At 73.9% G+C, this 54,583-nt stretch carries 52 protein-coding genes and 1 pseudogene (2 of these 53 only partly in view); 38 read left to right on the top strand and 15 right to left on the bottom strand.

Annotated features, from left to right (window positions below; all coding sequences use genetic code 11):
- The 4 genes from ACIHEJ_RS01110 to lpdA all read left to right on the top strand — a co-directional run.
- Positions 1 to 661: the 3' end of a sodium:solute symporter gene (locus tag ACIHEJ_RS01110; protein ID WP_400131147.1), read on the top strand. It extends 905 nt beyond the left edge of the window; 661 of the gene's 1,566 nt are visible here — the last part of the coding sequence; the start codon falls outside the window, past its left edge; the stop codon is at positions 659 to 661.
- Between the two features lie 117 nt (positions 662 to 778).
- Complete coding sequence (locus tag ACIHEJ_RS01115) at positions 779 to 1,957, top strand: anhydro-N-acetylmuramic acid kinase (RefSeq protein WP_400131148.1); 1,179 nt, start codon at positions 779 to 781, stop codon at positions 1,955 to 1,957.
- Positions 1,958 to 1,978: 21 nt separating this feature from the next.
- Positions 1,979 to 4,843: an FAD-binding and (Fe-S)-binding domain-containing protein gene (locus ACIHEJ_RS01120; protein WP_400131149.1), complete on the top strand. Its 2,865-nt coding sequence runs from the start codon at positions 1,979 to 1,981 to the stop codon at positions 4,841 to 4,843.
- 174 nt (positions 4,844 to 5,017) lie between these two features.
- Positions 5,018 to 6,433, top strand: a complete 1,416-nt coding sequence (gene lpdA, locus ACIHEJ_RS01125) for a dihydrolipoyl dehydrogenase (RefSeq protein ID WP_400131150.1) — start codon at positions 5,018 to 5,020, stop codon at positions 6,431 to 6,433.
- Between the two features lie 79 nt (positions 6,434 to 6,512).
- On the opposite strand, the gene ACIHEJ_RS01130 is transcribed toward lpdA, so the two are convergent.
- The 4 genes from ACIHEJ_RS01130 to ACIHEJ_RS01145 form a co-directional block, all read right to left on the bottom strand.
- Positions 6,513 to 7,172 carry a class I SAM-dependent methyltransferase gene (locus tag ACIHEJ_RS01130; protein WP_400131151.1) on the bottom strand — a complete coding sequence of 220 codons (660 nt, stop codon included), beginning with the start codon at positions 7,170 to 7,172 and terminating at the stop codon, positions 6,513 to 6,515.
- Complete coding sequence (locus tag ACIHEJ_RS01135; protein WP_400131770.1) at positions 7,169 to 7,675, bottom strand: hypothetical protein; 507 nt, start codon at positions 7,673 to 7,675, stop codon at positions 7,169 to 7,171. Before ACIHEJ_RS01135 ends, ACIHEJ_RS01130 begins: the two co-directional genes overlap by 4 nt.
- 2 nt (positions 7,676 to 7,677) lie before the next feature.
- Entirely contained in the window at positions 7,678 to 9,090 is a 1,413-nt protein-coding gene (locus ACIHEJ_RS01140) for a molybdopterin-dependent oxidoreductase (RefSeq protein ID WP_400131152.1), read from the bottom strand.
- 226 nt (positions 9,091 to 9,316) lie between these two features.
- Positions 9,317 to 10,525 (bottom strand): PP2C family protein-serine/threonine phosphatase, encoded by a 1,209-nt coding sequence (locus ACIHEJ_RS01145; RefSeq protein ID WP_400131153.1) that lies wholly within the window; start codon positions 10,523 to 10,525, stop codon positions 9,317 to 9,319.
- A gap of 113 nt (positions 10,526 to 10,638) precedes the next feature.
- Here ACIHEJ_RS01145 and ACIHEJ_RS01150 point away from each other — a divergent pair, with 113 nt between their 5' ends.
- The 12 genes from ACIHEJ_RS01150 (at position 10,639) to ACIHEJ_RS01205 (ending at position 24,860) form a co-directional block, all read left to right on the top strand.
- Positions 10,639 to 11,175, top strand: coding sequence for a cysteine hydrolase family protein (locus tag ACIHEJ_RS01150; protein ID WP_400131154.1), 537 nt, complete (start codon positions 10,639 to 10,641; stop codon positions 11,173 to 11,175).
- Between the two features lie 639 nt (positions 11,176 to 11,814).
- Positions 11,815 to 12,570: a glycosyltransferase family 2 protein gene (locus ACIHEJ_RS01155; protein WP_400131155.1), complete on the top strand. Its 756-nt coding sequence runs from the start codon at positions 11,815 to 11,817 to the stop codon at positions 12,568 to 12,570.
- Positions 12,567 to 13,097 (top strand): hypothetical protein, encoded by a 531-nt coding sequence (locus tag ACIHEJ_RS01160; RefSeq protein WP_400131156.1) that lies wholly within the window; start codon positions 12,567 to 12,569, stop codon positions 13,095 to 13,097. The genes ACIHEJ_RS01155 and ACIHEJ_RS01160 overlap by 4 nt, the downstream gene beginning before the upstream one ends.
- Positions 13,094 to 13,822 (top strand): polysaccharide deacetylase family protein, encoded by a 729-nt coding sequence (locus tag ACIHEJ_RS01165; RefSeq protein WP_400131157.1) that lies wholly within the window; start codon positions 13,094 to 13,096, stop codon positions 13,820 to 13,822. Before ACIHEJ_RS01160 ends, ACIHEJ_RS01165 begins: the two co-directional genes overlap by 4 nt.
- The gene (locus ACIHEJ_RS01170; RefSeq protein ID WP_400131158.1) at positions 13,819 to 14,910 is read left to right on the top strand and encodes a glycosyltransferase family 4 protein; all 1,092 of its coding nucleotides are present in this window, start codon (positions 13,819 to 13,821) and stop codon (positions 14,908 to 14,910) included. The genes ACIHEJ_RS01165 and ACIHEJ_RS01170 overlap by 4 nt, the downstream gene beginning before the upstream one ends.
- Entirely contained in the window at positions 14,907 to 17,234 is a 2,328-nt protein-coding gene (locus ACIHEJ_RS01175; RefSeq protein WP_400131159.1) for a hypothetical protein, read from the top strand. The genes ACIHEJ_RS01170 and ACIHEJ_RS01175 overlap by 4 nt, the downstream gene beginning before the upstream one ends.
- A complete protein-coding gene (locus ACIHEJ_RS01180) occupies positions 17,231 to 18,379 on the top strand; it encodes a glycosyltransferase family 4 protein (RefSeq protein WP_400131160.1) in 1,149 nt (382 codons plus the stop codon). Before ACIHEJ_RS01175 ends, ACIHEJ_RS01180 begins: the two co-directional genes overlap by 4 nt.
- Complete coding sequence (locus tag ACIHEJ_RS01185) at positions 18,376 to 18,846, top strand: hypothetical protein (protein ID WP_400131161.1); 471 nt, start codon at positions 18,376 to 18,378, stop codon at positions 18,844 to 18,846. Before ACIHEJ_RS01180 ends, ACIHEJ_RS01185 begins: the two co-directional genes overlap by 4 nt.
- Positions 18,843 to 20,183 carry a lipopolysaccharide biosynthesis protein gene (locus tag ACIHEJ_RS01190; protein WP_400131162.1) on the top strand — a complete coding sequence of 447 codons (1,341 nt, stop codon included), beginning with the start codon at positions 18,843 to 18,845 and terminating at the stop codon, positions 20,181 to 20,183. The genes ACIHEJ_RS01185 and ACIHEJ_RS01190 overlap by 4 nt, the downstream gene beginning before the upstream one ends.
- Positions 20,180 to 21,313 (top strand): glycosyltransferase family 4 protein, encoded by a 1,134-nt coding sequence (locus tag ACIHEJ_RS01195; protein WP_400131163.1) that lies wholly within the window; start codon positions 20,180 to 20,182, stop codon positions 21,311 to 21,313. The genes ACIHEJ_RS01190 and ACIHEJ_RS01195 overlap by 4 nt, the downstream gene beginning before the upstream one ends.
- On the top strand, positions 21,310 to 22,572 hold the full coding sequence (locus ACIHEJ_RS01200) for a polysaccharide pyruvyl transferase family protein (protein WP_400131164.1): 1,263 nt from the start codon (positions 21,310 to 21,312) through the stop codon (positions 22,570 to 22,572). Before ACIHEJ_RS01195 ends, ACIHEJ_RS01200 begins: the two co-directional genes overlap by 4 nt.
- Positions 22,569 to 24,860: a glycosyltransferase family 4 protein gene (locus tag ACIHEJ_RS01205; RefSeq protein ID WP_400131165.1), complete on the top strand. Its 2,292-nt coding sequence runs from the start codon at positions 22,569 to 22,571 to the stop codon at positions 24,858 to 24,860. The genes ACIHEJ_RS01200 and ACIHEJ_RS01205 overlap by 4 nt, the downstream gene beginning before the upstream one ends.
- A gap of 45 nt (positions 24,861 to 24,905) precedes the next feature.
- Here ACIHEJ_RS01205 and ACIHEJ_RS01210 read toward each other — a convergent pair whose 3' ends face one another.
- The gene (locus ACIHEJ_RS01210; protein WP_400131166.1) at positions 24,906 to 25,085 is read right to left on the bottom strand and encodes a hypothetical protein; all 180 of its coding nucleotides are present in this window, start codon (positions 25,083 to 25,085) and stop codon (positions 24,906 to 24,908) included.
- A gap of 103 nt (positions 25,086 to 25,188) precedes the next feature.
- Here ACIHEJ_RS01210 and ACIHEJ_RS01215 point away from each other — a divergent pair, with 103 nt between their 5' ends.
- On the top strand, positions 25,189 to 25,680 hold the full coding sequence (locus ACIHEJ_RS01215; RefSeq protein ID WP_400131167.1) for a MarR family winged helix-turn-helix transcriptional regulator: 492 nt from the start codon (positions 25,189 to 25,191) through the stop codon (positions 25,678 to 25,680).
- Positions 25,681 to 25,742: 62 nt separating this feature from the next.
- Positions 25,743 to 26,090 (top strand): tetratricopeptide repeat protein, encoded by a 348-nt coding sequence (locus ACIHEJ_RS01220; RefSeq protein WP_400131772.1) that lies wholly within the window; start codon positions 25,743 to 25,745, stop codon positions 26,088 to 26,090.
- Positions 26,091 to 26,234: 144 nt separating this feature from the next.
- Here the strand turns inward: ACIHEJ_RS01220 and ACIHEJ_RS01225 are convergent, their stop codons facing one another.
- Complete coding sequence (locus ACIHEJ_RS01225; RefSeq protein ID WP_400131168.1) at positions 26,235 to 27,167, bottom strand: M56 family metallopeptidase; 933 nt, start codon at positions 27,165 to 27,167, stop codon at positions 26,235 to 26,237.
- Between the two features lie 6 nt (positions 27,168 to 27,173).
- On the bottom strand, positions 27,174 to 27,572 hold the full coding sequence (locus tag ACIHEJ_RS01230; RefSeq protein WP_400131169.1) for a BlaI/MecI/CopY family transcriptional regulator: 399 nt from the start codon (positions 27,570 to 27,572) through the stop codon (positions 27,174 to 27,176).
- Between the two features lie 122 nt (positions 27,573 to 27,694).
- Here ACIHEJ_RS01230 and ACIHEJ_RS01235 point away from each other — a divergent pair, with 122 nt between their 5' ends.
- The gene (locus ACIHEJ_RS01235; RefSeq protein ID WP_400131170.1) at positions 27,695 to 28,339 is read left to right on the top strand and encodes a peptide deformylase; all 645 of its coding nucleotides are present in this window, start codon (positions 27,695 to 27,697) and stop codon (positions 28,337 to 28,339) included.
- An 8-nt stretch (positions 28,340 to 28,347) separates the two neighbouring features.
- Here the strand turns inward: ACIHEJ_RS01235 and ACIHEJ_RS01240 are convergent, their stop codons facing one another.
- On the bottom strand, positions 28,348 to 29,778 hold the full coding sequence (locus tag ACIHEJ_RS01240) for a dihydrolipoyl dehydrogenase family protein (protein ID WP_400131171.1): 1,431 nt from the start codon (positions 29,776 to 29,778) through the stop codon (positions 28,348 to 28,350).
- Between the two features lie 141 nt (positions 29,779 to 29,919).
- Here ACIHEJ_RS01240 and trxA point away from each other — a divergent pair, with 141 nt between their 5' ends.
- The gene (trxA, locus tag ACIHEJ_RS01245) at positions 29,920 to 30,294 is read left to right on the top strand and encodes a thioredoxin (RefSeq protein ID WP_400131172.1); all 375 of its coding nucleotides are present in this window, start codon (positions 29,920 to 29,922) and stop codon (positions 30,292 to 30,294) included.
- A 16-nt stretch (positions 30,295 to 30,310) separates the two neighbouring features.
- Here trxA and ACIHEJ_RS01250 read toward each other — a convergent pair whose 3' ends face one another.
- Positions 30,311 to 31,312 (bottom strand): LacI family DNA-binding transcriptional regulator, encoded by a 1,002-nt coding sequence (locus tag ACIHEJ_RS01250; RefSeq protein WP_400131173.1) that lies wholly within the window; start codon positions 31,310 to 31,312, stop codon positions 30,311 to 30,313.
- A gap of 151 nt (positions 31,313 to 31,463) precedes the next feature.
- On the opposite strand from ACIHEJ_RS01250, the gene ACIHEJ_RS01255 reads away from it, so the two are divergent.
- Complete coding sequence (locus tag ACIHEJ_RS01255) at positions 31,464 to 32,126, top strand: TetR/AcrR family transcriptional regulator (RefSeq protein WP_400131174.1); 663 nt, start codon at positions 31,464 to 31,466, stop codon at positions 32,124 to 32,126.
- Positions 32,127 to 32,143: 17 nt separating this feature from the next.
- A complete protein-coding gene (locus tag ACIHEJ_RS01260) occupies positions 32,144 to 33,295 on the top strand; it encodes an FAD-dependent oxidoreductase (RefSeq protein WP_400131175.1) in 1,152 nt (383 codons plus the stop codon).
- A gap of 7 nt (positions 33,296 to 33,302) precedes the next feature.
- On the opposite strand, the gene ACIHEJ_RS01265 is transcribed toward ACIHEJ_RS01260, so the two are convergent.
- Positions 33,303 to 33,980 carry a TetR/AcrR family transcriptional regulator gene (locus ACIHEJ_RS01265; protein ID WP_400131176.1) on the bottom strand — a complete coding sequence of 226 codons (678 nt, stop codon included), beginning with the start codon at positions 33,978 to 33,980 and terminating at the stop codon, positions 33,303 to 33,305.
- Between the two features lie 98 nt (positions 33,981 to 34,078).
- On the opposite strand from ACIHEJ_RS01265, the gene ACIHEJ_RS01270 reads away from it, so the two are divergent.
- Positions 34,079 to 34,642, top strand: a complete 564-nt coding sequence (locus tag ACIHEJ_RS01270) for an NADPH-dependent FMN reductase (protein ID WP_400131177.1) — start codon at positions 34,079 to 34,081, stop codon at positions 34,640 to 34,642.
- Between the two features lie 112 nt (positions 34,643 to 34,754).
- Here ACIHEJ_RS01270 and ACIHEJ_RS01275 read toward each other — a convergent pair whose 3' ends face one another.
- On the bottom strand, positions 34,755 to 35,747 hold the full coding sequence (locus ACIHEJ_RS01275; protein WP_400131178.1) for a MarR family transcriptional regulator: 993 nt from the start codon (positions 35,745 to 35,747) through the stop codon (positions 34,755 to 34,757).
- Positions 35,748 to 35,803: 56 nt separating this feature from the next.
- Here ACIHEJ_RS01275 and ACIHEJ_RS01280 point away from each other — a divergent pair, with 56 nt between their 5' ends.
- The 5 genes from ACIHEJ_RS01280 (at position 35,804) to ACIHEJ_RS01300 (ending at position 41,650) form a co-directional block, all read left to right on the top strand.
- The gene (locus ACIHEJ_RS01280; RefSeq protein WP_400131179.1) at positions 35,804 to 37,153 is read left to right on the top strand and encodes an MFS transporter; all 1,350 of its coding nucleotides are present in this window, start codon (positions 35,804 to 35,806) and stop codon (positions 37,151 to 37,153) included.
- A gap of 101 nt (positions 37,154 to 37,254) precedes the next feature.
- Entirely contained in the window at positions 37,255 to 38,229 is a 975-nt protein-coding gene (locus ACIHEJ_RS01285) for an alpha/beta hydrolase (RefSeq protein ID WP_400131180.1), read from the top strand.
- Positions 38,230 to 38,360: 131 nt separating this feature from the next.
- Complete coding sequence (locus ACIHEJ_RS01290; RefSeq protein ID WP_400131181.1) at positions 38,361 to 39,785, top strand: amidase; 1,425 nt, start codon at positions 38,361 to 38,363, stop codon at positions 39,783 to 39,785.
- Between the two features lie 26 nt (positions 39,786 to 39,811).
- Positions 39,812 to 40,030 carry a hypothetical protein gene (locus ACIHEJ_RS01295; RefSeq protein WP_400131182.1) on the top strand — a complete coding sequence of 73 codons (219 nt, stop codon included), beginning with the start codon at positions 39,812 to 39,814 and terminating at the stop codon, positions 40,028 to 40,030.
- 132 nt (positions 40,031 to 40,162) lie between these two features.
- Positions 40,163 to 41,650, top strand: a complete 1,488-nt coding sequence (locus tag ACIHEJ_RS01300; protein ID WP_400131183.1) for a flotillin family protein — start codon at positions 40,163 to 40,165, stop codon at positions 41,648 to 41,650.
- Positions 41,651 to 41,680: 30 nt separating this feature from the next.
- Here the strand turns inward: ACIHEJ_RS01300 and ACIHEJ_RS01305 are convergent, their stop codons facing one another.
- Positions 41,681 to 43,252 carry a hypothetical protein gene (locus ACIHEJ_RS01305; RefSeq protein WP_400131184.1) on the bottom strand — a complete coding sequence of 524 codons (1,572 nt, stop codon included), beginning with the start codon at positions 43,250 to 43,252 and terminating at the stop codon, positions 41,681 to 41,683.
- Positions 43,253 to 43,385: 133 nt separating this feature from the next.
- Between ACIHEJ_RS01305 and ACIHEJ_RS01310 the strand changes: the two genes are divergently transcribed.
- Positions 43,386 to 43,808, top strand: coding sequence for a cupin domain-containing protein (locus ACIHEJ_RS01310; protein WP_400131185.1), 423 nt, complete (start codon positions 43,386 to 43,388; stop codon positions 43,806 to 43,808).
- A gap of 64 nt (positions 43,809 to 43,872) precedes the next feature.
- Positions 43,873 to 44,319 carry a type II toxin-antitoxin system PemK/MazF family toxin gene (locus ACIHEJ_RS01315; protein ID WP_400131186.1) on the top strand — a complete coding sequence of 149 codons (447 nt, stop codon included), beginning with the start codon at positions 43,873 to 43,875 and terminating at the stop codon, positions 44,317 to 44,319.
- Here ACIHEJ_RS01315 and ACIHEJ_RS01320 read toward each other — a convergent pair.
- Positions 44,304 to 45,176: a TIGR02452 family protein gene (locus ACIHEJ_RS01320; protein WP_400131187.1), complete on the bottom strand. Its 873-nt coding sequence runs from the start codon at positions 45,174 to 45,176 to the stop codon at positions 44,304 to 44,306. The genes ACIHEJ_RS01315 and ACIHEJ_RS01320 overlap by 16 nt on opposite strands.
- 274 nt (positions 45,177 to 45,450) lie before the next feature.
- On the opposite strand from ACIHEJ_RS01320, the gene egtA reads away from it, so the two are divergent.
- From egtA to ACIHEJ_RS01345, 5 genes are all read left to right on the top strand, one after another.
- Positions 45,451 to 46,800 (top strand): ergothioneine biosynthesis glutamate--cysteine ligase EgtA, encoded by a 1,350-nt coding sequence (gene egtA / locus ACIHEJ_RS01325; protein WP_400131188.1) that lies wholly within the window; start codon positions 45,451 to 45,453, stop codon positions 46,798 to 46,800.
- Positions 46,797 to 48,164 (top strand): ergothioneine biosynthesis protein EgtB, encoded by a 1,368-nt coding sequence (egtB, locus tag ACIHEJ_RS01330; RefSeq protein WP_400131189.1) that lies wholly within the window; start codon positions 46,797 to 46,799, stop codon positions 48,162 to 48,164. The genes egtA and egtB overlap by 4 nt, the downstream gene beginning before the upstream one ends.
- Positions 48,164 to 48,979: an ergothioneine biosynthesis protein EgtC gene (gene egtC, locus ACIHEJ_RS01335; protein ID WP_400131190.1), complete on the top strand. Its 816-nt coding sequence runs from the start codon at positions 48,164 to 48,166 to the stop codon at positions 48,977 to 48,979. The genes egtB and egtC overlap by 1 nt, the downstream gene beginning before the upstream one ends.
- Positions 48,976 to 49,938 (top strand): L-histidine N(alpha)-methyltransferase, encoded by a 963-nt coding sequence (egtD, locus tag ACIHEJ_RS01340; RefSeq protein ID WP_400131191.1) that lies wholly within the window; start codon positions 48,976 to 48,978, stop codon positions 49,936 to 49,938. The genes egtC and egtD overlap by 4 nt, the downstream gene beginning before the upstream one ends.
- A 101-nt stretch (positions 49,939 to 50,039) precedes the next feature.
- Positions 50,040 to 50,255 (top strand): dodecin, encoded by a 216-nt coding sequence (locus tag ACIHEJ_RS01345; RefSeq protein WP_400131192.1) that lies wholly within the window; start codon positions 50,040 to 50,042, stop codon positions 50,253 to 50,255.
- A gap of 45 nt (positions 50,256 to 50,300) precedes the next feature.
- On the opposite strand, the gene ACIHEJ_RS01350 is transcribed toward ACIHEJ_RS01345, so the two are convergent.
- The gene (locus tag ACIHEJ_RS01350) at positions 50,301 to 50,792 is read right to left on the bottom strand and encodes an HAD family acid phosphatase (RefSeq protein ID WP_400131193.1); all 492 of its coding nucleotides are present in this window, start codon (positions 50,790 to 50,792) and stop codon (positions 50,301 to 50,303) included.
- Between the two features lie 116 nt (positions 50,793 to 50,908).
- On the opposite strand from ACIHEJ_RS01350, the gene ACIHEJ_RS01355 reads away from it, so the two are divergent.
- The 3 genes and pseudogenes from ACIHEJ_RS01355 to ACIHEJ_RS01365 all read left to right on the top strand — a co-directional run bounded on the left by ACIHEJ_RS01355 (position 50,909) and on the right by ACIHEJ_RS01365 (position 54,567).
- Entirely contained in the window at positions 50,909 to 51,913 is a 1,005-nt protein-coding gene (locus ACIHEJ_RS01355; protein ID WP_400131194.1) for an LLM class flavin-dependent oxidoreductase, read from the top strand.
- Between the two features lie 93 nt (positions 51,914 to 52,006).
- Complete coding sequence (locus ACIHEJ_RS01360; protein ID WP_400131195.1) at positions 52,007 to 52,201, top strand: antitoxin; 195 nt, start codon at positions 52,007 to 52,009, stop codon at positions 52,199 to 52,201.
- A gap of 27 nt (positions 52,202 to 52,228) precedes the next feature.
- A pseudogene (locus ACIHEJ_RS01365) lies at positions 52,229 to 54,567 on the top strand (ATP-binding cassette domain-containing protein).
- Between the two features lie 9 nt (positions 54,568 to 54,576).
- On the opposite strand, the gene ACIHEJ_RS01370 reads toward ACIHEJ_RS01365, so the two are convergent.
- Positions 54,577 to 54,583, bottom strand: partial view of a hypothetical protein gene (locus ACIHEJ_RS01370; RefSeq protein WP_400131196.1) — the final stretch only. 515 nt of this gene lie beyond the right edge of the window; 7 of the gene's 522 nt are visible here — the last part of the coding sequence; its start codon lies beyond the right edge, outside the window; the stop codon is at positions 54,577 to 54,579.

The raw sequence follows: 54,583 nt of genomic DNA on the forward strand, positions 1-54,583 counted from the left end.
GGGCAAGGACTTCACGGCACTGGGCCTGAGCAGCTCCGACAACCTCTACCCGCACTTCATCCTGCACGGGCTGCCCGTGGTGATCTCCGGTCTGCTCGTGGCGGGCATCCTCGGCGCCGCCATGGGCTCCCTGTCCTCGGCGCTGAACTCCATGTCGAACTCGACGGTCGCCGACATCATCCACAGCTTCTTCCGCGGCACGCCGTCCGAGGAGTCGCTGCTGAAGCTCGCCCGGGTGATGACGCTGGTGTGGGCGGTGCTGATGGCGGTCTTCGCCTGCGCCTTCAGCACGAGCACCGGCAACGTGTATCTGACGGGCCTGACGATCGCGGGCTACACCTACGGCGCCCTGCTCGGCGCGTTCCTGCTCGGGCGCATCGTCCGGCGCGCCAACGAGACCGACTCCGTCGTGGCCTTCCTGGTGACGGTGTGCGTGATGACGTACATCGTGCGCAGCGTCAAGATCGACGTCATCGTGGCCGGTGCCACCGTGCCGGCCGCGATCGCCGCCCAGTGGCTGGTACCGATCGGCGTCGTGATCACCCTGGCCGTCGGTGGCCCGATGAGCCTGTTCCACCGCGCCCCGGAGCTCGCGGCGACCCCGGCGGCCGACGACGAGACCGGCTCCGACCCCGTCACCGCGGCCGCCGGCCTCGACTGACGGCGCACACCCCGTCGGGTGCGGGCCGCACCCGTCCCGCCCCGGCACCCAGGGAGAAGCCATGCCACAGCCCCGACCGGCCCCGCCCACGCGGCGGCAGAGGCACGTGGAGGCTCCGTGCGCGTGATCGGCCTGATGTCGGGCACCTCCTACGACGCCATCGAGGCAGCCGCCGCGGACCTCGCCCTGGACGGTGACACCCTCCTCATGCGGCCCCTCGGACATCTCTCCGTCCCCTACCCGGAGGATCTGAGGGACCTGATCGGCGCCACCCTGCCGCCGGCCGCGACGACCACGCAGGCCGTCTGCGCCCTGGACACCGGCGTCGGCCAGGCCTTCGCCGACGCCGCCCGACGTGCGCTGCGCGCGTTGTGCGACGGCACCGCCGACCTCGTCGTCTCGCACGGCCAGACCATGCACCACTGGGTCGAGGACGGCACGGTCCGCGGCACGCTCCAACTGGGCCGGCCGGCCTGGATCGCCGAGGTTACCGGGCTCCCGGTCGTCTCCGACCTGCGCAGCCGGGACGTGGCGGCGGGCGGGCAGGGCGCCCCGCTGGTCGCCATGACCGACACCCTGCTGCTGCGCGCCCTGCCCGGCACGCCCGCCGCGCTGAACCTCGGCGGCATCGCCAACGTCACCGTCCTCGCACCCGGCGCCGAACCGCTGGCCTTCGACACCGGCCCCGCCAACGCTCTGCTGGACGCGGCCGTACGGCACTTCACCGGCGGCGCCGCCGCTTACGACGAGGGCGGACGCAGGGCCGCCGCCGGCCGGACCAGCCCGCACCTGCTGCGCGCCCTCCTGGACGACCCCTACTACCGCAGGCCGGCCCCGAAGAGCACGGGCAAGGAGCACTTCCACCTGCCCTACCTGCAGCGGGCGCTGGAGACGGCACCCACCCCGGATCCCGATGACGTCGTGGCCACCGTGACCCGGCTCACCGCCGTCACCGTGGCCGACGCCTGCCGCGCCCACGAGGTCACCGAACTCGTCGTCTCCGGTGGCGGCACCCGCAACCCGGTGCTCATGCGCATGATCGCGGAAGAACTGCCCGGAGTGCGGTTGCGCCCCAGCGACGACCTGGGTCTGCCCTCCGACGCCAAGGAGGCCCTGGCCTTCGCCGTCCTCGGCTTCCTCACCGTGCACGGACTGCCCGGCACCCTGCCCTCGGGCACCGGCGCCCGCCGGGCCACACTGCTCGGCAGCGTCACCCCCGGTTCGGGGCCGTTGCACCTGCCCGAACCCGCCGCCCGGCCGCCGCGCCTGCTGCGCGTCGACCGCCCCGCCCACTGAGCCGACCGGCAGCGAGGACCCATGAGCCGCACCGCCGCCACATCCCCCGCCGCACCGGCCGACCCGGAACGGGCCGCCGACCTGGCCGAGCTTCTCACCGCATGCGTCGGCGACCCGGCCCGGGTGACCACGGACCTGCCCCGCAGGGTCGCCGCCGCGCACGACGCGTCGCCGTACCTCTTCACGCCGCAGGCCGTCGTGCGCGCCGCGTCCGCCGCCGAGGTGGGCGCGCTGATGGCGGGGGCCCGTGCGGCCGGTGTGCCGCTCACGCTGCGCTCGGGCGGAACCAGCCTGGCGGGGCAGGCGGGCGGCGACGGCATCCTCGTGGACGTGCGCAGTCACTGGCGCACGGCCGAGGTCCTCGACGACGGTCTGCGCATCCGTCTGCAACCTGGCCTGACGGTACGTCAGGCCAACGCGCGGCTCGCCCCGTACGGGCGCAGGCTCGGCCCCGACCCGGCCAGCGAGTCCGCCTGCACCATCGGCGGTCTGGTCGCCAACAACTCCAGCGGCATGAACTGCGGCACCCGGGACAACGCCTACCGGACCGTGGAATCCCTGCAGTTCGTGCTGCCCTCCGGCACCGTCGTCGACACGGCGGCACCCGATGCCGACCGGGAGCTGCGCGCCCGCGAGCCGGAACTGCACGCGGGGCTGCTCGGGTTGCGCGACCGCATCCGCACCTCGGCCGGCTCCCGCGCCACCGTCGAGCGGCTGTTCTCGATGAAGAACACCATGGGCTACGGACTCAACTCGTTCCTGGACCACACCGATCCCGCCGACATCCTCGCCCACCTCATGATCGGCAGCGAGGGCACCCTCGGCTTCGTCGGCGAGGCCGTCTTCCGCACCGTACCCGTCCTGCCGCACACCGCCACCGGTCTGCTGGTGCTGCCCGGCCTCGCCGAGGCCACCGACGCCCTGCCCGCGCTGCTGGCCGCCGGCGCCCGGACCGCCGAACTCCTCGACGCGGCCTCGCTGCGGGTGACGCAGCGGGCGCCGGATCCCGTGGACGAGCTGCGCGGTCTGCGCGTCGAGCGGCACGCGGCGCTGCTGGTGGAGTTCGCCGAGGACAGCGCCGAGCAGCTGGAGGCCACGGTGGCCGCGGCCCGGCCGGTACTGGACCGCCTGCCCGCCGTCACCGGGACCGGGCTCGTCCGCGACCCGCGCGTCGGGGCACGCCTCTGGCACCTGCGCAAGGGGCTGTACACGGCGGTCGCGGGGGCGCGCCGTCCCGGCACCACCGCACTGCTGGAGGACATCGCGGTACCGATGGAACGGCTGACCCGCACCTGCGAGGGCCTGACCGGCCTGTTCGACCGGCACGGGTACCAGGACGCGGTGATCTTCGGCCACGCCCGCGACGGCAACCTGCACTTCATGCTCACCCAGGACTTCGACTCCGCCGCCGAGACCGAGCGCTACGCCCGGTTCACCGACGCCATGGTCGGCCTCGTCCTGGACGCCGGCGGCACGCTGAAGGCCGAGCACGGCACCGGCCGGGCGATGGCCCCCTTCGTCCGCCGCCAGTACGGCGACGAACTGTACGAGGTCATGCGCGAGGTGAAGCGGCTGTGCGACCCGCACGGCGTGCTCAACCCGGGGGTGCTCCTGCAGGACGACCCGGCCGCGCACCTGCGCAGCCTCAAGAGCGTTCCCGAGATCGACCCCGCCGTCGACGCGTGCGTGGAGTGCGGCTACTGCGAGCCCGTCTGCCCCACGGCGGACGCCACCACGACGCCCCGGCAGCGCATCGTCCTGCGGCGGGAGATCGCGCTCGCCACCGCCGCCGGCGACGAGGAACGCCGCCGCGCCCTGGAAGCCGACTACGCCTACGCGGCCGTCGACAGCTGCGCGGCCGACAGCCTCTGCGTCACCGCGTGCCCGGTCGCCATCGACACCGGCTCGGTGATGAAGCGCCTGCGTGCCGAACGCCACGGCGCCGCCGCACAGCGCGCCGGGAGCGCGGCCGCCCGGCACTGGGCGGCCGCGGTCAAGGGTGTGCGCGCCGCGCTCGACACGGCGCACGCCGTGCCCGCCCCCGCCGTGCGCGCCGCAACCGGCGCCGTGCGCCGGCTCGGGGCGGGGGAACTGGTGCCCGCCTGGGCCGAGGACATCCCGCGCGGTGGCCCCGCCCGTCCCGCGCCCCGGCGGCCCGTGGCGGCGCGGGCGGTGTTCTTCGCCGCCTGCATCGGCAGCGTCTTCGCCGCGGAGGGCGCCGCCGGCGGGGCGGCGGCGGCCTTCCTGAGGCTGTGCGACCGGGCGGGCGTCCCCGTCGTCGTCCCCGAGGGTCTGGCCGGCCTGTGCTGCGGCACCCCGTGGCAGTCCAAGGGCTACACCGCCGGGCATCGCACCATGGCCGCCCGCACGCTGCGGGCGCTGTGGGAGGCGAGCGACCACGGCCGGCTGCCCGTGGTCTGCGACGCGTCCTCCTGCACCCACGGCCTGGAGCAACTGCCCAGCGCCCTCCCGGAGCCCGGCCGCGCCCGCTTCGCCGACCTGCGCTTCGTCGACAGCGTCGTCTTCACGGCCGAGCACCTGCTGCCCGCGCTGCCCGAGCCCCGCCGCCTGGACAGCCTCGCCCTGCACCCCACCTGCTCCACCGTGCACCTGGGTATCGACGGCGCCCTGCGCACCGTGGCCGCGGCGGTGAGCGACGAGGTCACGGTGCCCGACGACTGGGGCTGCTGTGCGTTCGCCGGCGACCGCGGCCTGCTGCACCCGGAGATCACCGCGAGCGCCACCGCCGCCCAGGCCGCCGAGATCACCGCGGGCAGGTACGCCGCGTACGCCTCCTGCAACCGCACCTGCGAGATGGGCATGACCCGTGCCACCGGCCGCCCCTACCGGCACGTGCTGGAACTCCTCGACGAGGTGACCGCCTGAGCCTGCCCGGCCCGCCACTCCCGGCGGTCCCCTCGCGACGGCCGCAGCTCGTGTGCCGTGCGGCCCCCTCCCGGCTTGGTTCGGGGATCGAACGCGATGGTACGCAGTTTGGCGTCCGCCTCGAACGGGGAACTCTGGCCGGAGTCCGAAGACGTCCCGCTGCAGGAGGCATCGATGACGGACGAGCTGGACGACCGCTTCGACGTGGTGGTGCTCGGTGCCGGTCCCGGCGGCTACGTGGCCGCGATCCGCGCCGCCCAGCTGGGCAGACGCGTCGCCGTCGTCGAACGGAAGTACTGGGGCGGTATCTGCCTGAACGTGGGCTGCATCCCGACCAAGGCCCTGCTGCGCAACGCCGAGCTGGCCCACGTCTTCACCCACGAGGCGAAGACCTTCGGCATGCGCGTCGACGGACGGGTGTCCTTCGACTACGGCGAGGCGTTCCGCCGCAGCCGCAAGGTCGCCGACGGCCGGGTCAAGGGCGTGCACTACCTGATGAAGAAGAACAAGATCACGGAGATCGACGGTCAGGGCACCTTCCTCGACCCGCACACCCTCCAGGTGTCCGGCTTCGACGGCGACGTGCGCACCATCGGATTCGACCACTGCGTCATCGCCACCGGCGCCACACCGAAGCTGCTGCCCGGCACCCGGCGCACCTCGCGCGTGGTCACCTTCGAGGAACAGATCCTCGCCGAGGAACTGCCGCAGTCGATCATCATCGCGGGCGCCGGCGCGATCGGTGTCGAGTTCGCCTACATCCTGCACAACTACGGGGTGAAGGTCACGCTCGTCGAGTTCCTGGACCGCCTCGCCCCGCTGGAGGACGCCGAGGTGTCCGCGGAACTCGCCAAGCAGTACCGCAGGCTGGGCATCGAGGCCCTCACCTCCACCCGTGTCGACTCCATCGACGAGTCGGGCCCCCGCGTCCGCGTCACGGTCACCGGCAAGGACGGCTCCCCGCAGGTCCTGGAGGCCGACAAGGTGCTCCAGGCGCTCGGCTTCGCCCCCAATGTGAGCGGCTACGGCCTGGAGAACACCGGCGTGCAGGTGTCCGAGCGCGGCGCGATCGACGTCGACGGCCGTTGCCGTACGAACGTCCCGCACCTGTACGCCATCGGCGACGTCACCGCGAAGCTGATGCTCGCGCACGCGGCCGAGGCGATGGGTGTGATCGCCGCCGAGACGCTCGCGGGCGCGGAGACGATGGAGCTCGACTACGCGATGATCCCGCGGGCCACCTTCTGCCGGCCGCAGATCGCCAGCTTCGGCCACACCGAGGAGCGGGCTCGCGAACTGGGCTACGACGTCGAGGTGGCGAAGTTCCCGTTCACCGCGAACGCGAAGGCGCACGGGCTGGGCGAGGCCACCGGCTTCGTGAAGCTGATCAGCGACGCGAAGTACGGCGAGCTGATCGGCGGGCACCTCATCGGACCGGACGTCACCGAGCTGCTGCCGGAACTGACCCTGGCACAGCGATGGGACCTCACCGTCCATGAGATCGCCCGCAACGTCCACGCCCATCCCACGCTCGGCGAGGCGGTCCAGGAGGCGGTCCACGGCCTGGCCGGACACATGATCAACCTCTGACGCATGCGGGCAGAGGCGCCTGACACGCGGCGACCCCGTTCCGGCTCGCGCGTGTCCGCTCTCGCTTCCTCGGCGTCCGTCACGTCCGTCGAGTCAGCGTGGAGAAGCACCGGTGCCCGCTCGTCCACTGGTCGGTGACGCTCAGGGCCAGTTCCTCGGCGAGCTGGTGGAGCGCTCGGCGTCCCAGGCGCGCCCAGGGGAAGGGCGGCCCGCCGTGCCCGCGGTGGTCCTCGAGACGAGCGGTGCAGAGCTCATGGACGTCGTCGGGGTCGAGCTCGACGACGAGGCGCCCGGTCGGGGCGATGAGCGCCCGACAGCGGCGCAGCAGACCGCAGGGGTCCCCTCCGATGCCGATGTTGCCGTCGATGAGCAGAACCGTCTGCCAGCCTCTTTCGGCGGGCAGCCGGTCGAAGACCGATCGGCACAGTGCGAGCCCGCCCAGCGCGGTGGTCAGGGCGACCGCGCTGGGTGCGATGTCGACGCCGAGGGCGAACACGCCCCGGCTGAGAAGTGCCCTGCACAACCGGCCCGGCCCGCAGCCGACGTCGAGGACGGGGCCGACGCAGCGTTCCAGCACGGTCCGGTCAGCGGTGGTGGGCCGCTCGTGCCAGCGGTGCACCGGCATCCGGATCCGGCGCCCGTCGACCACCCGCAGATACACCGGTCCGCGGCCGGGACGCAGGGCCAGCGCGAAGGGATCCTGCTCGGCGCTGTCCACCTCGTCCTCGCCGGTCGTCACGGGGTGGTGCCCCGGCCCGTGGCGGCCCGGCTCTCGTCCTCGTGGCGGCCGGCCCGCCGGATGCGGCGCAGTCTGAGCGCGAAGGCCACCGCGGAGCCGGCGAAGAGCACGCCGGTGATCGCCAGCCACCGGCCCAGGTAGACGCTGTCGGACAGGCCGGTGTCACCGGGGTACGGGGCGGCGAGACGGAAGACCAGGGGGAACCAGACCAGCAGGAGCAGACCGGACAGGAAGGCGGGGACGCGCAGGTGGTTGATCCACGGCACCGTCGGTCCGTCGGAGGTGCGGTGCCGCAGCACGGAGAGGGCCGACAGGTCGGCCAGCGAGTACAGGGGCAGCAGGATCAGGTCGTGCAGGACGGCCGCGCCGACGAACCAGATCGCCACCTCCCAGGGCTGGACGGCGAAGAGGCGCACCATGGCGTAGCCGGTGAGGGCGAACGAGGCGATCAGGACCAGAAGGTGCAGGGGGCCGGAGCCGTACCAGCGGACGAATCGTGCCATGGTCACGCCCTGAAGGTGAGCCGGCCGACCCACTTGGTGTTGTTCACGCCGGGGTTCGCCGGGACGATGACGCGGGCCGGGTAGCCGTGGTCGAGCGAGAGGTCCGCGCCGTTGACACGGAGGGCGAGCAGCGACCGGGGGTCGCGGATCTGGTTGCCCCGCAGCACCACCCTGGTGAACGGGCCCGGTGGCTGGACGGACTCGACCAGGACGCTTCCGGCGTCGGACACGCCGGCCAGGGCGGCGAGGTCGGCCAGGCGGAGGCCGCTCCAGTGCTGGTCGTCGGTGGACCATCCCTCCACGCAGGCGATCGGGAGTGCGGCGGCGTGCTGGGGCATCGCCAGGAGCTGGTCGCGGGTGAGGACCAGGGCCGGTCCCCGGCCGTGGATCTCCAGCCGCCAGTCCGGGCCGACCAGCGCGGGCGTGACGCCGACGGCCGCCGCCGTCTTGTTGATCTGGAAGGCGCTCGGGCCCCTGCCGGGATCCCGGTCGTGCGGTGCGAGGAGCGCGGTGGCCCGCAGCCGGCCGCCGATGCTCTGTCCGGCGGTCACGACGAGGAGGAGCAGCGATCCCGCTCCCACCATGCCCAGCGCGCCGCGCCGTGTCATGGTCGGCGGCGCGGGAGCGGCCGGCACCAGTCCGTCGGGGTCGGGCGGCTCGGGCACCGTGTGGGCCAGGTCGGTCCGCAGTTCGGCGCCCAGGCTGCGCGAGCGCAGGGCCCGGGTCATCCGGCCGAGTCTGAGGAGCACGTGCACGGCGAACGCGGCGATGAACACCCAGGCGCCGTAGAAGTGCAGGCGGTAGAAGGAGCCCGGAAAGACGTAGTAGAGCTGGATGTTGAGGATGCCGGTGACGAACTCGAAGATGACCCCGCCGACCAGCATCAGCAGGGACAGCCGCTCCAGGCCGTGGGCGACGGAGCGCACCGGCAGCCATTCGAAGAGCTTCGGGATGACCGACCACAGCTTGGCCAGCAGGACCGGCACGAGGACCACGCCCAGCGTCACGTGCACGCCCTGGAGAAGCCGGTACAGCCAGTAGGGATGCGTGGGCCAGCCGAAGAGGTAGAAGCCCAGGACGCCCTTGTCGGGGGTCTCGTCGTTGAGGGGACTCAGGCCGGGGTTGTAGGAGGCGTAGGAGAGCAGTCCGGTGATGAACAGCAGCGGAATGCCGATCAGGAGGACCAGGCCGAACACCGACGTCAGCCAGGGCCCGCGGATCGGGCTGCGCCAGAACTCCGGCCTGAACGGCCCCGGAGGCGGGGGCAGCTGCCCGATGCGCCGCGCCCCGGCCCGAGCGCGCTCGGTGGCGGCCGCCGCGTGCTCACGCCCCGCCCGCGTGCGCGCCCGTTCCGGTCCCCGACGCCGAGGCCCTCCGGCTGGAGCCGGCCCCGGCGGCCGTCCGCCACGTTCCATCGGCCGTTTCCTCCAGTCACCGCGCAGCCCCTGTGCCGGGACGACCCCCGTGCCGGGGCCCGTGCCTGACGGACAAGACACTCCCAAGCTGGCACAGCCTCGGCCGGCTGTCCGGGCCTGAGGTACATCCGGGTGCCGGTCACCAGCCGGATGGTCGAACAGCCGGATGGTCCGACAGCCGGATGGTCGGACAGCCGCTTCCGGTGGTCCGCCCGCTCAGGCCGCCTCACCGGTACTCCGGGCGCCATTCGAAGAGCAGGATCGTCGCGTCGTCCCTGAGTCGGTTGCGCTGGTGGTCGAGGATGGCGTGGATGAGCAGCCGCAGCACCTCGGCCGGGCGCTGGCCGGCGGCGGAGGAGCGGATGATGAAGTCGGTGAAGCGGTCGAGCCCGAACTCCACGCCGTCCGCGTCCCGCGCCTCCACGACACCGTCGGTGTAGAGCAGCACGCAGTCGCCCGGTTCCAGTGCCGTCTCGTGGACCTGCCGGGCCGCCGGGGCCAGTGTGCCGGCCAACCCGATCGGCGGTTGCGGCGGACTGTCCAGCACCCCGTGGAGCACCTGCTCGGCACGGATCAGCAGCGGTGGCGGGTGACCGCAGTTGACCCAGCGCAGCACCCCGGTCATGGCGTCGAGCCGGCACAGCACGCCGGTGCAGAACTGGTCGGGCAGCCACTGGGCGAGCGCCCGGTCCACGGAGCCGACGGACTCGGCCAGGTCACCGCCGCTCCGGCGGACGTTCCGCGCCGCCGCCATGGCGACCGACGTGGTCAGGCCGGCGGTCAGATCGTGCCCCATGGCGTCGAGGATCATGGTGTGCAGCAGGTTCTTGATCACCGAGTGGTCGAAGGCGTCTCCGGCGACCTGGTACGCCGGCTCCAGGACCGCCGTCGAGACACACTTGCGGCTGCCGATGGTGCGGGGCGGCAGGAAGGCCCGCAGCATCTCGGCGGGCAGCTCCATGGTCGCGGTGCGGGCGCGGGCGGTGAGCCAGTCGCTGTAGGCGCGCTTGGAGGTGATGAGCATGGCGAACAGATGGGCCAGCATCCGGCTGCGGCGCATCCGCACCTCGTCGAGCGAGGCGGTCCGCACCGCCAGCACCCCCAGCCGCTCCGCGCCGTCGATCAGGGGCATCCAGACGATCACTCCGTCGCCGACGTCGGTGGTCCGCGGGGAGACGGTGCGGTACGCGAAGCCGGCCGGCGATTCGGGCACCGACAGCGACGCCATGGCCTCGTCGAGGGGGACGAGCAGCCGTTGCTGCAGGTCGACGAGGTAGATCAGTGCGCTGTCCAGGCCGAGGGCCTCGGCACACCGGTTCGCCAGGGCGGGCAGTTCCACCGGCAGGGCCGTCTGCGCCTCGCTGAGCAGCTCGTCCAGCCGACTCTCGTCCACGGCGGTGTCCAGACGGGCGGACGTCTGCGGTGGGTCCGGCACGGGATCACCCCTTCCCTGCCCAGTTTCACACCGCCGCGGGCCTCGCTCATTTCGGCACCGGCGACGGCCGCCCCGGCAGGCGACCGGTCGGCGGAGGATGGAGACTTGGTCCCGTGAGCAAGGTCGCGCTGATCGTCATCGACATGATCAATACCTACGACCACGAGGACGCCGAACTGCTGATCCCCTCGGCCGGTTCGGTCGTACCGGTCATAGCCGATCTCGCGGAACGCGCACGACGCTCTTCGATACCGGTCATCTACGTCAACGACAATTTCGGCGAGTGGCGCTCACACCACGGTGAGCTGCTCAACCATGCCCTCGAAGGGCCACACGCCCATCTCGTCGAACCCCTGAAACCCGATGCGGACTCGCTGTTCGTTCTGAAGGCCCGCCACTCGATCTTCTTCGAGACGCCGTTGCACTACCTGTTGCAGCAGCAGGGCATCGAGCAGCTGGTGCTCTGCGGACAGGTCACCGAACAGTGTGTGCTCTATTCAGCCCTCGACGCACACATCCGCCACTTCCAGGTGATCGTCCCCCAGGACGCTGTCGCGCACATCCACGAGGACCTCGCTCGGGCGGCGCTGCGGATGATGGAGCGGAACATGGGCGCCCGCGTGTGCACGAGTCAGGACCTGTGGGTGTGACCGGCGGCCGGGGCGTGTTCACGCCGATTCCGGTCCGTCGAATCGTTGGCCAGAGCTGTGTAAATTTCAAGTAATCCCGGCCGGGCGCGCGACGCATCCGCAGCCCCGGCCCGGGACCGGCAACCCCTCCCCTGGAGGTCTAGACCGCCGGCATCGGGATGTACATGGGTGCGCCATCCACGTGCGCAAACGCTTGATGTATCAAACAACACCCGCGAGTAACAGGCGGTGACGCGGGCGGATTTCCGCAACTCGCGGACGTGCATTGGGCGTTACAACCCTCACTGAGCGCCGTCTTCACATTTCGATCACACACTTCACATCTCCCGTCGCGTTGCTATGGTCGTCCTCCGGTTCAGCGTTCAGGGGGACGCTGGGTCCTGGAGGGGGGAGACACCGTCGCGGCATTCCGGCCGCGGCCCGTACGAGACGGCATCAGCGTCGATTCAGGCGGCGCGGCCGACTCCATGCGATTTCCATCTGTCATGTCCGGGTGCTGGGGGCACCCGTGTCTGCGCGGCAGGAACCACCCGCTCGAAAGCGCCATTTCCGCATGCCCGGAAACGGCTCTTTCCCAGCGGTCGGGGCTCACTTCAGGCTGCCCGCAGACGTCGTTCATCCATGCCTTGGGGGGCATTCATGAAGACGTTGTCCATCGTCATTCCCGCACTCAACGAGGCGGACAACCTGCCGGCCGTGATGGAGAGCGTCCCGGCGGCCGCACTGTCGGCCAGGGGCTGGACCACCGAGGTCGTCGTCGTGGACAACGCGTCGACCGACGGCACCGGCGACGTGGCACGCCATCTGGGCGCCCGCGTCGTGCACCAGCCGGCGCGGGGCTACGGCAACGCCTACCGCGCGGGCTTCACCGCCGCGAGCGGTGATGTGATCGCCACCGGCGACGCGGACCGCACGTACCCGTTCGACGCCCTGCCGGGGCTGCTCACGGCTCTGGAGGCGCTCGAGGTCGAGTTCATGACGACCAATCGGCTGGGCCGCGACAACGCGGCGGCCATGAAGCGGTCGCACACGTTCGCCAACCACGTGCTCAGCGGGGTGAGCCGCATGCTCTTCCGCAACGGACTGCGCGACTCGCAGTCGGGCATGTGGATCTTCCGGCGTCATGTGTGGCACGGCATCGACGTGCGCTCCGGCGGCATGGCGTTCTCACAGGAGATCAAGAACGCCGTGACGCTGGCGGGTTACCGCACCCTCGAGCTGCCGATCGAGTACCGCATGCGCGGCGGTGAGGTGAAGCTCAACGCGCTGCCGGACGGCATGGCCAACCTGCGCCAGCTGTTCCACCACCGTTTCCGCAGACCTCTCGTCGCACCGGCCGATGTCGCCGCCTACGCGCAGCCCTCGGGGGCGGAGGAATTCGGGACCACCGCATGAGCCGACTGCTCGACGCCCCGTTCCGGCGGCCGGCGAGTCCCCCCACGGGGCACCGCCACCGCCGGCACGGGGGGCCGGCCCGGGGCCGGTGGGGCCGCGCGGCCGCCGCACCGGCGACCGTGCTGGCGCTGGCGCTGGTGACGGTCGCGTGCACCGTGCCGTGGGTACGGCACGAACTGCGTGTCTCGTTCACCCGGCTGCCCAGCACCTATACGGAGCTCTACTTCGACGGCACTCCGGCCGCCTCCCATGGCACGGTCGTGGTCCCGGTCGCCGTGGTCGCGCACGGCGACGCCCCGCGCAGCTACCGAGTGCGTGTCCGGCTGGTCACCGCGGCGGGCCGCACGGAGATCTCCCGCACCGTCGGCCTCACCACCCGGCGGGCGGGAACGCCACGGCGCGCGACGGTGCGGCTGCCGTACGACCGCACACCCGGCGGTGTGGCGAAGGCCGTCGTACGCGTCGCTCTCCTGGGCCGGACCCAGACGCTCCACTACACCCTGGACATCCCCGGAGGCTCCTCATGACGCCGCGTCGGACGGTGGTCACCACCAGCTGGGACGACGGGCACCGGCTCGACACGGCCCTGGCGGATCTGCTGGCCCGGTACGACGTACCGGGCACCTTCTACATCGCCCCGCGCAACGTCGAGTTGCGGCCGGCCGACCGGCTTCCGGCCGAAGGCATACGCGACCTGGCCGCACGCGACGGCGTCGAGATCGGCGGGCACACCCTCAGCCACCTGAGGCTGCCGCTGCTCGACGACGCCGCCGCACGCGAACAAGTCACCCTCGGCAAAATCGAGTTGGAGAACATCATCGGCGCCCCGGTGGTCAGCTTCTGCTATCCGCGCGGGCAGTACCGGGCCGTCCATGTACGGCAGGTCGTCCAGGCCGGATTCCGCCTGGCCCGTACCGTACGGCGCAGCTCGCTGGCGACCGGGCCCGTGCTGGAGATGGCCACGACCGTCAACGCCTACGCCCACCGGGTGGACGTACCGCTCGTCCTGCGTCTGGCGGGCGGCAGGCCCGGTCACGCGGCCCGGCTGTACCGGCACTGGGACGAGCTCGCGATCCGCTGGTTCGACCTGTGCCTGGAACGAGGCGGTGTCTACCACCTGTGGGGGCACAGCTGGGAGGTCGACGCGCGCGGCGACTGGGCCCGGCTCGAACGGGTGCTGGCCCACATCAGCGGCAGGCCGGACGTTCGCTATGTCACCAATGGAACCCTGGCCGAGGCAGGTGCCGCATGAGCACGGTCCTTCAGATCACTCCGTACTACCCGCCGCACCTGGGCGGTCTGGAACGCGTGGTGGAGAATCTCGCCGACGGTCTCGCCGAGCGGCACGACGTGCGCGTGGTCACCACCACCATCGGCTCCGGAGGCGCTCCGCGCCTGAGCCGCCGGGGCACGGTCGGCGTGGTCCGGCACCGGTCGGTCGAGGTCGCGCACACCCCGATCGCGCCGGGCATGGCCCGGACCCTGCTGCGCAGCCCGCGCCGTTCGGTGCTGCACCTGCACGCGGCGCACGCACTGCTGCCGGAGATGGTCGCACTGCTGGCCCGGCTGCGGGGACAGCGCTTCGTGCTCCACTTCCATCTGGACGTCGACGCCTCCGGACGGCTGGGCCTGCTGCTGCCCGCGTACAAGCGCCATGTCTTCGGCCGTGTGCTGCGCGCCGCGGCCGCCGTGCTGGTGCTCACCCCGGCCCAGGCCGACTTCGTCACCACGAACTACGGGGTTCCCCCGAGGCGGGTGTTCGTCGTTCCCAACGGGGTCGGTGACCAGTACTTCATGCCCGTTCGGGAGCCCGCCGAGGGAACGCTGGAGCTGCTGTACGTCGGCCGGCTCAGCTCGCAGAAGCGCGTCGACCGGCTCCTCGAGGCGATGGCGCTGGTGACCCGGCCGGTCCGGCTGCGGGTCGTCGGCGACGGCGAGGACCGCGACGAACTCATCGCGCAGGCCGAGCGATCGGGGCTGACGAACGTCCGCTTCTCCGGGCCCGCACTCGGCAGCGACCTGGTGCGCGCCTACGCGTCCGCCGGAGCGTTCGTGCTGCCCTCCGACAAGGAGGGCATGCCGCTCGTGGCCCTGGAGGCCATGGCCGCCGCTCTGCCGGTGATCGCCACCCGGGTGCCCGGCAACACCGAACTCCTCGACGGGACGGGTCTGCTGGCCGACCCCGAACCGGCCGCGCTCGCCGAGGCCATCGACGCGGTCGCCGGCGACCTCCGGCTCCGCGCCGACCTCGGACGGCGCAGCGCGCAGGCAGCTCGGCACCACCGCTGGGACGCGGTGGTCCGGCAGGTCGAGGGCATCTACGCCGAGGTGCTGTCGTGAACATACGTGCCTGGACCGTCACCACCGCCCTGGTGGCGGCCCTGCTGGAATGCGTGCCGGGCGCCCCGGTCCCGGTGCTGGTCCCGGCGGGCCTGTGGCTGCTTCTCGGCGCGCCGGCCCTGCTGTTCCACGGGTTCACCGGCCGGGTGCTGTCGACCCGGGACGGCCGTACGCTCGTCGGGCTGGGACTGAGCGTGATCGGAGCCCTGGCGCTGCTCCTGGCGGTCAACACGCTGCTGCCCGCGCTCGGTGCGGGCCGGCCCCTGGAACGGGTGCCGCTGGCCCTGGCCTCGGCACTGTACGTGGTGGTCCTGGCAGGTGTGGCGGCATGGCGTGCCCCGGCGGGACGGCGCTCGCTGCTGCCCCGCCTCCCCGGGCGCGCCGGCCGCCCCGGGGCCGCTCGCCCGGCGGGGCTCGCGCCCGTGGCCACCCTCGGCGGGACGGTCCTGGCGCTGTGTGTCGCGGGCCCGGTGCGTCTCGACAACGGTCTGGGCGGTGGCGTCGCCGTCATCGCGCTGGCCGGGGTCACCGTCCTGCTCGCGCTGCTCCTCGTGCGGCGCCGCCGGTATGCCACCGGCGTGCTGGAGCTGGGCCTGTGGTGCGCGGCCGCCGGGGTTCTGCTGCTGACGAGCCTGCGCGGCTGGTACATCACCGGGCACGACATCCAGCGTGAGTACGAGGTGTTCCGGCTGGCGGCCGACTCCGGGCGCTGGAACATCGCCGCGTTCCGTGATCCGTACAACGCCTGCCTGAGCATCACCCTGCTGCCGACCGCGCTCACGCGGCTGACCGGGGTCCCCGGGACGTACGTCTTCAAGGTGCTGCTGCCGCTGCTGTTCGCGCTGACGCCGGTGCTGGTGTACCGGTCGGTGCGGAACAAGGCGCCGCAGATCGTCGCGTTGCTTTCCGCGGTGTACCTGATGATGTTCCCGACCTTCTTCACGGACATGACCTTCCTGGCCCGGCAGGAGGTCGCGTTCTTCCTCCTGGGGTGCGCCATGGTCGTGGTCACCGACACCGGGCGGCCGCCGGGGCGGCGCCTGCTGTTCACCGTGCTCGTCGCCGGGATCGTGCTGTCGCACTACTCCACCACCTATGTCCTCGTGGTCGTACTGGCCGCGGCACTTGCCGCCGATCTGGTGTGGCGGCTGCTGGTCCGGCTGCGCCGGCGTCCTGCGGCCGGGCGGTCCTTTCTGACCTGGTGGATGGTGGCCGCCACCGCCGCAGCGGCGTACGTGTGGTCCGGGCCGGTCACGCACACGACCGGCCAGTTGCACCGCACCGTCGCGCTGACCGCGCGGGAACTGACCGGGCGCAGTACCGACACCGCCTCGTCGGACGTGTCGTACAGCCTGTTCAGTGGTGCTCCGGTGAGCGCGGACCAGAGGCTCGCCGACTACCGGGCCGCGATCGTGCGGCAGACCGGCCGGGGCCGCGAGCAGGGCGACTACCTGCCTCTGAAGACCGTCGACGCGTACGCCACTCCCGTCGTCGGACAGCAGACGGACCTGCCGCTGACAGCGGCCGGCCGCGCCCTCGAGCACGCCGGTGTCCACGTGCCGGCGGCCAACGGTCTGCTGCGTGCCGGTGCCGCCGCCCTGCTGCAGGTGCTGTTGCTGGTCGGCCTCGCCCTGGCCCTGTGGCCCGGGCGCACCCGCCGTCCGCGCGCCCGGCCGGGCTTCCGGCCGAGCCGTGACCAGGTCACCCTGTCCCTGGGCATGCTCGGTGTCATCGCCCTGCTGACGGCGCTGCCGCAGCTGTCCGTCGACTACGGGGTGCTGCGCGCCTTTCAGCAAGGCCTGTTCATCTACGCGCCGTTCGTCGCGGGTGCTTCACTGTGGCTGTTCCGCTGGGCGCGCCGGTGGGCGGTGCCGGCGGCCTGCGCGCTCGCCCTGGGACTGCTGCTGGACCTCACCGGGGTCGTCCCGAAGGTGCTCGGCGGCTACCCGGCGCAGCTGCACCTGGCCAACTCCGGTCAGTACTACGACATCTACTTCGTCCACCCGGAGGAACGCACCGCGATCCGCTGGGTGCAGGACCGGGCGAGCGAGGCACAGCGGGCCGACGTCCAGTCCGAGGTGCAGACCGACCGCTACACCTTCAGCCGGCTCCAGTCACTGATCCGGGGGCGCACGCAGAACGACATCTTCCCGGTGCTGGTGGGCTCACGCACCTACGTCTTCCTCGGCACCACCACGGTGACCAAGGACGAGGCCACCACCTTCTACCGGGGCGACCTGGTGACGTACCGCTACCCGCTCGGGCTGCTGGAGGTCACCAAGAACAAGCTGTACAGCAACGGGGGAGCGGAGGTCTACCGATGAAGCGGGTGCTGCTCGTCAGCCACTACTACCCGCCGCACATCGGCGGTATCGAGAACGTGGTGCGCAACGAGGCCCACCAGCTGCACCGGACCGGCGTCGAGGTGACGGTGCTGACCAGCGGCGCCAGAACGGTCACCGAGGACGACGACGGGGTGCGCGTGGTGCGCGTCGCCGCGTGGAACCTCCTGGAGCAGCGGGCCGGAGTGCCGTTCCCGCTGCTGTCGCCCCGGGTGTGGCCGGCCGCGCTGCGCTGGGCCCGCTGGGCCGACGTCGTCCATGTGCACGACTGCCTGTACGTCACCTCGTGGGCGGCGGGAACGGCCGCACTGCTGACGCGCACCCCGCACGTGCTCACCCAGCACGTCGCCGTGGTCGAGCACCCCTCCCGAGCCGTACGCGCCGTGCAGCGCGCCGTGTACGGGTCGGCCGGGCGGGGCCTGCTGCGGCGGGCGCGGCGCGTGCTCGTCGTCAACGGCCGGGTCGCCGACTTCGTCACCGCCCACGGCGCCCGCCCCGGATCGGTGCGTCTGCTCGCCAACGGCGTCGACACCGAGGCGTACCACCCGGCCGCGTCCGGGCACGAGTCCCGGGCCGCACGCCTGCGGTTCGGTCTGCCCGAGGACCGCGTCCTCGTGCTGTTCGTCGGCCGGCTGGTGCCGAAGAAGGGGTACGACCTGCTGCTGGCCGCCGCCGACCCCGCCTACGACCTGGTGTTCGCCGGCGACGGCAGCGCCCGCGGCAGTGACCGGCCCGGCGTGCACCACCTCGGTGCCCTGGGGGCGGCACAGCTCGCCGAGCTGTACCGCGCCGCGGACGTCTTCGCCCTGCCGTCGGCCGCCGAAGGCTTCCCGCTGACCGTGCAGGAAGCGATGGCCTCCGGTCTGCCGGTCGTCACCACCGACGATCCCGGTTACGGCCCCTACGGTCTGGACCGCGGCCGCGTGCGGCTGCTGCCGCGCGAGGTGACCGCGCTGCGGGCCACGCTGACGGAGCTGGCCCGGGACGGGGAACTGCGCGCCGCGATGGGCCGTTACTCCCGCGCACGCGCCGTCCAGGGCTTCGCCTGGCCCGAACACACCGCCCGGCTGCGCGCCCACTACGCCGGTGTCGACACCGAACCGTTCGTCCGGGAGGCGGTGGCGTGAGGCAAGCGTTCCGGGCGACGCTGGAGACGGTCCTCGTCCACGGCCTGCTGGGCTGGCTCTACGTCGCTGCCGTCGCCGCCGCGCGCCCGTCCGCGCTGTCGGTGCCGATCAGTTCGCTGCTGCCGGTGCGGCGCGACACGTTCGGCACCGCCTGCTTCGCCCTGTCCGCGCTGGCGGCGACGCTGCTGCACACGGCGACCGGGCGCTGGTGGCAGCGGACCGCGCCCCGGCCCGGCGCCGGGCCGGCGCTGCTGCGCACCGGCACCGTCCACGGCCTGCTCGTGTGGGCGTACCTGTGCGTCAACTCCCTGACACATCCGGAGACACTCGCCCGTCCCCTCACCCATTTCGCGGACGCGCCCCGCGAGGGGCAGACGGCGTCGTGGGCGTTCGCCGTGACGGCGCTGACGCTGCTTCTCGCGCGGGCGCAGGCCCGGCCGGACCGCTCGGGAGGGGACCCCGCATGAGCATGACCGCCCGTTCGGTCCCGCCCCCTCGGGCCGCGCCGCGCCTCGCGCGCGCCCGGGCCATGGTCCGAGACCCGCTGATCGTCAACTCCTTCTTCCTCCTGGCCACGACCGCACTGGGCGCGGGCGCCGGATTCGTCTTCTGGCTGCTGGTCGCCCGGCTCTATCCGGCCGCGGACGTCGGCCGGGCCTCGTCGTTGCTGTCGAGCATGTCGCTGCTGTCGTACTTCAGCCTGTTCGGGCTCAACTCGACGCTGGTGCGCCACCTGCCGACCAGTGACCGGCCCGCGCACGAGGTCGGCACCGCTCTCAGCACCGTCGCCGTCTGCTCGTGCGCCATCTCCGGCGGCTTCGTGCTGCTCGTGCCCTGGATGGCACCCCAACTCGGCTTCCTGCACGGCTCTTTCCTGATGGCGGCGGGCTTCGTCGTGCTCGCCGCCGGCGCGGCCGTCAACCTGCTCACCGACTCCGTCTTCGTCGCCTTCCGCGCGACCCGCGTCAATCTGGCCGTCAACGGCGTGCTCATGAGCCTGGTCAAGCTCGCTCTGCCGGTGTTGTTCGTCTCCGGCGGCCCCTTCGGTGTCGTCGCCGCCGGCGCCGGCGCCTCCACGATCGCCGCCGCGGCCAGCGTCCTCGCCATCCGTGGCGTGCTGCGCCTGAGGATCCGGCCGGCGTTCTCCTGGCAGACCCTGCGCGCCACGCTCGGCTACTCGCTCAGCAGCTATCTCTCCGGCAGCCTGAACCTGCTGCCCCAGATCGTGCTGCCGATCGTCGTCCTGCAGGCCCTCGGACCGGTCCCCGCAGCCACCTATTTCGTCGCGTTCCAGATCGCCAACCTCGTCAACTCCGCCTCCTACGCCATCGGCGAGGCCCTGTTCGCGGAAGGGTCCCGGCACGGCGCGGCCCTCGGCCCCATCGCCGTCCGCTCCGGCAAGGTCATCGCCCTGGCGACCGTGCCGACCGTGGCCCTGGTCGCCGTCCTGGCCCGGCCCGTCCTGCACGTCTTCGGACCGCAGTACGCGGCCCACGGCACCACCACGCTGACCGTCTTCACGCTCGGCTCCCTCACCGTGGCCTTCAACACCTGGGTGAGCTTCCTGCTGAAACTGACCCGACAGCTCGTGGCCATGGTCGTCTCCAACGCGGTCCTGGTCGCCGTCGTCCTCGTCATCGTCCTGGTCCGGCTGCACCACGGCCTGGTGTGGGCCGCGATCGCCTGGGGCGCCGGCAATCTCGCCTCCGGCGTCGCGGCGGGCGCCGCCCTGCTGGCCGGTGGCGTACGGGCACCGCACACCGGCCGGCACCGGCGCGCCGGGAAGGAGCACACGACCGCGTGAACATCCTGCAGATCGTCAACATCGGCCATGAGGCCGGCGGCGCCGAGAAGAGCGTCCGCCTCATCGCGGACGGCCTGGCCGCGCGCGGCCACCGCGTGCGCGTCGTCGCCACCGACCTGCTCGCCGAGGGCCATGAGGTCTTCGCGGACGACCTGGTCCCGGCCATCACCGGCACAGCGCCCCAGCGCTTCGCCCGCAAGTTCTTCCACCGGCGTGCCCACGCCCGGATCCGCCGGATCGTGGACGACTTCGCCCCCGACTGCGTCCACCTGCACACGATCGGCGAGTTCAGTCCGTCCGTGCTGACCGCCACGGCCGGGGTCGGACGCGTGCTGACCGTGCACGGCCCGGAGGACTGGACCCGCGAACTGCTGCGCTGGAACCTGCCCAGCGCCCCCGCCGGCCGGCTCTCCCCCGCCGACGCGCTCCGCTACGCCTATCTGCGGTACGTGCAGCGCCCGGCCTACCTGCCGCGGCTGCGCCGCCTGGACCGGGTGCTGGCGCCCAGCGCCTACTTCGCCGACGCCGTACGCACCGACGTCGGCCCCCGGGTCCCCGTGCACGTGCTGCCCAACGGGGTGCCCGGCGCGATCGTCGCGCAGCCGCTGGGCGCCCTGGACCAGCTGCTCTACGCGGGGCGACTGGAGCGGGTCAAGGGCGTCGACGTCCTGCTGTCGGCGTTCGCACGGCTCGGCCGCGGCCGGCTGACCGTCGTGGGTGACGGACCGGACCGGGCCCGCCTGGAGGCGCTCGCGGGCCCGGGCGTCACGTTCACCGGCTGGCTCGGCGCCGACGCCGTGGCCCGGCGACTGGCCACGGCCTCCGTCGTGGTCGTGCCGTCGGTGTGGCCGGAGAACTTCCCCACCGTCGCCCTGGAGGCCCTGCGGACCGGACGGCCGCTGGTCGCCTCCCGGGTGGGCGGACTGCCCGAACTCGTCGGGGACGACAACGGGGCGCTGTTCCCCGCCGGGGACACGCGCGCACTCGCGGCGGTCCTGGACCGGCTGCTCGGCGACGGGGAGGTGCTCGCCCGTATGGGTGCGGCGTCGGCGGCCCGGGCGCAGCGCTACACCGTCGAGGTGTTCCTCGACGGTCTGGAACGGCACTACGAAGAGGTGGTCGGGGGATGAAGGTCGTCGTGGTCAATGCTTTCGAGCGGGGCAACCGGGGGGACGCGGCCCTGCTCAGCGTCGCCATACAACAGGTGCGAGAGGCCTTTCCCCACGCCGTCGTAGTGATCGCCGGTTTCGAGGAGCCCGGTGAGCGGCCCGAGTTCGACGGAGCCCGCAACGTAGGCTCGATCCGCCGCAGTGTCGGGGACGAGACCGCGACCCGCGTGGCTCGGATCGCGCGCAAGGCATCGGCGCTGGCGCTGGGGGCCGTCGCCGCCCTGCCGGGAGGCGGTCGGTCGGTGCCGCTCCTGGCCGCTTGCCTGCCACGGGAGATGCGCGACGAGGTTCTGGCGGTGACCAAGGCCGACCTGGTGCTGTCGCTGGGCGGCGGCTATCTCAACGCCCGCCCCGACCTCCCCTCCGACCTGAACATCGCCTTCCTCCTCCTGCCGCTGTGGCTGGCCCAGCGGGCCGGGGTGCCGACGGTGCTGGGGCCGCAGTCGTTCGGTCCGTTTCCCCGGCGGCGTCAGCGGTGGATGGTCCGGCGGGTGGTGGGCCGGGCCGTCGCGGCGGTGGCCCGGGAGGACATCAGTGTGGTCCGGCTGGCCGAGGCCGGGGTCGGCGAACCGACCGTCCGGCGCGGAGTGGACAGTGCCTTCGCCTTCCGCAGCCGGTCCCGGCGGCCCTGGCGGGCCGAGCTGGGCGTGGTCGGTCAGGCACGGCTCGTCCTCGTCACGGCGCGCCGGCACCTGCCGGCAGGTGAGCAGGAGACGTACGAGAAGGCCATGGCCGCCGCCGTGCGACGCGCTCTCGACTGCGACGCGCACGTGGTGCTGGTCCCGCAGGTCACCTGTGCCTTCCAGGGCGACGACGACCGGCCGGTCAACGCCCGCATCGCCGCGCACGCGGGCCCGCACGCGCGGCTGCACGTCCTGGACGACGCGACGATCGACCACCACGACGTGCACGCCCTCTACGGCGCCGCCGACTTCATCCTCGGCACGCGGTTCCACTCGGTCATCTTCGGGCTGACGTCGGGGGTGCCGTGCGCGGCAGTGGAGTACGACCACAAGACGCGCGGCATCATGGCCGACCTCGGTCTGGAGGAGTGGGTGGTCCGCATGTCCGACGCTCGCGGCACGGTCGTCGCCGACCTCCTCGACCGCCTTCTGCTGTCGGGCGACGACTACCGCAAGCACCTGCGGGCCGTTCTGCCCGAATACACCGAGCGTGCCGGGGAGTTCACCCGTGTACTGCGCGCGGCGGTGCGCCGGTGACCCGGCCGGCGGCTGCCGCGCCGACGGTGCTGCTGGCGGCGCCGTACGTGCCGCCCTCCGTGGGCGGTGTCGAGCAGTACGTCTGGCATCTGGCCCGCGAGTTGAGCGTCCGGCACGGCTACCGGGTGGTCGTCGCCACCACCGCGGCGAAGGGCGACCGTCCGGGGCGGTACGCGGACGGTCCCGGTGGCTGTGCGGTGTACCGGCTGGCGGCCCCCTTGCTGCTGTCCCGCACACCCGTCGGCGCGGGCTGGCGACGGCAGTTGCGGCGGATCATCGAGCAGGAGGGCGTGGACCTCGTCAACGGCCACGCGCCGGTACCGCTGTTCGCCGACGCGGCGGCACGCGCGGCGGACGACACCGGCCGGCCCTTCGTTCTCACCTACCACACCGGGCGTATGCGCAAGGGCAACCTGCCGGCCGACGCCTTCCTCGCGGTCTACGAGCGTACGGTGCTGGCCGGTACCGCCCGTCGTGCCCGGGAGGTGATCTGCTCGTCCGACTACGTCGTTGCCGACCTGGCCCGCCTGTTCGCCGGACGGGCCGCGGTCGTCCCGCCCGGCGCGGACCTCGACCTGTTCGCACCGAGCCCGCTGCCGGGCGAGCCCAGGGTGCTGTTCGTGGGGTCCCTGGACCGGCACACCGCCTACAAGGGTCTGTCCGGTCTGCTGCGTACGGTCGCCGAACTGAGGGAGGCCGGGACGCCGGTACGGCTGGAGGTGGTCGGTGACGGGGCCGCGGCCGGGGACTACCGGCAGCGGGCCGCGCGGCTCGGACTCGACGAGGCCACGGCCGTGTTCAGCGGACGGCTGTTCGGCGAGGACCTGGCCGCCGCCTACCGCCGGGCGCGGGTGCTGGCCCTGCCCACGTCGTACGACAGCTTCCCCAGCGTCCTGGTGGAGGCGATGGCCGCCGGGCGTCCGGTGGTCACCACCCGGGTCGGTGGCATCCCGACCCTGGTCCGGCACGAGGAGAACGGGCTGCTGGTCGCACCGGGCGATCGGGCGGCCCTGCGCGGTGCGCTGACCCGGGTGCTGACGGACCGGGCCTTCGCCGACCGCCTGGCCGAGGCCGGACTCTGCCATGTGCGGGCGGAGTTGGGGTGGGCGCGGCAGACGGACCGTACGGCCGCCGTCTTCGGCCGGGTGCTGGCGGGCCGCACACCGTGCACGGTCGCGGTCGTCGCCCCGTACTTTCCGCCGAAGATCGGGGGCGTGGAGAACTACGCGGCCCGCGTGGCCGCCGCCGTGGCGGCCGACCCCGACCTGCGGTCGGTGGTGATCACCAGCAACACGGCGGGCCGGCGCAGTGACGTGAGCGTCGAGGACGGCGTGCCCGTCGTCCGGCTCGGCACCTGGGCGCGGCTGTCCAACACTCCGCTCAGCCCGCTCTGGCCGCTCCAACTGCGCTGGTGGCTGAGGCGTTTGCGCGTGGGCGTGCTCAACACCCACTCCCCCGTGCCCGGCCTCCCCGATCTCGCCGTCGCCCTCGCCGGCGGACGCCCCGCCGTGGTCACGTACCACTCCGGGTCCATGGTGAAGGGCGAGCCCGGGGCCGACCGGATCATCCGCCGCTACGAGAACCACGTCCTGCCGCGCGTGTTCGGCCGGGCCCGCGCCTTGGTCGCCGTGTCCCCGGTCTCCCTGGCCGCCCACCGCCCCGGCGCCCTGCAGATCACTCCCGGAGTGGACACCGACCGGTTCACGCCCGGTGGTCCGCCGCCGTCCCAGCGGCCTCGGCACGTCGTCTACCTCGGCCGCATGGACCGTACGTCGTCGTGGAAGGGCGTGGACGTCCTTCTCGAGGCTGTCGCGAGGCTCCCCGGCGACGTCGCGCTCACCCTGGTCGGAGGGGGTGACGCCGTCGCCGACCACCGCGCCCACGCCGAGCGCCTCGGCGTCGCCGAGCGGGTGCGCACCCCCGGCCAGCTCATCGGCGACGACCTGGTGACGGTGTTGCAGCAGGCAGCCGCCGTCGTCCTTCCCTCCCGCACCGAGGCCGAGTCGTTCGGCATGGTCCTGATCGAGGCCATGGCCTGCGGCACCCCGGTCGTCGGCTCGGACGTCGGCGGAATCCCGCACGTGATCGAGCCGGGCGTGAACGGCCTCCTGGCTCCGCCCGGCGACGCCGCCGCTCTCGCCGAAGCCCTGCGGACCCTGCTCGACGACGGCGGCCTCGCCGATCGCCTCGGCGCGGCGGGCCGCCGCACCGCCGTCGAACGGTACGCGTGGCCGACGCTCACCGATCGCTACGTGCGGCTGTTCAAACAGCTGGGGGGCGGCTGCTGAGCCGTAGGCGCCCGATCGTGTGACAGCCGGCGCCGGTCGCGTGGCCTACTCGCCGGGCGGCGCCCGTAGTTCCTGGTCGTCCAGTTCGCAAGCCTGCCGGAAGTCCTCGGTCAGCCGGTCCTCGAGCCGGGTCGCCCGCACCCCGGCCGCCGCATGGTCGAAGCCATCGGGAAACTCCAGGTGGTCCGGCCCCGCAAGCCGGTCCAGCGCGTGAAGCGGGGCCATGACCTGCGTGTCTTCGTTCCTCACGGCCACCCGACGAGAACGTGGACGGCTGGGTGACCACGAGTCCGAGGCCCGCGAACAGTAGCCATGTACTGTTTCCCGCATGAGCAAGGGATCCGATGGAGCCACGCCCGGCTTCCTGGTGTGGCGGCTGTCGACGAAGTGGCGGGTCGCGGTCGACCGGGCCGTGGCCCCGCTGGGACTCACCCACGCGCAGTACTCGCTGGTGGCGTCGCTGCACGGTATGCACCGCTCCGGCCTGCGCCCCAGCCAGCGCCGCCTCGCCGATCACACCGGCCTGGAAGCCCTCTACGTCTCCAAGCTGGCCCGCGGCCTGGAGTCGGCCGGTCTGCTCGAGCGCACCCGGGACCCCGCCGACCCGCGCGCCGTGCAGCTCGCGCTCACCGAACAGGGCCGCGAGGTCACGAAGAAGGCGATCGACGTCGTCCAGGAGTTGCTGCGCCAGCTGCTCGCACCCCTCGGCGGGCCCGACAGTCCGCGCGCACGCGAGTTCACGCGGGAGCTGGCGGTCCTGCTCGACGCACCGCTCGATCCGCTCGGCACCACCGGCCGGAAGACCACCCGGCCCGATTAGTGGAATATTGAACAACAGCGGTCGGTTGTGGCCCTCGAAGGAGGTCACGAGTGGAGACGCAAGTGGAGACCACGTACTACGACCACGGCAGCCCCGCCGACCGCTGGGAGCGCGCGCAGCTGTTCTTCGACGGGAAGGACTACGCGGGCGCCGCGCGGGTGCTGGCCGGGCTGGTCGAGGAGATGCCGGAGCAGACGGGTCCCCGGCTGCTGCTGGCCCGCGCCTACTACCACTCGGCCCAACTTCGCCGCGCCGAGGCCGAGTTGCGGATCATCGTGGAACGCGACCCGGTGGAGCACTACGCGCGGCTGATGCTGGGCCGCACGCTGCAGCGGCAGTCCCGGCAGGAGGAGGCGGATCGGCACCTGCGGATCGCCTCGGCGCTCGCGGGCGACTTCCCGGAGGAGTGAGCCACGGGGCGAGGGCCCGGTTCCCGGCAGGGGGCCGGGCCCTCCGCATGCCTCACACGGACGGCCGTGCGGTCCGGGTGACCACCCAGGGACAGCCGGCCGGGGCCGGGGCCCGCACCGCGGACGCCGTCCCTCCCCCGGGACTCACACAGAGGTCGCCGTGTGCAGGGTCAGGAACAGGGTGACGGCGGAGTTCGCCGACGACATCGCGGACACCAAGGTGCCGGCAGCGGCGCCCCAGGCGGCGAGGCCGACCGAGGTGAAGGCCGACGGCCAGGTACGGGCCACGGGGGCGGGCGCGAGCAGCGCGGCCACCCGGCGGGGCACCGGGCCGGTGGCCGCGAGCGCGGCCAGGGCCGGAGCCGGGGTGCGGGCGGACAGCAGCGCGGCCTTGCCGATGGCGCGGGCGACGGTGCGCCGGTCCCCGACCGCGCGGGCCGCTTCCTCGTCCGCCCAGCGCTCGGCCGTGTAGACGACGGCGGTGCGCAGCGGACGCAGGAACGGGTTGGCGCGGGCGGCCAGCTGGGCGGCGAGCAGATGGCGGTGGTGGCGGGCGGCAAGATGGGCGCGTTCGTGGGCGAACAACGCGCGCCGTTCGGCGGGGGCGAGCCCGGCGAGCAGCGCGGAGGTGACGACGATCCGGCCCCGGCGGCCGGGCAGGGCGTACGCGTACGCCGTGCTGTTGTCGGGCAGGACCGCCACCGTCCGGCCGGGCAGCGCGGCCAGGGCCCGGCGGGCGCGGCGGGTGACCCGGCGGTGCCGCGCCAGGGTGCGGGCGCAGGCGGCGGCGACCACGGCGAGCGCCGGGACGGCGGCCCGGCCCGCGACGCCGTCGTGCGGGACGACGGCCCGCACCGCGGGGTCGGACCAGCCGTCCGGGAGGGGGTTGCCGGGCAGTTGCGCGGTGCCGACCACCATGAGCAGGGCCAGGCACAGGGTGCTGCACACGGCCATGACGACGGCGACCGCGGTCAGCAGCCGGGTGGCGGTGCGCGGGTGGAGATGTGTCTCGGCGAGCCGGGCGACCGGCCAGGCGGACAGCGGCAGCACCAGCGGCAGGAAGACGAAGACCCCCATGAGCGGTCAGTCTTCCGTACCGGCGCTGTCCGTGTGCGTGCTGTCGAGCAGCGCCCGCAGGATCTGTTCGTCGCCCGGTGGCAGGGCGGTGACGAAGCTCGCCAGGACGGCCTCGCGGTCCTGTTCGCCGTCCAGCAGGCGGCGCATGCGCAGGGCGGCGAGCCGGGCGACGTCGGCCGTCGGCGTCCATACGAAGGAGCGGCCGTGCCGTTCGCGGGCGACGACGTCCTTGGCGAGCAGCCGGGTGAGGATGGTGACGACGGTGGTGTAGGCGAGGTCGCCGCCGAGGCGCTGCTGCACCCAGGCCGCGGTGACCGGCCCGTCCGCCTCGCGCAGCGCGCCGAGGACCTGGCCCTCCAGCTCGCCCCGGCCGCGGCGTCGGCCCCGGCCGCCTTCCCGCGCCATCCCCGTCTCCCTCCGGCATCGGCGTGTCGGACCACGCTACTTCATGCCGCAGGTGCCCACGCGGGCACGGCGTCCGCGTCGATGCGCGGGCCCGGCACGGGCGGCCGTGACATGCTGACGCGATGGCACCTCCCCGTGATCACGCGCCGCTCGCCGAGCGGGTCGAGGAACTCCTCGCCGCCGGCGGCCCCTTGCCCATCGTCGCCGCCGGCCGGCCGGTGCTGCGCCGCGCCACCGAGCGTTACGACGGCCAGCTCGGCCCCGCCCTGCTGGCCCGCTTCGTCGAGGTCCTGCGCGTCACCATGCGCGCTGCTCCCGGCGTGGGTCTTGCCGCGCCCCAGGTCGGCGTCCCGCTGCGGATCGCGGTCTTCGAGGACCCGGCGACGGTGCCCGAGGAGGTCGCGGTGGCCCGGGGCCGGTTCCCGCAGCCGTTCCGGGTGCTCATCAACCCGTCGTACGAGGCGGTGGGCACCGCACGGGCCGCGTTCTTCGAGGGCTGTCTGAGCGTGCCGGGCTGGCAGGCGGTGGTGGCGCGGCACGCCGAGGTCCGGCTGCGCGCCGAGGACGAGCACGGCGGTGCGGTGGACGAGGTGTTCTCCGGGTGGCCCGCCCGGATCGTCCAGCACGAGACGGACCACCTCGACGGCACGCTCTACCTGGACCGCGCCGAGCTGCGCTCCCTGTCGACGAACGAGGCGGTGGCGGCCCTGTGGGCCCAGCCGACCCCGGCACCGGCGGCCGAGGCGCTGGGCTTTGAACTCCCCTGATCCAGGGGTCACTTGTCCCGGTAGGCCTCCAGCAGCCGCAGCCACACCTCGCTGAGCGTCGGGTACGACGGGACGGCGTGCCACAGACGGCCGACCGGGACCCGGCCCGCGACCGCGACGGTGGCGGAGTGGATGAGTTCACCGACGCCCGGGCCGACGAAGGTGACCCCGCGCAGGATCTCTTCGTCCAGGTCCACGACCATGCGGGCGCGGCCCTTGTAGCCGTCGCCGTACAGGCCGGCGCCGGCGACGGAGGAGAACTCGACGTCGACGGCCCGGACCCGGTGGCCCGCCTGTTCCGCCTCGGCGAGGGAGAGACCGACGGCGGCGGCCTCGGGGGCGGTGAAGACGACCTGGGGGACGGCGTCGTGGTCGGCGGTGGCGGTGTGCGCGCCCCAGGGCTCGTCCGGGAGCGGGTCGCCGGCCGCGCGGGCGGCGATCGCGGCCCCGGCGATGCGGGCCTGGTACTTGCCCTGGTGGGTGAGGAGGGCGCGGTGGTTGACGTCGCCGACCGCGTACAGCCAGTCGGTGCCGGTGACCCGGAGGCTGTCGTCGACGTCCAGCCAGGAGCCCGGTTCCCGGCCGACCGTGTCCAGGCCGATGTCGTCGGTGTGCGGGACGCGGCCGGTGGCGAAGAGGATCTCGTCGGCCTCGATGCGGTCGCCGGCGGAGGTGACGGCCACGACGGTGCCGTTCTCCCGGGTCACGGACTCCACGGAGGTGCCGGTGCGCAGGTCGACACCGGCCTCGGTGAGCGCCTCGGCGACGAGTTCCCCGGCGAAGGGCTCCATGCGGTTCAGCAGGCCCTTGCCGCGCACCAGCAGGGTGACACGGGAGCCGAGGGCCTGCCAGGCGGTGGCCATCTCGGTGGCGACGACACCGCCGCCGACGACGACCAGCCGGCCGGGCGCCGCCTGGGCGCTGGTGGCCTCACGGCTCGTCCACGGCTTCACCTCGGCGAGTCCGGGCAGGTCGGGCAGCTGGGCGCGGGTGCCGGTGCAGACGGCGACGGCGTGCCGGGCGGTGAGGGTCGTGACCGTGCCGTCGGGGCCGGTGACGGTGACGGTGCGGGGTCCGGCGAGGCGGCCGTGGCCGCGGTACAGGACGGCGCCGGTCCCCTCCAGCCAGGCGACCTGGCCGTCGTCCTTCCAGTGGGAGGTGTACTCGTCCCGGCGGGCCAGGACGGCGGGAGTGTCGAGCGGGCCCTGGACGTCCCGGTCGAGACCGGGCAGCCGGCGGGCGTCGGCCTGGGCGATGACCGGCCTGAGCAGGGCCTTGCTGGGCATGCAGGCCCAGTACGAGCACTCGCCGCCGAGCAGTTCGCTCTCCACGACCGCGGTGGTGAGGCCGGCCGCGCGGGTGCGGTCGGCCACGTTCTCACCCACGGGCCCGCCGCCGATCACCACGACGTCGTACGCGTTGGATTCCGTTTCCGTCATGGGGTCAGTCTGGTGGGTGGTGTGCGCGGTGGCCACATGGGTACGCGCGCGGAACACAGGCGTGCACGTGTGGAATAGGCGGCCGGACGGCCGTGTTTCCGCCGTCGGCACCACCCCCACACCAGGAAGAGGGATCACGCCATGAGCAGCACCGTGGAGCTGACCAAGGAGAATTTCGACCGGACGGTCGACGAGAACGACTTCGTGCTCATCGACTTCTGGGCCTCCTGGTGCGGGCCGTGCCGGCAGTTCGCGCCGGTGTACGAGAAGGCCGCCGAGGACAACCCGGACCTGGTGTTCGGCAAGGTGGACACCGAGGCCCAGCCGGAGCTGGCGCAGGCCTTCGGCATCCAGTCGATCCCGACGCTGATGATCGTCCGGGACAAGGTCGCCGTCTTCGCCCAGCCGGGTGCCCTGCCGGAGGCCGCTCTCACGGACGTCATCGGCCAGGCCCGGAAGCTGGACATGGACGAGGTCCGCAAGAGCATCGCCGCCCAGCAGGGTGACGCCCAGTAGCCCGGGAAACGGCCGGTCAGCCGGACTCGCGCTGGACCAGTGAGGCGCCCAGCACGGTGCGCACCTCCGGCTCACCGCCGGGGTCGCGCACCGCCCGGTCGACCAGTTCGGCGAGGTCGCGTCCGGAGGGCAGTTCGATGTGGACGGTGCTGAGCCGGGGCCGCAGCAGCCGGCCGAGCATCAGGTCGTCGGCGCCGACCACGGCCACGTCGTCGGGGATGCGCACTTCCCGGTCCTGCAGGGCGCGCATCAGCAGCATCGCGTACTCGTCGTTGTAGGCGAACACGGCGTCCAGGTCCAAGTCGGGCCAGTGGGCGGCGAGTTCGGCGGCGGACCGCTCGGTGTAGGCGAGCGGCAGCTCCGTCACGGTCGCGTCGGTACCGCGCAGGGCCTCGCGCACGCCGGCGAGCCGGGGCCGGGAGTAGACCTCCAGGCCGGGCTCCTCGGGTACGACGACACCGATCCGGCGCCGGCCCCGGGCGTACAGATGGGCGCCCGCGCAGTGGCCGACGGCGCCGTGGTCCATCAGCAGGGCGTGGGCGCCGTCGACGCGTCCGGGGCCGAGGGTGACCACGGCCCGGGCACCGGACCGCTTGAGGACCTCGACGCCCCGCGGACCGAGTTCCGCGCCGGGCACCAGGACGGCGACGGGGCGCAACTCGGCCCAGGCGCGGGCGGCTTCGTCGCCCTGCAGGCCGACGGTGCCGTACTGGACGACGGTGTAGTCGAGGCGGCCGAGCGCCCACTGGAGTTCACTGAGGAACCGGCTGTAGAGGGGGCCCACCGGGATCGCCGGGGCGGGCATGAGGACCATGCGGCTGTGGCCGGCGCGCAGACTGCGGGCGGCGGCGTGGGGCACGTACCCCAGTTCCCGGGCGGCCTCGCGGACGCGTCGGCGCGTGGGCTCGCTGATCCGTACGGCGCCGGCGTTGTTCAGGACGTAGGACACGGTCGCGCGCGAGACGCCGGCCAGGCGGGCCACGTCGGCGCTCGTGGGCGTGTTCGGTATCTGCACCATGACAGACCGCATCTTGGCAGAGCGGCGGGGGCCGCGAGCAGCCGGGGGAACGTGGTTCATCGTTCGACGAAAACCCGGGCCTTTCACGACCACTCCCGAACACGTTCGCCACGAACTTGTTCGCCACGAACATGTTCGTTACCCTTGCCGCATGACCGCATCCCCGCGCTCCCGCCGTGAACGCCCCGCCAAGCCGGCCCTGAACCGCGAGGGCATCGTCGCCGCCGCCGTCGCGGTCCTGCGCGCGGAGGGGCTGCGCAAGGTGACCATGCGACGGCTGGCCCAGGAGCTCGACACCGGTCCGGCCTCGCTGTACGTGTACGTCCGCAACACCGACGAACTCCACGCCGCCGTCCTGGACGAGCTGCTCGGCACGGTCGGGCCCGCCCCGGCCGGGGGCACCTGGCGGGAGCGGCTCGAGAAGCTGCTCACCGCGTACACCACGATGCTCCTCCAGCACCCGAGCCTCGCCCGCTCGGCGCTGACCGCCCGGCCGAGCGGGCCCCACTACCTGCGGCTCGTCGAGAACCTGCTGGCGCTGCTCCAGGAGGGCGGGGTGCCGCGCGCGCAGGCGGCCTGGGGCGTGGACCTGCTGCTGCAGCACGCCACCGCGACCGCCGCCGAGCACGCCGGGGAGGAGTCCCTCGGCGACTGGCAGGCCGTGGAGCGCGCGCTGCGCGAGGCACCCGCCGACACCCACCCGCACATCGCCGCCGGAGCCGACGAGCTGCTGTCCGGCACCCCTGAGGGCCGCCTGTCCTGGGCCTTCCAGACCCTGATCCGCGGCATCGAGCGGACCGCCGTACCCGACTGACCGGCCAGGAGGCCCCCATGACCACCCCTGTCCTGCCCCACCACCCCGTCGCCGTCGTCGGCGCGGGCCTCGGCGGGCTCGCCCTCGCCCGTGTGCTGCACGTGCACGGCGTCGAGGCCGCCCTGTTCGACCTGGAGGCCTCCCCGGCCGCCCGGACCCAGGGCGGCATGCTCGACCTCCACGAGGACTCCGGCCAGCGGGCGCTGCACGCCGCAGGTCTGCACGAGGAGTTCCGGGCGTGCGTCCACGCCGGCGGCCAGGCCGTGCGGGTGCTGGACCACCGCGGCACCGTCCGGTTCACCGAGTCCGACGACGGCACCGGCGGACGCCCCGAGATCGATCGCGGCGACCTGCGCGACCTGCTCCTGGGCTCGCTGCCCGAGGGCACCGTCCGCTGGGGTGCCAAGGTCACCGGGGCACGCCCGCTGGGCGACGGCCGGCACGAGGTGACGCTCGCGGACGGCACCGCGTTCACCACGGACGTGCTGGTCGGCGCGGACGGCGCCTGGTCCCGGATCCGCCCGCTGCTCTCCCCCGCCCGGCCCGCCTACACGGGCGTGTCGTTCGTCGAGGCGGACCTGGTGCAGGCGGACCTGCGTCATCCGCGCGGCGCCGCCGTGGTCGGCGGCGGGATGCTGTTCGCGCTCGGCCCGGGCCGGGGTTTCCTCGGCCACCGCGAGACCGACGGCAGCCTGCACGTGTACGTGGCCGTCGAGGCGCCGGAGGACTGGCTGGACGGCATCGACTTCACCGACACCGAGGCGGCCAAGTCGGCCGTGCTGAAGGAGTTCGACGGCTGGGACGAGAGCCTGCGGGCGCTGGTCGCCGACGCGGACGGGGCGCTCGTACCGCGGCGGATCCACGCCCTGCCGGTCGGGCACCGCTGGGACCGCGTCCCCGGGGTCACCCTGCTCGGGGACGCCGCCCACCTGATGTCGCCGTTCGCCGGCGAGGGCGCCAACCTGGCCCTGCTCGACGGCGCCGAACTGGGCCTCGCGCTGGCCGCGCACCCCGGCGACACCGAGGCCGCGCTCGCCGCCTACGAGGCCGCCCTGTTCCCGCGCGCGGAGGCGTCCGCGGCGAAGTCCGCGCACGGCGCGGCCCTGCTGTTCCGCGCGGACGCCCCCGAGGGCCTGGTCGAGATGTTCACCGCCCCGCGGTCCGGCTGAGCCGGCGTCAGCGCGGCGGTCGGGTGCGGGTCACCCGGGCGACCAGGTCGATCCAGCCGGCCTCCAGCCGCTCCAGGGGCATCCCGCGCTCCCGGGTCTGGTGATGGATCAGGGCCGGGTGGAGCGAGGCCAGCAGCGTCTGCGCCAGCAGCTCACAGTCCGCGTCCGGCACGATCTGGCGCAGCAGCATCACGACGTGGGTGCGCAGGGCCACGAACGCGGGGTGGGAGAACCGGCGGGTCGGCTCGTTCAGGGCCGCGAGCTGCAGGTCCAGCCGCTCGGCCGAGCGGTACAGCACCGCCGTGCCGAACGCCCGCAGCCGCTCCAGGGGCGGCGCCCCGGGGCCCAGCGGCGGGGGGCCGCCCAGGAAGTCGGCCTGCAACTGCCGGTCGGAGTGGTCGAGCAGGGCCATCAGCAGTCCGGTGCGGTCGCCGAAGCGGCGGAACACCGTGCCCTTGCCCACCTCGGCCGCCGCGGCCACCGCCTCCATGGTGACCCCGGCCACCCCGCGCTCGGCGATCAGCCGGGCGGCGGCGTCCAGCAGCCGGGCCCGGTTGCGGGCCGCGTCGGCACGCAGGCAGGGTTCCTCCGGAGCCGGGCCGACCTGCAGCAACTGGGGCACGTCGGGCGGCTCTTGGGGTGGGAACGGCGGGAGGACGCGGGACATGAAGACAGCGTAAAGCATCGGGAAGAAAACTGGACCACGGTCCGCTTACAGTGCTAGACATTAACCGGACCCCGGTCCGGATCGTGACAGCGATGTTTCAGCCCCTTGGAGTTCTCATGTCTGTTCGCATCCTCGCGCTCGTCGGCAGCCTCCGCGCCGGCTCGCACAACCGCCAGCTCGCCGAGGCGGCCGTCAAGCTCGCTCCCGAGGGCGCCGAGGTCGTGCTGTACGAGGGCCTGGCGGACATCCCGTTCTACAACGAGGACATCGACGTCGAGGGCAGCGTCCCGGCCACCGCCGCGCAGCTGCGTGAGGCCGCCCTGGCCGCCGACGCCTTCCTGCTCTTCTCCCCCGAGTACAACGGCACCATCCCGGCCGTCCTGAAGAACGCCATCGACTGGCTGTCCCGCCCGTACGGCGCCGGCGCCTTCGGCGGCAAGCCCGTCGCCGTGATCGGCACCGCCTTCGGCCAGTACGGCGGCGTGTGGGCGCAGGACGAGGCCCGCAAGGCCGTGGGTATCGCCGGCGGCAAGGTGATCGAGGACATCAAGCTGTCCATCCCCGGCTCGGTGACCCGCTTCGCCGAGACCCACCCGGTGGACGACGCGGAGGTCGCCGCCCAGCTGACCGAGGTCGTCGCCCGTCTGCACGGCAACGTGGGCGAGCCCGCGGCCGCCTGAGCCGTACGCGCCGAGCAAGGGCCGGATCGGTCCGGCCCCTTCCGGTGTTCGCCCGAGGACGGCCGTCTGCCCGGCCGCGGCACCGCCGGCCGGCGTCGGGGCCCGTTCGGCGTCAGTCCGGCACCGGTCGCCCCGCCATCAGCTGCTCGGCCAGCGGGCTGCGCCGGTACAGCACCCGGCGGCCGTCCCGGGCCCGGGTCACCAGGCCGGTGGCGGCCAGCACCCGCAGGTGCTGGGAGACGGCGCCCGGGGTCACGCCGAGGCGGCGGGCGAGTTCCACCGTGGGCAGGGGCTCGGCGAGCAGCCGCAGCAGGGTGGTGCGGGGCGCGCCGAGGAGCGCGGTGAGCGCGGAGGCGTCGGGGGCGGGCTCCGGTTCCCACAGGGTCGCCGTGCCCCGGCCCGGATAGGCGAGCATCGGGGGCAGCTCGGCGCTGATCGGCGGCGCCGGCTTGTGCGCGAAGACCGACGGGACCAGCCGCAGCCCTCGCCCGGCGCCCTCCACCTCGTGCCGGCCGATCATCCTGTCCACGCTCAGCACGCCGTCCCGCCAGGCGAGGTTGGGGTGCAGACCGGAAAGGAGCGCCCCCGGTCCGCCGGTGGCCAGCTGTCCCGCCCGGTGCGTGATGTCCGCCTCCAGCACCAGCCGGATCCTCTGCCAGTGCGGCCGCAGCGCCGTCTCCCAGTAGCGCAGCAGCAACGCGCACAGGACGTCGAGGAGTTCGAGGACCGGGCCGTCACCGGGGTCCGCTGCCCGGCGCAGGGGTCCGGGCAGCGGCCGGGGTGCGTGCGCGGCGCGCAGGTCGTGCCGTACGACCTCGGGGGGCGTGGCCCGTACGACGGCCAGCTCCTGCTCCAGCGCCGGGGCGTGGACGGCGGGCCGGGGCGTCAGGAAGTCCGGCAGCGCGAGGGTGGCGCCGACCAGGGCCGACAGCAGGGGGAGGTCGGCCGGGTCGAGGGCGCCGAGCACGGACCGGCGCCAGGCGCGGTGCAGCGGGTGCAGGCCGGGGGCGCGCAGGACGCGCAGGCTCTCCATCAGCTCGCCGAGCGGGGAGACGGCGAACCGGGTGTCGGCGAGGTCGTCGACCCCGAGCCGGAAGGTGATCATTGAGCCCCCGGCTAAATCCTTGGGCAACGGCCCGCGCGGACCGTTGACTCGGGGCCATGGCGGATCACCACACCGGGCAGCGTACCGCGCGCCCACGAGGTTCCTCCCGGCTCGTCCCGCTGCTGGCCCTGGCCTGCGGGGTGGCGGTCGGCAACGTCTACTTCCCGCAGGCGGTCGCCCCGCTCGCGGCGGCGGGCCTCGGCGTCCGTCCGGACACGGCGGCCGGGGTGGTGACCGCGACCCAGTTCGGCTACGCCGCGGGCATCTTCCTGCTCGTCCCGCTCGGCGACCGGCTGCCGCCCCGCCCGCTGCTGGTCACCCTGCTCACGCTGACCGGTCTCGGCCTGGCCGGTGCCGCCGCCGCGCCCGCGCTGCCTCCACTGCTCGCCATGAGCGTGCTGGTGGGTGCGGCGACGGTGATCGCCCCGCTGGCCGGGCCGCTGGCGGCCGGCCTGGTCCCCGAGGAGCGGCGGGGCGTGGTGGGCGGCACGCTGCTGAGCGGGTCCCTCGCGGGCATGCTGCTGTCCCGCACCGCCGGCGGCGCACTCGGTGAGCGGCTGGGCTGGCGGGCGCCGTACGTCCTTGCGGCCCTGCTCACGCTCGGGGTCGCCGTACTCCTCGCCCGGGCGCTGCCGCCCGCGACCGCGCCGACCCGGCAGCGGTACCCGCGGCTGCTGTCCGAGCCGGTGCGCCTGCTGCTCACCGAGCCCGCCCTGCGCCACTCGTGCCGCAACCAGGCGACGGTGTTCGCCGGGTTCTCCGCCGCGTGGACGGGTCTCGCGCTGCTGCTGACGGGCCCGGAGTACGGGCTGGGCGCGGCAGCGGTCGGGCTGCTCGCGCTGGTCAACGCGGTCACCATGGTCGTCACGCCGCTCGCGGGCAGGCAGGTGGACCGGCGGGGCCCGGACCGGGTCAACACGGTCTGCTTCCTGCTCGTCGCCGGCTCCGCCGCGGTGCTCGCCCTGGGCGCGGCGGGCGGGGCGCCGGGCCTGACGGCCCTGGTCGCGGGCACGCTGCTGCTGGACGTCGGCATGCAGTCCGGCATGGTCGCCAACCAGGTCCGCGTGTACGCCCTCGGCGCGGAGATCCGCAGCCGCCTCAACACCGCGTACATGACCTGCGCCTACCTGGGCGGCAGCCTCGGCTCCTGGCTCGGCACGCGCGTGTACGCCCGGTGGGGCTGGGCCGGGGTGTGCGGGCTGGTGGCGCTGCTGACCGTACTCGGATCGGTACGGCACCTGGGGGCGCCGGACACGGCACCCGGGCACACCACCGGCCGCGCGGCGGAGGACAACCGGCCGGTACGGGGTACGCGTCCCGTGGCCGCACTCGCGCGGACCGCCCGAGCGGTGCGAGCCGCAGGCACCCGGCCGCGGGAGGACGGCCGGGCGAACCGAGGCGCATGACCCGTGCGCCCGACCCGAGCCGACTGAGACGCACGACCCGAGCCTCATGAGACGAGCCGCATGAAGCGATCCGCACCGAGCCGGTCACCCGAGGAGGAGCCATGTCCCTGGTCCCGCCACCGTTCGACCCGGAACTCGCCGCCACACTGGAGCCGGCCACGGACGTGATCGCGCCCGGCTTCACCCTGGACGACCTCGAAGCCGCCCGGCGGGAGACGGGACCCGAGCTGTTCGGGCTGCTGGACCTCACACTGGACGGCGCCTTCGAGGTGGAGGACCGCACGGTTCCCGGCCCGGCGGGCGCGCCCGACATCTCCCTCCTCGTGTGCCGCCCCACCGCGCCCCCGCTCGCGCCCCCGCTGCCGGTGCTCTACCACGTGCACGGCGGCGGCATGATGCTCGGCACCAACCGGGCCGGCGTGACGGAGCCGCTGGCCTGGGCGCACGAGCTGGGCGCGGTCGTGGTGTCGGTGGAGTACCGGCTCGCACCCGAACACCCGCACCCGGCACCGGTCGAGGACGTGTACGCGGGCCTGCTGTGGACCGCGCGGCACGCCGGGGAGATCGACGGCGACCCGGACCGGATCGTCGTCGTCGGCGCCAGCGCGGGCGGCGGCCTCACCGCCGCACTCACCCTGCTCAGCCGGGACCGGCAGGGCCCCGCCCCGATCGGCCAGTTGCTGATGTCACCGATGCTGGACGACCGCAACGACAGTGTCTCCAGCCGGCAGATGGCGGGGCGGGGCGCCTGGGACCGCACCGCCAACGAGACGGCCTGGACCGCCCTGCTGGGCGAGCGCCGGGGCGGCCCCGACGTCTCCCCCTACGCCGCCCCGGCCCGCGCCACCGACCTGTCCGCCCTGCCCCCGGCCTTCCTCGACGTGGGCTCGGCGGAGACCTTCCGGGACGAGGTGGTCACCTACGCCTCCCGCATGTGGCAGGCCGGCGGTGCCGCCGAACTCCACGTCTGGCCAGGCGGCTGCCACGGCTTCGACGCCCTCGCCCCGGAGGCGGCCCTCTCCCGTGCGGCCCGAGCGGCACGGCGGACGTGGGTGCGGCGGCTGCTGGACCGGTGAGCGGCCCTCCGCGCGCCGACGGCCCGGCACAACGGAGCGGAGACACCCGCGCGAAAACCGCACGGTCGGCCCCGATCTGACGTTACCGTTCGGTAGACATCGTGCCCGAAGCCTCCCGGAGGTGCTCGTCCATGACGCCCGACCGTCCCGCAGGGCTCACCGAGACAGTCCGAGCACTCGCCGACGGGGAGGTGACCTCCGTCGCGCTGGTGGAACGGGCCCTGGCCCGGATCGAGGCCACGCAGCCGACGCTGAACGCCTTCCGCATCGTGCGTGGCGAGGCCGCGCTCGCCGAAGCGGAGGCCGCGGACCGGGAGCTGGCCGCCGGAGGGCGGCGCCCGCTGCTCGGGGTGCCGGTGGCGGTGAAGGACGACATGGACGTGGCGGGCGAGCCCACCGCCTTCGGCTGCCGGGGCGTGTTCCCCCCGGTCGCGGAGGACGGCGAGGCGGTACGGCGGCTGCGCGCGGCAGGGGCCGTGATCGTCGGCAAGACGAACACCTGCGAGCTGGGGCAGTGGCCGTTCACCGAGGGAGAGGCGTTCGGGGAGACCCGCAACCCGTGGCACACCGACCACACGCCCGGCGGGTCGTCCGGCGGGTCGGCCGCCGCCGTGGCCGCCGGGCTCGTGCCGGCCGCACTGGGCTCCGACGGCGCCGGCTCGGTGCGGATCCCGGCGTCCTGGACACATCTCATCGGCATCAAGCCGCAGCGCGGCCGCATCTCGACCTGGCCGCGCGGCGAGTCCTTCCACGGCATCACGGTCAACGGCACCCTCGCCCGCACGGTCGCCGACGCGGCCCTGCTGCTGGACGCGGCGAGCGGCAACCACGACCGGGACCCGCACCGCCCGCCCGCGCTTACGGTGGCGGACGCGGTCGGCCGGGACCCGGGCCGGCTGCGCATCGCCCTGTCGCTGAAGCCGCCGTTCACCGCCGTGCCCGCCCGCCTCCAGCCCGAGGTGCGCGCCCGGGTCCTCGACGTGGCCGAGCGGCTCGCCCGGGCGGGGCACACCGTCGAGGAGGCGGACCCGCCCTACGGCCGGATCGGGCTGACCTTCCTCCCCCGTGCCACCGCCGGGATCGCCGACCGGGTCCGCGAGGCCCCGGACCCCGCGTTGCTCGACCGCCGCACCCGGGACGCGGCCCGGCTGGGCCGGCTGCTCGCCGGGGCCCCGCTGCGGGCGGCCCGCCGGGCCGAGGCGGTGCTGCACCGGCGGATCGGCGCGTTCTTCGAGTCGTACGACGTGATCCTCGCGCCGACGACGGCCGCTCCCCCGCCCCGGATCGGCGCCCTGTACCGGCTGGGCGGGTTCGCCACGGACCGCGCGATGATCGCCGCCTGCCCGTACGCCTGGCCGTGGAACGTGCTGGGCTGGCCCGGCGTCAACGTCCCGGCCGGGTTCGTCGGGGACGGGCTGCCCGTGGGTGCCCAGCTGCTCGGGCCGGCGCACAGCGAGCCGCTGCTCGTCTCCCTCGCCGCCCAGTTGGAGGCGGAGCTGCGCTGGCACGAACGCTGGCCGCCGCGGACGGCGGAGGCGGACAGTCCGGCCGCATGACGGCGTTCCGCCCGTACGCTGGGGCCATGGACGATGCGTCGATGATCGGACTCATGGGGCGGGTGACGGGGACGATCGGGCCCGGACTGGTCGGCGAGGTGATCGTCCGGGTGCGCGGCGGCGCGGAGCACTTCCTCGCCTACGCGGCCGACGGCGCCGTCCGGATCGAACGGGGCACGGTGGTGACGGTGGTGGAGCACCTGCCGCCGAGGACGGTGTACGTCACCGCCGTGTACGACAGTTGAGCATGCTCCGCCCCAGGTGAGGCGTCGGGCATCAAGATTGCAACAAGGATTCGTCAGTGACTTCTCCGCGCGGCCGCGCGGGAGCACACTCCCTTCGTTCGGTGCCGAGAGGGCACCATGCAAAGGGGGCGAATGCCGATGGTCATCGGCGTCGTTGCGGGGGCGGTCGTCGTTGCCGTTCTCGTGCTGATCGGTCTGTTCAAGATGATGTGGCGGGTCGCCGAGCCGAACGAGGCGCTCATCATCTCCGGGTCCACGCACCGCACCGAGGGCCTGGAGGAGGGCATGGGATTCCGCATCGTCACCGGGCGCGGCACGCTGGTGCTGCCCGGGGTGCAGGCGGTGCGCAAGCTCTCCCTCGACCTGAACGAGACCGAGTTGCAGGTGGACTGCGTGACCCACCAGGGCATTCCGCTCAAGGTGCGGGGCGTGGTCATCTTCAAGGTGGGCGACGACTTCGTGTCGATCGCCAACGCGGCCCGCCGCTTCCTGGACCAGCAGAGGCTGATGTCCGAGCGGGTGCACAACGTCTTCGCCGGTCATCTGCGGTCCATCGTGGGCGGGTTGACGGTCGAGGACATGATCCGGGACCGGGAGAAGCTGACCGGGCAGACCCGGGCGGCCTGCGGTACGGAGATGGAGAAGCTCGGCCTGATCGTGGACTCGCTGCAGATCCACGAGATCGAGGACCCGACCGGCTACATCCAGAACCTGGCCATGCCGCACGCGGCGGCCGTGCAGCGGGACGCGCGGATCGCGCAGGCGGAGGCGAACCGGCTGGCCACCGAGGCCGAGCAGCAGTCGTTCGCCCGGATGGCGGAGGCCACCCGGGACAGCGAGATCCTGCAGGCCGGCTACCAGGCGGAGCGGGACAAGGCGGCGGCGAAGGCCCGGCAGGCCGGTCCGCTCGCCGAGGCGGCCTCCCGGCAGGAGGTCGTCGTCCAGGAGACACGGGTCGCCGAGCTGGAGGCGCACCGGCGCGAGCAGCAGCTCCAGGCCGACGTCCGCAAGCCGGCGGACGCGAGGGCCTACGAGAAGCGGACGCTGGCCGAGGCCGAGCGCGACGCGCGGATCTCCGGGGCCGAGGCCAGGGCGAAGGAGACGGAGCTGGCGGCGGCGGCCGAGGCCACCCGGGTGAAGGCCGCGGCGGCCGCGGAGGCCGAGGCGACCAAGACCCGTGGTACGGCGAGCGCCGCCGCCACCCGGGCCACCGGTGAGGCCGAGGCCGCCGCCGCGCAGGCGAAGGGCCTGGCGACGGCCGAGGCGACCCGGGCCCAGGGCCTCGCCGAGGCCGAGGCCATCAAGGCCCGCGCCGCCGCGCTCGCCGAGAACCAGGAGGCGGTCGTCGCCCAGCAACTCGCCGAGAAGTGGCCGGAGATCGTCCAGGCCGGCGCGTCCGCGTTCGGCAACGTGGACAACATGGTGCTGCTCAACGGCGCCGACGGGATGGGCGAACTGTTCGCCAAGGCGCTCACCATGGGCGGCACGGGCCTCGGTCTCGCGCGCAAGCTGCTCGCCACGATGGGCGACAACGGGCAGGCGGTGAACGCCGCTTCCCCCTCGCCGGGCGGAACGGTGACGCCTGCGCCGCACAGGGTGCCGGTGGAACAGGAGGACTGAGCGAACGACGGTGCGTGCGGCCGGGGTCCCTCACCAGGGGCCCCGGCCGCCTGTCGTCAGCAGCCGGTCGGCCGTGGCCGGGTCCAGCGCCGGGTTCGCGGCTGCGGCGTGGGCGAGTTCCTCGTCGGCGAGGAGCCGGGCCAGCCGGGCCGGCGGGAGGTTCGGGTGCCGGGCGCCCGCGGACCGCACCTGGGGGTCGGGGTCGCGGGTGAGGTGGTCGACGGTGGCCGGTGCGGTGTCCGGGTCCCGGGCGGCCAGGGCGCGGACCTCGGGGTCGGTGTGGCCGGCGTACGCGGCCAGACCGGCGCACGGGAAGTTCGGCCGGGTGGTCAGGCGTGCGCGCTCGGGGCCGGTGTACTCCAGGAAGCTGCGCAGCAACAGGGCCGGCGGCGCGTCCGGGTGGTTCTGGGCGAGCAGCACGCGTACGCCGAGGTCCTCGTCCTCGGCCAGGCGTGCCACCAGGTCCGCCGGGAGAGTGCGCTCCCCGGCGGCCTCCCGGCGCAGCAGCGGGTGCCCGGAGAGCGCGTCCCGGCGGACGGCCTCGGGGTCGCGGGGTGCCCGGTCCTCGTAGTGGGCGCCGAACCGGCAGTCCAGGGGCACGGTGTAGTCGATGCGGGAGCGCTCCGCCTCGCCGAGGGCGGGGTGGACCGACACGGCCAGCCGTACGTCCGGGTCGGGATCCGTCGCGAGCGTACGGCGTTCGTCCGCGTCGAGGTCCGGGTGGCGGGCGACGGCCCGGCGCACGCCCCGGTGCGGATCGGCGACGAGTGCGTGACGCTCGGCGGGCCGGAGGTCCGCGCGGCGCGCGATCTCCTCCCGTACCTCCGGGTCCGGGTCGGTGGCCAGGAGGGCCACCACGTCGGGCGGCAGCGTGGGGTTGCCGGCGATCATCGCCCTGTCGTCCTCGCCGGCCGGTGCGGTGAGGACACCCTCCACGACGGCCCGGCTGAGAGCGCGGAACGACAGCAGGTCGGTGCGGGCGTGGCTGGGACGGTCCGGGAGCGTGCTCTCCACCCACGTCGGATCCTCGTGGCGCGCGCATCTTCGCGCCGCCTCGCGCACCCCCTCGTCCGGGTCCGCGAGCAGAGCGGCCCGCCGGTCGGCGGAGAGCAGATCCCAGCGGAAGACACCGTGGAGACGCGCCGCGGCGACCGGGTGGGTGGGCAGGGCACGGGTCAGCTCGGGGGACATCTGCCGGTACAGCGACCAGAGATGTTCCGCCTCGTACGTGACGAGCATGCGGACCACGGTGGCGTCGGGCAGCGGCTCGGGCCGCTCCGGCTCGGTCACCCGGGGCCCTTCGGCGAGGTGGGCGCGCACGAACCAGTCGGGGTCGTCCACGAGCCGCGCCCGCTGGGCGGGGTCCACATGGGGGTTGACGGCGAAAAAGCCCCGGGTCCGCCGGTCGGGGTGCTCGATCACGGCGTCCACGACCTCCGTGGGCAGATCACGGTCCCGGCACAGCACCATCCGTGCGGCGAGCGGAGCCTCGCGGAGCAGCCGGAGCAGGACGTCCGGTGTCGCCGACGGGTTGAGGGCGAGTCCGGCGAGCCGACGCGCGGGCAGGTCGGCCTCCTCCCAGATCCGGCCGGGCGTGCGCATGCCTGTCGTCTCCCCCCGTGTGCCTCACGCCCTCGCGGGCCCGGTCGACGACCTTACGTGATCACACCGTGAGCAGGCCCGCTCCCAGGGCGGAAGTGCCGCGGGGAAGCGGAAGAGCCGAGGGGAAGACCGGATGACGTCGCCGTCCGCCATCGAGACCGGCCAGACCGACGGCACCACGGCGGATCCGCGCGTGCTGTGCGACACCCGGGCCCTGGCCGCCGAACCGTCGGCCGCGGCCGGGGTGCTGTGGAAGCTCGCCGAGAGCGGACGCCGGCTCGACGCCCACGTGGTCCGGCTCGCCCCCGGCAGACGGATCACGGCCCACGCGGAGGCACAGCTGGACGTGCTGCTCCTCGTGGTCGCCGGGGACGGCGTGCTCGGCGCGGGCCCGGCGGACGAGCCGCGGCCGCTCACCGAGGGCGCCCTGGTCTGGCTGCCCCACGGCGCGACGCGCAGCCTCACCGCCGGGAGGACGGGCCTGACCTACCTGACCGTGCACCGCCGCCGCCCCGGCATGCGGATCGGCCCGCGCCCCGGCACCTCACCGGCCTGACCCCGTAACGCCGGGACGGTGGGCGCCCGTTGCGCCCGGGGACCGGACCACTAGGGTGCCTCCCGTGAGCACGCTTACCGATGAGAACGTCCCCGGCCGCCACGGCCGCCACGCCACCACCGAGGCCGACCCGCGCGAGGTCGGCCGGGTGCGCACCGAGTACTCCCCGGCCCACGACGGCGACCCGGACCCCGGGGAGATCGTGTGGACCTGGGTGCCGTACGAGGAGAACGACGGCCGGGGCAAGGACCGCCCGGTCCTGGTCGTCGCCCGGGAGGCGGCCGGCACCTTCCTCGCCGTCCAGCTGACCAGCAAGCGCCACGACGGCGACCGGGACTACGTGGCGATCGGCAGCGGGCCCTGGGACCGGTCGGACCGGGACTCCTGGGTGGACGTGGACCGCGTGCTGCGGCTGCACGAGGAGGGCATGCGGCGCGAGGCGTGCGCGCTGGACCGTATGCGGTTCAACCTGGTCCGGCAGCGGCTGCACCTGCGCTACGGCTGGACCTGACCGGCGGACGACGCCCCGGTGCGGGACTCCGGGAACGCGCGTGCGAAGGCGTCCCTGACCACCGCTCCCGGCGTCCGGTCCAGCACCCCGAACACCACCTGCTCGAAGGCCCCGGCGAACCGGCCGCCGGGCCCCAGCAGCGCCCGGAAGGCGCCGGCGACCTGCGCCGGGTCGTTCTGGAAGACGCCGCAGCCCCAGGCGCCGAGCACCAGTCGCCGGTAGCCGTTCGCCGCGGCCGTCTCCAGCACCCGCCCGGCCCGCGCCGCCAGGGCGCCCGGCAGTTCCGCGGCGCGCCGCGGCTGCGTGCGCCGCACCACGCCCGCGTTGGGGGCCGCCGCGGTCAGGAAGCCCGCGCGGAACGGCTCGGCGAGCAGTCGGCCGCGGTCGTCCCGGAAGACCGGGACCGCCGGTGAGTGGATCACGCGGTCGGTGTAGAACGGGTCGCGGTCGGCGCGGTGGTGGTCGTAGAAGGCACGGGCCGTCAGCAGGCAGGTGTACAGGGCGGAAGCGCGGCACAGGGCCTCCTCCTGGGCCTGCGCGCCGTTGAGATAGCCGCCGCCCGGATTGCGGGCCGAGGCGAAGTTCAGCACCGCGACCGGGGCGTCGGCCAGCCGACGGGCCGCCTCCAGGCTGCTCTCACCGGTGACGGCGAAGACCGTACCGGCCCCGGCCGTCTCCCCCGCAGGCACCGCCCCCGGCGGAACGGAGACCGGTTCCGGGCCGAACATCCGCGTACCGTCCCGCGCGGCCTCGGTCTGCGCCGCGACGGACACCTCCCGGCCGTCCGGCGCGAGGTACCGGCCCGCCGCCACGATCCGCTCCGTCTCCGCGGCGATCCCGCGCAGGCGCGCGCTCACGGCGCCACCCCCGTGGGCGCCACGGCCGCGGCCTGCGCGGTCTCCCCCGTCGTGCTCATGCACGCATCCTGGGTGATGCTGGGGAGGCGGTGCAACGGAGTTTCCCGCCCCACGAACGGTCCGGAAACACACACGGAAACGGAGATGACCGACCCGGAACGTACCGGGGGGCACTCTTGTGCTAACCGGCTCGAGGGTCTTGGGTGGAACGGCGCCTGCCCGGTCCACCGGAATCCGGGCCGGTGACATGGTGGAATCTCAGGAGGATCCCGACATGTCCGATTCACAGAGCGACGGCGGCGACTGTACGAGGAACCGCACCGCCGTCCACGAAGCCGAGGTGGAGGCCCTGGTCCGGGGCATCTGCTTCAAGACCGGGCCGCCCCGCGCGCTCGGTGTCGAACTGGAGTGGCTCGTCCACGAGCTGCGGACGCCGCAGCTCCCCGTGACACCCGAACGACTCCACGCGGCCTACGCCGCGTTGCGGTCCGTACCCCTGGGCTCGGCGCTCACCGTCGAACCCGGCGGCCAGCTGGAGCTGAGCTCGCCGCCCGCCGCCTCCCTGATGGAGTGCATCACCGCCGTCTCCGCCGACCTGGACACCGTCCGGGCCGTCCTCGCCGAGGACGGACTCGGCCTGGTCGGCATCGGCCACGACCCCTGGCACGCGCCCCGCCGGTTCCTGCACGAGCCGCGCTACGACGCCATGGAGGCCTGCCTGGACCGCACCGGTCCGGCCGGGCGGCACATGATGTGCTCCTCGGCCTCCGTCCAGGTCTGTGTCGACGCCGGTCACGAGGAGCCGGGCCCGCTGGGACACGTACGACGCTGGTGGCTGGCGTACCAGCTGGGCGCGGTCCTGGTGGCCGCGTTCGCCAACTCCCCGCTGCTCGGCCATGAGCCCACCGGCTGGGTCTCCACCCGGCAGCTGATGTGGCTGGAGATCGGAGCCGGCCGCGCGGGCGCTCCCCCGCTGGACAGCGCGCCCCGTCGGGCCTGGGCACGGCATGTGCTGGACTCGCCGGTGATGTGCGTCCGCAGGGACGGCGAGCCGTGGGAGGTGCCCGAGGGGCTCACCTTCCGGGAGTGGACCCGCACCCGGGCGCCCCGCGCCCCCACCCGGGCGGACCTGGACTATCACCTGACCACCCTGTTCCCGCCGGTCCGGCCGCGCGGTCACCTGGAGCTGCGGATGATCGACGCGCAGCCCGGGGACGACGGCTGGATCGTGCCGCTCGCGGTGACGGCGGCGCTGTTCGACGACCCGGAGGCCGCCGAGCGGGCGTACCGGATCGTCAAGCCGCTCACCGAGCGGGCGCTGAACCTGCCCGCCCCGCACAACCCGCTGTGGACCGACGCGGCCCGGCACGGGCTCGCCGATCCGGAGCTGCGCGAGGCGGCCACCGGCTGCTTCACGGCGGCGCTGGAGGCCCTGCCCCGGCTCGGCGCCACCACCGAGGTGACCGATGCCGTGGCGGCGTACCTGCACCGCTATGTCGCCCGCGGCCGCTGCCCGGCCGACGACCTGCTGGACCGGCTGCGCGACACGGACCCGTCCCGGTCCGGACCCGGCCCCACCGGGGGCACCCCCACCGCCCACCGGAGGAAGGACATCCGCACATGACCGCCCCCGAGACCACCCGCACCACGGCCGCGGAGACGACGGCCCCCGCCACGGCCGCCGAGCCCGACGCCGAGACCCTGCGGGAGCGCGCGCTGGCCTCCCTCACCGCGGCCCGGGACCGGACCACCCTGCTGACCAGCTGCGTCGAGGACCCGGACCTCACCGCCCAGCACTCCCCGCTGATGTCCCCGCTGGTGTGGGACCTCGCGCACATCGGCAACCAGGAGGAGCTGTGGCTGCTGCGGGCGGTCGGCGGCCGCGAGGCGATGCGGCCCGAGATCGACAGCCTGTACGACGCCTTCGAGCACCCGCGTGCCGAGCGCCCGTCGCTGCCGCTGCTGTCGCCCGAGGAGGCCCGCGGCTACGCGGCCGAGGTGCGCGGCCGGGCGCTGGACCTGCTGGAGTCGGCGGACTTCCACGGCACCCGGCTGACCGAGGCCGGATTCGCCTTCGGGATGATCGCGCAGCACGAACAGCAGCACGACGAGACCATGCTGATCACCCATCAGCTCAGGAAGGGCCCGCAGGCCCTGATCGCGCCCGACCCCGACCCGGTCCCGCCGTTCCCCGGTCCCGCCGAAGTCCTCGTGCCGGGCGGGCCGTTCACCATGGGCACCTCCGCCGAGCCCTGGGCGCTGGACAACGAACGCCCGGCGCACCCGCGGGAGGTGGCCCCGTTCTGGATCGACACCACCCCGGTGACGAACGCGGCGTACCAGACGTTCATCGAGGACGGCGGCTACGACACCGAGCGCTGGTGGAGCCCGCAGGGCTGGGCGCACATCCGGCAGCACTCCGTCACGGCGCCGCTGTTCTGGCGGCGGGACGGCGGCCAGTGGCTCAGGCGCCACTTCGGGATCACGGAGGCGGTCCCGCCGGACGAGCCGGTGCTGCACGTCAGCTGGTACGAGGCCGACGCCTACGCACGCTGGGCCGGGCGCCGGCTGCCCACCGAGACGGAGTGGGAGAAGGCCGCCCGGTACGACCCGGCCACCGGCCGCTCCCGGCGCTACCCCTGGGGTGACGCCGACCCGGCGCCCGAGCACGCCAACCTGGGCCAGCGGCATCTGCGGCCCGCCCCGGCCGGAAGCTATCCGGCCGGTGCATCCCCGCTGGGTGTGCGGCAGTTGATCGGCGACGTGTGGGAGTGGACGGCGAGCGACTTCCTGCCGTACCCCGGTTTCCGGGCGTTTCCGTACAAGGAGTACTCGGAGGTGTTCTTCGGCCCCGAGTACAAGGTGCTGCGCGGCGGTTCCTTCGCCGTGGACCCGGTGGCCTGCCGGGGCACGTTCCGCAACTGGGACTACCCGATCCGCCGGCAGATCTTCTCCGGCTTCCGCACCGCCCGCTCGGAGACCGTCTGATGTGCCGTCACCTGGCCTACCTGGGCCCCGCCGAACCACTCGGCCGGCTGCTGACGGAGCCCCCGCACAGTCTGTTCCGCCAGGCGTGGGCACCCCGGCGGCAGCGGCACGGGACGGTCAACGCCGACGGTTTCGGTGTCGGCTGGTACGCCTGTGACGACCCGGTCCCGGCGCGCTACCGGCGGGCCGGGCCGATCTGGGCGGACCTGTCCTTCACCGACCTGGCCCGGGTGGTGCGCTCCGGCGCCGTGCTCGCGGCCGTACGGGACGCGACGCTCGCGGGCGCGGACGCCGAGGCCGCCGCGGCGCCCTTCGCGGCCGGGCGGTGGCTGTTCAGCCACAACGGCGCCGTCGCGGGCTGGCCGGACTCGGCCGCGTCCCTGGTGTCCGCGCTGCCCCCGGTCGACCTGCTGTCGCTGCAGGCCCGCACGGACTCCGCGTTCGTCTGGGCCCTGGTGCTGCACCGGCTGCGCCTCGGCGACGAGCCGGAGCACGCTCTCGGCGAGACGGTGCGCCAGGTCGCCGAGGCGGCCCCCGCCTCCCGGCTGAACCTGCTGCTCACCGACGGCACCACGATCGCCGCCACCGCCTGGGGCGACAGCCTCTGGTACCGCACCGAACCCGGCCGGGGCACGGTCGTCGCCTCCGAACCGTACGACGACGACCCGCTCTGGCAGGAGGTCCCCGACCGCACCGTGCTCACCGCGAGCCGCGCCGGCGTGCTGCTCGCCCCGCTGGAGGATCCGGCGAACTCCCCCACGCCCGGCCGCGCTCGAGCCGGGGCGTCCCCCTCACCTAAGGAGCCCTGCCGTTGAGTCCCCTGCACGTCACCCGCACCCTTCCGGAGGACGCCACGGACGCCGCACTGCGCGCCGACGTCCTGCACGGCCTCACCGCCGCCCCCAAGTGGCTGCCGCCGAAGTGGTTCTACGACGCCCGCGGCAGCGAGCTGTTCGAGCAGATCACCGAGCTGCCCGAGTACTACCCCACGCGCGCCGAGCGGGAGATCCTCGTCGCCCGGTCCGGCGAGATCGCCGCCGCGAGCGGGGCCCGTACGCTGATCGAGCTGGGCTCGGGCTCCTCGGCAAAGACCCGCTACCTCATCGACGCGCTGCCCGCGCTCGCCGCCTACGTGCCGGTCGACGTCAGCGAGAGCGCCCTGGTCCAGGCCGGGGAGGCGCTCGTCGGGGCCCGCCCCGACCTCGACGTGCACGCGCTGATCGCCGACTTCACCGCGCCGCTGGCCCTGACCGCCACGCCCGGACCCCGGCTGCTGGCCTTCCTCGGCGGCACGCTCGGCAACCTGCTGCCCGCCGAACGCGCGGACTTCCTGGCCTCCGCCCGCTCCCTGCTCGCCCCGGGCGACGGGCTGCTGCTCGGCACCGACCTGGTCAAGGACGAGCAGGTGCTGGTCCGGGCGTACGACGACGCGGCCGGGGTGACGGCCGCGTTCAACAAGAACGTGCTGTCCGTCGTCGACCGTGAGCTGGGCGCCGACTTCGACCCGGACGCCTTCGACCACGTGGCGCTGTGGGACGCCGAGCGGGAGTGGATCGAGATGCGGCTGCGCTCCCGCACCGCGCAGACCGTGAAGGTGCCCGCGCTGAACCTCGTCGTGGACTTCGCGGCGGGCGAGGAACTGCGCACCGAGGTGTCGGCGAAGTTCCGCAAGGAGGGGGTGAGCGCGGAACTCGCCGCCGCCGGACTGGAACTGACTCACTGGTGGACCGATGCGCAGGGCCGCTTCGCGCTGTCGCTGAGCGTGGCGCGGTGACCCGGCCGGGGTCCGCGGGTGAGCTCCTCGGCGGTCGTCCGGGAGCCCCCGCGGACCCCGGCCGCCGTGCGGAGCGGGCGGGTATGCGGCACCGTGGAGTCATGTCGAATCACACCTACCGGGTGACCGAGATCGTCGGCAGCTCCCACGAGGGCGTCGACCAGGCCATCCGCAACGGCATCGCCCGCGCCGGCCAGACCCTGCGCAACCTGGACTGGTTCGAGGTCACCCAGGTCCGGGGCCAGCTCTCGGACGGCGAGATCGAGCACTGGCAGGTCGGCCTCAAAGTGGGCTTCCGCCTCGAGGACGGGGACTGACAGGACGGGGCGCGACAGGACGGGGGCCGGCCACCCGACCGGCCGTCAGGTCCGGCCCTCCCGCTCCTGCGCCTCCTCCAGCACCGCCGACTTCGCGGCCCAGCGGGCGCGTACGACGGTGAAGCCGGCCCGCTCGGCGTCGTCGCACACCAGCTCGTCGTCGTCCACGAGGACCCGGACCTCCCGGGTGCGGGCGAGCCGGCGCAGGGTCTCCAGCTTCGTGAACCGGGCGGGCCTGCGGTCGGCGTTGCCCCGCATGTGCAGCCGGCCCTCGGGCAGGCCGTGCGCGGCGAGCCACTCCAGCGTGTCGCGCCGGCACCGCTCGGGACGGCCCGTCAGATAGACGACCTCGCACGCGCGGGCGCTCTCCACGGCCATGGCCACCGCCTCCTCGATCGGCGGGTCCGCGGGCGCGGCGGCGAAGAAGGCGTCCCAGTTCCGTGGCCGCTCCTCCAGGAAGTGCTGGCGGTGAGCGGTGTCGGCGAGGGTGTTGTCCAGGTCGAACACGGCGAGCGGACGCTTGTCGCTGTCGGTCACACGCCCACCCTAGCGAGGGCGGGCGCACGCACACGCCCACGCGCGCGCCGGGTCACCGCGGGGCTACGCGGCGTGACAGCGGGAATCCCGGGCCCGGCAGGGCGTTGAACCCTCATGTGAGCAGCTCGGTGATCGCCCGGACCCGGTTCTCCGTCCTCGACCGTTCCCGCACCCGCGAGGGACACCCGCCCGCCGAGGCACTGCGCCACACCGTCGCGCTGGCGCGGGAGGCGGAGACGCTCGGCTACCACCGCTTCTGGGTGTCCGAGCACCACGGGGTGCCCGGTGTCGCGGGCTCCGCGCCGACCGTGCTCGCCGCGGCGGTCGCCTCGGCCACCCGCACGATCCGGGTCGGCACCGGCGGAGTCATGCTGCCCAACCATCAGCCCCTGGTCGTCGCCGAGCAGTTCGGGGTGCTGGAGTCCCTGTTCCCCGGGCGGATCGACATGGGGCTCGGGCGTTCCGTGGGCTTCACGGACGGGGTGCGCAAGGCGCTCGGCCGGGACAAGGGCGATGCCGGGGACTTCGCGGCGCAGCTCGGCGAGCTGCTGGAGTGGTTCACGGGCAGCTCGCCGACCGGCGTGCACGCCCGCCCGGCGGAGGGGCTGCGGGTGCCGCCGTTCGTGCTGGCCACGGGCGAGGGCGCGCGGATCGCGGCGCAGGCCGGGCTGCCCGTGGTCATCGGTGACCTGCGCGACCGGGAGAAGCTGCTGCGCGGCGTCGACCGGTACCGCTCGCTGTTCCGGCCCTCCCGCTGGGCGGCGGAGCCCTACGTCGTGGTCTCCGGGTCGGTCGCGGTCGCCGGCACGGCGGCCGAGGCGCGCCGGCTGCTGGTGCCGGAGGCCTGGTCGATGGCGTACTCGCGCACCCACGGCACCTTCCCGCCGCTCGCCCCCGCCGAGGAGATCGAGGCCCGCGCGATGACCGCGAAGGAGCGCGGCTTCTACGAGTCGGGGCTCGACGGTCACCTCGCCGGCACGCAAGAGCAGGTCGCGCACCAGCTGGAGACCGTGCTGAAGGAGACGGGCGCCGCCGAGGTCCTCGTGACCACCAGCAGTTACGACCGCGCCGCGCTGCGGGACTCCTACCGGCGGCTCGCCGCACTGTTCGCGCCCCGCTGACCGTTCCCGCACCGCCGACCGCGCCCGGGATGCGGACCCGGCCCGGGCCGGTGATCCTGGGAGAGGAAGCCTCAAGCGACGAGGAGGGCTGCCATGTCCTTCATGGACAAGATCAAGGGCATGCTCAAGGGCCACGAGGACATGGCCGACAAGGGCATCGACAAGGGCGGTGACCACATCGACCAGCGCACCGGCAAGAAGTACCAGTCACAGGTCGACACCGGGCAGGACAAGCTGAGGGACGAGTTCGGCACCCGGCAGGACCGGGGCAACCCTCCGCAGTCGTAGCGCCGGGGGGCGGATAGAGTTCCCCCGATGCCGAGCCCTCACGACCCGTACGACTCCTTCGTCCGTGTGCGCGGTGCCCGCGAGCACAACCTCAAGGGCGTCGACGTGGACATCCCGCGGGACGTGCTGGCCGTGTTCACCGGCGTGTCCGGCTCGGGAAAGTCGTCCCTGGCGTTCGGCACGATCTACGCCGAGGCCCAGCGGCGGTACTTCGAGTCGGTCGCGCCGTACGCGCGCAGGCTGATCCATCAGGTCGGGACGCCCGAGGTCGGCGAGATCAGCGGGCTGCCGCCGGCCGTCTCCCTGCAGCAGCACCGTTCGGCCCCCACCTCCCGCTCCTCGGTCGGCACGGTCACCAATCTCTCCAACTCCCTGCGCATGCTCTTCTCGCGTGCCGGGGAGTATCCGCCGGGCGCCGAGCGCCTCGATTCCGACGCGTTCTCGCCGAACACGGCCGCCGGTGCCTGCCCCGGGTGCCATGGCCTCGGCCAGGTGCACGAGACCACCGAGGAGTTGCTGGTCCCGGACCCCTCGCTGTCGATCCGCGAGGGTGCGATCGCCGCCTGGCCGGGCGCCTGGCAGGGCAAGAACCTGCGCGACATCCTGGACACGCTGGGCCACGACGTGGACCGGCCCTGGCGCGAACTGCCCGCGCCCGCGCGGCAGTGGATCCTGTTCACGGACGAGCAGCCCGTCGTCACCGTCCACCCGGTGCGGGACGCCGACCGCATCCAACGGCCCTACCAGGGCACGTACATGAGCGCCCGCCGGTATGTGCTGAAGACGTTCTCGGACACCAGGTCGGCCACGCTGCGCGCGAAGGCGGAGCGGTTCCTGACGAGCGCGCCCTGCCCGGTGTGCGGGGGCAGCCGACTGCGGCCCGAGGCGCTCGCCGTGACCTTCGGCGGCCGGACCATCGCCGAGCTGGCCGGGCTGCCGCTGACCGACCTCACCGGACTGCTCGACGGCGGCACCGGGACCGCACGGGTGCTCACCGAGGACCTGAAGTCCCGGATCGCCCCGGTGGTCGAGCTGGGCCTCGGCTATCTGAGCCTGGACCGCTCGACCCCCCCCTGTCGGCGGGTGAGCTGCAACGGCTGCGGCTGGCCACGCAGTTGAGGTCCGGGCTGTTCGGTGTGGTGTACGTGCTGGACGAGCCGTCCGCCGGACTGCACCCGGCGGACACCGAGGCTCTGCTGACCGTGCTGGCACGGCTGAAGGCCGCGGGGAACTCGGTGTTCGTGGTGGAGCACCATCTGGAGGTGGTCCGCGGCGCCGACTGGCTGGTGGACGTCGGGCCCGGCGCGGGCGAGCACGGCGGGCGGGTGCTCTACAGCGGGCCGCCGGCCGAGCTGGCGTCGGTGCCGGAGTCTGCGACGGCCGCCTTCCTCTTCGACGAGGCGCCGGGGCCCGCGCGCACGCTGCGCGAGCCGCGCGGCTGGCTGACGGTCGGCCCGGTGACCCGGCACAACCTGCGCGGGGTGACGGCCGGGTTCCCGCTCGGCGCGTTCACCGCCGTCACCGGGGTCTCCGGGTCCGGGAAGTCCACCCTCGTGGGGGAGTTGACGGAGGACCTGGAGGGGGTGCGGCGGCTGCTCCGGGTGGACCAGCGGCCCATCGGACGGACCCCGCGCTCCAACCTGGCCACCTACACCGGCCTGTTCGACGTCGTCCGCAAGGTGTTCGCCGGTACGGACGAGGCACGCTCGCGCGGGTACGGCGTCGGGCGGTTCTCCTTCAACGTGGCGGGAGGGCGCTGCGAGACCTGCCAGGGCGAGGGGTTCGTCAGCGTCGAGCTGCTGTTCCTGCCGAGCACCTACGCGCCCTGCCCGGAGTGCGGGGGCGCCCGCTACAACCCGGAGACGCTCGAGGTGACCTACCGGGGCCGGACCGTCGCCGAGGTGCTCGACCTGACCGTGGAGGCCGCGGCGGAGTTCTTCTCGGACATCCCGGCCGCCGCCCGCAGCCTGGCCACGCTGCTCGACGTCGGGCTCGGCTACCTGCGGCTCGGCCAGCCGGCGACCGAGCTGTCCGGCGGGGAGGCGCAGCGGATCAAGCTGGCGAGCGAGCTGCAGCGCGGCCGGCGCGGCCACACCCTCTACCTGCTGGACGAGCCGACGACCGGACTGCACCCCGCCGACGTGGAGGTGCTGATGGAACGGCTGCACGGGCTGGTGGACGCGGGCCACACGGTCGTGGTGGTCGAACACGACATGACGGTGGTCGCGGGCGCCGACTGGGTGATCGACCTGGGCCCTGGCGGCGGCGACCGGGGCGGCCGCATCGTGGCGGCAGGCCCGCCGGAGCGGGTGGCCCGGGCGGAGGGCAGCGCGACGGCGCCCTACCTGGCCCGGGTCATGCCCTGAACCGGACGCTCAGGTA

It is taken from the genome of Streptomyces sp. NPDC052301, assembly GCF_044593395.1.
Classification (GTDB): domain Bacteria; phylum Actinomycetota; class Actinomycetes; order Streptomycetales; family Streptomycetaceae; genus Streptomyces.

Excerpts from the sequence above, each read along its gene's own strand:
- ACIHEJ_RS01120 (WP_400131149.1), top strand. The coding sequence starts at position 1,979 with ATGAGCCGCACCGCCGCCACATCCCCCGCCGCACCGGCCGACCCGGAA.
- lpdA (WP_400131150.1), top strand. The coding sequence starts at position 5,018 with ATGACGGACGAGCTGGACGACCGCTTCGACGTGGTGGTGCTCGGTGCC.
- ACIHEJ_RS01135 (WP_400131770.1), bottom strand. The coding sequence starts at position 7,675 with ATGGCACGATTCGTCCGCTGGTACGGCTCCGGCCCCCTGCACCTTCTG.
- ACIHEJ_RS01140 (WP_400131152.1), bottom strand. The coding sequence starts at position 9,090 with ATGGAACGTGGCGGACGGCCGCCGGGGCCGGCTCCAGCCGGAGGGCCT.
- ACIHEJ_RS01155 (WP_400131155.1), top strand. The coding sequence starts at position 11,815 with ATGAAGACGTTGTCCATCGTCATTCCCGCACTCAACGAGGCGGACAAC.
- ACIHEJ_RS01160 (WP_400131156.1), top strand. The coding sequence starts at position 12,567 with ATGAGCCGACTGCTCGACGCCCCGTTCCGGCGGCCGGCGAGTCCCCCC.
- ACIHEJ_RS01165 (WP_400131157.1), top strand. The coding sequence starts at position 13,094 with ATGACGCCGCGTCGGACGGTGGTCACCACCAGCTGGGACGACGGGCAC.
- ACIHEJ_RS01170 (WP_400131158.1), top strand. The coding sequence starts at position 13,819 with ATGAGCACGGTCCTTCAGATCACTCCGTACTACCCGCCGCACCTGGGC.
- ACIHEJ_RS01180 (WP_400131160.1), top strand. The coding sequence starts at position 17,231 with ATGAAGCGGGTGCTGCTCGTCAGCCACTACTACCCGCCGCACATCGGC.
- ACIHEJ_RS01190 (WP_400131162.1), top strand. The coding sequence starts at position 18,843 with ATGAGCATGACCGCCCGTTCGGTCCCGCCCCCTCGGGCCGCGCCGCGC.
- ACIHEJ_RS01200 (WP_400131164.1), top strand. The coding sequence starts at position 21,310 with ATGAAGGTCGTCGTGGTCAATGCTTTCGAGCGGGGCAACCGGGGGGAC.
- ACIHEJ_RS01210 (WP_400131166.1), bottom strand. The coding sequence starts at position 25,085 with ATGGCCCCGCTTCACGCGCTGGACCGGCTTGCGGGGCCGGACCACCTG.
- ACIHEJ_RS01215 (WP_400131167.1), top strand. The coding sequence starts at position 25,189 with ATGAGCAAGGGATCCGATGGAGCCACGCCCGGCTTCCTGGTGTGGCGG.
- ACIHEJ_RS01225 (WP_400131168.1), bottom strand. The coding sequence starts at position 27,167 with ATGGGGGTCTTCGTCTTCCTGCCGCTGGTGCTGCCGCTGTCCGCCTGG.
- ACIHEJ_RS01230 (WP_400131169.1), bottom strand. The coding sequence starts at position 27,572 with ATGGCGCGGGAAGGCGGCCGGGGCCGACGCCGCGGCCGGGGCGAGCTG.
- ACIHEJ_RS01235 (WP_400131170.1), top strand. The coding sequence starts at position 27,695 with ATGGCACCTCCCCGTGATCACGCGCCGCTCGCCGAGCGGGTCGAGGAA.
- ACIHEJ_RS01240 (WP_400131171.1), bottom strand. The coding sequence starts at position 29,778 with ATGACGGAAACGGAATCCAACGCGTACGACGTCGTGGTGATCGGCGGC.
- trxA (WP_400131172.1), top strand. The coding sequence starts at position 29,920 with ATGAGCAGCACCGTGGAGCTGACCAAGGAGAATTTCGACCGGACGGTC.
- ACIHEJ_RS01250 (WP_400131173.1), bottom strand. The coding sequence starts at position 31,312 with ATGGTGCAGATACCGAACACGCCCACGAGCGCCGACGTGGCCCGCCTG.
- ACIHEJ_RS01255 (WP_400131174.1), top strand. The coding sequence starts at position 31,464 with ATGACCGCATCCCCGCGCTCCCGCCGTGAACGCCCCGCCAAGCCGGCC.
- ACIHEJ_RS01260 (WP_400131175.1), top strand. The coding sequence starts at position 32,144 with ATGACCACCCCTGTCCTGCCCCACCACCCCGTCGCCGTCGTCGGCGCG.
- ACIHEJ_RS01265 (WP_400131176.1), bottom strand. The coding sequence starts at position 33,980 with ATGCTTTACGCTGTCTTCATGTCCCGCGTCCTCCCGCCGTTCCCACCC.
- ACIHEJ_RS01270 (WP_400131177.1), top strand. The coding sequence starts at position 34,079 with ATGTCTGTTCGCATCCTCGCGCTCGTCGGCAGCCTCCGCGCCGGCTCG.
- ACIHEJ_RS01275 (WP_400131178.1), bottom strand. The coding sequence starts at position 35,747 with ATGATCACCTTCCGGCTCGGGGTCGACGACCTCGCCGACACCCGGTTC.
- ACIHEJ_RS01280 (WP_400131179.1), top strand. The coding sequence starts at position 35,804 with ATGGCGGATCACCACACCGGGCAGCGTACCGCGCGCCCACGAGGTTCC.
- ACIHEJ_RS01285 (WP_400131180.1), top strand. The coding sequence starts at position 37,255 with ATGTCCCTGGTCCCGCCACCGTTCGACCCGGAACTCGCCGCCACACTG.
- ACIHEJ_RS01290 (WP_400131181.1), top strand. The coding sequence starts at position 38,361 with ATGACGCCCGACCGTCCCGCAGGGCTCACCGAGACAGTCCGAGCACTC.
- ACIHEJ_RS01295 (WP_400131182.1), top strand. The coding sequence starts at position 39,812 with ATGGACGATGCGTCGATGATCGGACTCATGGGGCGGGTGACGGGGACG.
- ACIHEJ_RS01300 (WP_400131183.1), top strand. The coding sequence starts at position 40,163 with ATGCCGATGGTCATCGGCGTCGTTGCGGGGGCGGTCGTCGTTGCCGTT.
- ACIHEJ_RS01305 (WP_400131184.1), bottom strand. The coding sequence starts at position 43,252 with ATGCGCACGCCCGGCCGGATCTGGGAGGAGGCCGACCTGCCCGCGCGT.
- ACIHEJ_RS01310 (WP_400131185.1), top strand. The coding sequence starts at position 43,386 with ATGACGTCGCCGTCCGCCATCGAGACCGGCCAGACCGACGGCACCACG.
- egtA (WP_400131188.1), top strand. The coding sequence starts at position 45,451 with ATGTCCGATTCACAGAGCGACGGCGGCGACTGTACGAGGAACCGCACC.
- egtB (WP_400131189.1), top strand. The coding sequence starts at position 46,797 with ATGACCGCCCCCGAGACCACCCGCACCACGGCCGCGGAGACGACGGCC.
- egtC (WP_400131190.1), top strand. The coding sequence starts at position 48,164 with ATGTGCCGTCACCTGGCCTACCTGGGCCCCGCCGAACCACTCGGCCGG.
- ACIHEJ_RS01345 (WP_400131192.1), top strand. The coding sequence starts at position 50,040 with ATGTCGAATCACACCTACCGGGTGACCGAGATCGTCGGCAGCTCCCAC.
- ACIHEJ_RS01360 (WP_400131195.1), top strand. The coding sequence starts at position 52,007 with ATGTCCTTCATGGACAAGATCAAGGGCATGCTCAAGGGCCACGAGGAC.